This is a genomic window from Bradyrhizobium sp. HKCCYLRH3059, from assembly GCF_051168035.1.
Lineage (GTDB): Bacteria > Pseudomonadota > Alphaproteobacteria > Rhizobiales > Xanthobacteraceae > Bradyrhizobium.
Map to the genome: position 1 here is coordinate 166,753 of NZ_JBNPUF010000004.1, position 57,671 is coordinate 224,423.

Genomic DNA, 57,671 nt, shown 5'->3' on the forward strand with positions numbered 1-57,671 from the left:
CCTCCGGCGGCAGCGCCGAATGCGTTTCGACGGACTGAGTTTTGACGTCGGCCGTGTCGGTCATGCAAACAATTCCCGCGCCTTGATCAATGCCTGTGCAAGCTGATCGACCTCTTCCCTCGTATTGTACATGCCAAACGAGGCCCTGCAGGTCGCCGTGACGTTGAATCTCTCCAAAAGCGGCATCACGCAGTGCGTGCCCGCACGCACCGCGACGCCCTGCCGATCGATCACGGTCGCGATGTCATGGGCATGCGCCCCCTTCATCTCGAACGAGATCACAGGGCCCTTGCCCTTGGCGGTGCCGATCAGCCGCAGCGAGTTGATCTCACGCAGCCGATCCTGGGCATAGGTGAGCAGGTCGTGCTCATGCGCGGCGATGCGCTCCTTGCCGACCGAGTTGACGTAATCGATCGCGGCGCCGAGCCCGACCGCCTCGACGATCATCGGGGTGCCAGCCTCGAACTTGTGCGGCGGATCGCCATAAGTGACCCAGTCGCGCGCAACCTCGCGGATCATCTCGCCGCCGCCATTGTAGGGGCGCATGGCAACGAGGTGGTCGTACTTGGCGTAGAGCACGCCGATGCCGGTCGGCCCGTACAGCTTGTGGCCGGTGAAGACGTAGAAGTCGCAGTCGATGTCCTGGACGTCGATGGCGAGATGCACGGCGGCCTGGCTGCCATCGACCAGCACCGGAATGCCGCGCGCATGCGCAATGCGCACGACCTCCTTCACCGGGACCAGCGTGCCGAGCATGTTCGACATCTGGGTGATAGCGACCAGCTTGGTTTTCGGCGTGAGCAGCTTCTCGAACTCGTCGATCAGGAAATTGCCGTCGTCGTCGACCGGAGCCCACTTGATCACCGCGCCCTGGCGCTCGCGCAAGAAGTGCCAGGGCACGATGTTGGAATGGTGCTCCATGATCGAGAGCACGATCTCGTCGCCCTCGCCGATGTTCGGTCCGCCCCACGACGACGCCACGAGATTGATCGCCTCGGTCGCGTTGCGGGTGAAGATGATCTCCTCGCTGCGCCGTGCATTGAGAAAGCGCGTGACCCGCTCGCGGCCGCCCTCATAGGCCTCGGTCGCGGCGTTGGCGAGATAGTGCAGGCCACGATGCACGTTGGCGTATTCGCTGGTGTAGGCCTGCGTCATGCGATCGAGCACCGCGCGCGGCTTCTGCGCCGACGCCGCGTTGTCGAGGTAGACGAGCTTCTTGCCGTAGACCTGCAGCGCCAGCGCAGGAAAATCCTCGCGGATGCGGGCGACGTCGTAGGAGCCGTTGGAGACGGCGGGATGCGTACTCATGCGCGCGCCTCCATCCAGTCCTGGGCGGCTGCAATGACGCGCTCGCGCAGAGCATCGTCCTCTATCGCTTCGATCGCCTCGCCGACGAAGGCCTGGATCAGCAGCGCCTGGGCCTGCTTCTCCGGCAGGCCGCGGGCCTGCAAATAGAACAACAGGCTGTCGTCGAGCGCGCCAGCGGTGGCGCCGTGGCCGCAGGAGACGTCGTCGGCGAAGATCTCGAGTTCCGGTTTCGAGTCGGCCTCGGCCTCGTCGGACAGCAGCAGCGCACGGGTCATCATCTTGCCGTCGGTCTTCTGCGCGTGGGGGCGGACGATGATGCGGCCCTGGAACACGGAATGAGCGCGATCGTCGAGCACCGCGCGGAAGTTTTCGCGGCTGGTGCAGCCCGGCACCGCATGGTCGACGACGAGCGTCAGGTCGCCATGCTGCTTGTCACGCAGCAGGTTGACGCCGTTGACGATCAGCTCGCTGCCTTCGCCCTTGAGAGTAATGAAGCCCTGCAGACGACTGACGGCGCCGCCTGTCGTCATGTTGAAGAGATTGAGTTTCGACCGCGCACCGACCTCGTACCTGGCTGAGGTGATGTTCACAGCATCGCTGGCATCGCGCATCAGGCGAATGGTGGACAGCGCAGCGTCATCACCGAGGGAGACGACCACGGCGTCATTGGCCTGATAGCCTGAGGCATCATCGGCGGCGATCGCGCTTTCGATCAAGGTGGCCTGCGCGCCGTTCCCCACCGAAAGATGTGAGCGACTGGCACGCGATGCTTGCGATGCTGTCGCGATGTGAATGATCTGCAGCGGATGCGAGAGCTTTGCACCGTCCGCCACGGAGATCAGGACTCCGTCGGTCGCAAGCGCCCCGTTCAACAGGACCATCGCATCGTTGACAGTCGTCTCCAGCAGCCGCTCGCTGCCGGCGCTCTGCAGCGCCTCGCGAAGCGTGCGAACCTTGACACCATCCTCGGAGGCCGAAATATCCGAGAGCTCCGCCACGAACACGCCGTCGACCAGCACCAGCTTCCGAGCACCGTCGACGGCAACAGAAGCCAGCACGGCCTTAGCCCGCGCCAGCGCCGCCGCATCCGGCGCGCCTGCCAGCGGCAGCACCTCGCGCATCAGCGCACGCAGATCGGTGTACTTCCATTCCTCGATACGACGGTGCGGCAGGCCTGTGCGCTCGAAAGCCGAGAAGGCTTCGCGCCGGATATCGGCCACCTTGCCGGTGCCGGGCAGACGGCCCCAAGCGGCAGAGAGCAAGCTGCTCGCCGCCGGACCGCTGTCGTTCTTGACCAAAGCTACGTTCATCACAGATCCATTCACGCGAGGCTCAGGCCGCGTCTTCGAACTGGGCGTAACCGGACGCCTCCAGCTCGAGCGCGAGCTCCTTGCCGCCGCTCTTCACGACGCGGCCCTTCGACATCACATGAACGACGTCGGGGACGATGTAGTTCAGCAGCCGCTGATAGTGGGTGATCACGATCATCGAGCGCTCCGGCGAGCGCAGCGCGTTGACGCCGTCGGCGGCGATGCGCAGCGCGTCGATGTCGAGGCCGGAATCCATCTCGTCGAGGATGCAGAGCGACGGCTGAAACAGGGCCATCTGCAGCACCTCGTTGCGCTTCTTCTCGCCGCCGGAAAAGCCGACATTGACGCCGCGCTTGAGCATGTCCTGCGGAATGCTGAGCGATTTCGAGATCTCGCGCACCTTCCTGAGGAAGTCCGGCGTCGAATACTCCTCCTCGCCGCGCGCCTTGCGCTGCGCATTCAGCGCGGTGCGCAGGAAGGTCATGGTGGCGACGCCGGGGATCTCGACCGGATACTGGAACGCCAGGAACACGCCCTTGGCGGCACGCTCGTCCGGCGCCATGGCAAGCAGATCCTCGCCCTTGAACAGGATCTCACCGCCGGTCACCTCATAGCCCGGCTTGCCGGCGATGACGTGGGACAGCGTCGACTTGCCGGAGCCGTTCGGCCCCATGATCGCGTGCACCTTGCCGGCGTCGATCGACAGCGTCAGGCCGTGGAGAATCTCGCGCTCCTCGACGCGGACCTGCAGGTTGTTGATTTCGAGTAGTGCCATGATCTGTTTCCGCTCAACGCTTGCCCTGGCGACACCGATTCCATCGGGTCCGAGGTCGAATGATATCGATGTCAGTACGAGCGGGCCGCGCCGCGGCCCCGCTGCAATGTGGCCTCAGCCGACCGAACCTTCGAGGCTGATCGAGATCAGCTTCTGCGCCTCGACCGCGAACTCCATCGGGAGCTGCTGCAGCACGTCCTTGACGAAGCCGTTGACGACGAGCCCGACCGCCTCCTCCTGCGAAAGACCGCGCTGGATGCAGTAGAACAGCACGTCCTCGGAGATCTTGGACGTGGTCGCCTCGTGCTCGAAGGTGGCCGAGGAATTCTTGGCCTCGATATACGGCACGGTATGCGCGCCGCATTTGTCGCCGATCAGCAGCGAATCGCAGGCCGTGAAGTTGCGCGCGCCGGTGGCTTTGCGATGCGCCGTGACGAGACCGCGATAGGTGTTCTGCGAGCGGCCTGCGGCGATGCCCTTGGAGATGATCCGGCTGGTCGTGTTCTTGCCGAGATGGATCATCTTGGTGCCGCTATCGACCTGCTGATAGCCGTTCGAGATCGCGATCGAATAGAACTCACCGCGCGAATTGTCGCCGCGCAGGATGCAGCTCGGATATTTCCAGGTGATCGCCGATCCCGTCTCGACCTGGGTCCAGGAGATCTTGGAATTGTCGCCGCGGCAGTCGCCACGCTTGGTGACGAAATTATAGATGCCGCCCTTGCCTTCCGAATTGCCCGGATACCAGTTCTGCACCGTCGAGTACTTGATCTCGGCGTCGTCATGCGCGATCAGCTCGACCACGGCGGCATGCAGCTGGTTCTCGTCGCGCTGCGGCGCCGTGCAGCCTTCGAGGTAGCTTACGTAGGCGCCCTTGTCGGCGATGATCAGCGTGCGCTCGAACTGGCCGGTGTTGCGCTCGTTGATGCGGAAGTAGGTCGACAGCTCCATCGGGCAGCGCACGCCCGGCGGCACGTAGACGAACGAGCCGTCGGAGAACACCGCCGAATTCAAGGTCGCGTAGAAATTGTCGGACGTCGGCACCACGCTGCCGAGATATTTCTGTACGAGCTCGGGATGCTCGCGGATCGCCTCCGAGATCGGCATGAAGATCACGCCGGCCTTCCTCAGCTCCTCCTTGAACGTCGTCGCCACCGACACCGAATCGAACACGGCGTCGACCGCGATCTTGCGCGTCTCGGGGCTGCCGGCGCCGGGCACCGGCTCGACGCCTTCGAGGATCGCGACCTCGCGCAAGGGAATGCCGAGCTTCTCATAGGTCTTCAGGATCTCCGGATCGATCTCGTCGATCGAGGAGAGCTGCTTCTTCGGCTTCGGCGCCGAGTAGTAGTAGAGATCCTGGAAATCGATCTTCGGATAGTCGACGCGCGCCCAGGTCGGCTCGGTCATGGTCAGCCACCGGCGATAGGCCTCAAGGCGCCATTCGAGCATCCAGGCGGGCTCGTTCTTCTTGCCCGAGATGAAGCGGACGGTGTCTTCGGAAAGCCCCTTCGGAGCCTTCTCGGATTCGATGACGGTCTCGAACCCATAGCGATATTGGTCGACGTCGATCCGCCTGACGCGGTCGACCGTCTCTTGTACGGCTGGCATTCAATCCTCCGCTCGCGGTTTCAAGGACCGCGGTGGACACGTTCTGGAACCGTCTTACGACGTTTCCTCGACGAAATCACGCCCTTAGAATCACTCAAGCACGGTTTCGTCGCCACCTTTAAGTAGGGTCAATGACAGCTTTCGCCAAGCCTGCAGGCCGCGATCGACGTCCGCCTCCGTCGTGGACCAGCCCAGACTGAGGCGCACCGCTCCCTGGGCTGCTGCGGAACTGGCGCCCATCGCTTCCAGGACATGGGAGGGCTGGACCTTGCCGGACGAGCAGGCCGAGCCGGAAGACACCGCGATTCCTTCGAGATCGAACCCGATCACGGCTGTCTCGGCCTTCAGCCCCGGCGCCGTGAACAGCGTCGTGTTCGGAAGCCGCGCCGCTTCGGAGGAAAATACCGTCACGCCAGCGGTTTGACGAAGGCCCGTTTCCAGCCGGTCGCGCAGCGCCGTGATCCGGGGCAGGTCGACCTCGAGCTCAGCCAGGGCAGCACCGGCCGCGGCGCCAAATCCGGCAATTCCTGCCACGTTTTCGGTTCCAGCCCGGCGACCGCGCTCCTGGCCGCCACCGCGGAGAACCGGAATCGGCTCCTCCACACCAGCGCCCAGAACCAGCGCGCCGACGCCCTTGGGTCCGCCGATCTTGTGCGCAGAGATGGTTACAAGGTCTGCGCCCATCTCTTTGATATCGAAGGGTATTTTTCCAAATGCCTGGACCGCATCGACCTGCAGCAGGCCGCCCGCCTGGTGCACGATCTCAGCAACTTTCGAAGCCGGTTGAAGCACCCCGGTCTCGTTGTTGGCGGCCATGACGGATACCAGCGCCGGCGGCCCTCCGGCCAGCAGGGCTTCCAGGCGGCCGAGATCGACCACGCCGGAGGAGTCGACCGGGATCGTCTGCACCGCTGATGGCGCGAACCGGCCGCCGGCCAGCACCGAGGCATGCTCGACCGCCGACACCAGCAGCCGCTCGACCGGGCCGGCCGGCGCGCGCAGGCCGGGGCTCAAGGCGAGCACATTGGCCTCGGTTCCGCCGGAGGTGAACACCACGCGGCGCGCGACGGTGCCGAGCCCCCGGGCGATCACCTCGCGGGCCTCCTCGGTCAGCCGCCGCGCCTTGCGGCCTTCGGCGTGAACCGACGAGGGATTGCCGACCAGATCCATGGCGGCGAGAATCGCCGCGCGCGCTTGCGGTCGCAGCGGGGTCGTCGCATTCCAGTCGAGATAGATCCTGTCGGCCATGGCTCGTTCTTATCAACTCGGGCCACGAACGACCATCGCTCGCCCGCGCCATGATGATGCGCGACGGCCAGCGTGATATTGTCGGGCGCGAGATTGAGATAGCGGGTCCGTTGCCATGAACAAGCTTGTCGGCTCGATGCTGCGTCCGAATGATCGGACCTTCTACGCGATCATGGCCGGGCTCTCGCTCGGCATCGGCGTCGTCAACGCCCTTTCCGCCGCCCACGATGCCGTCAGGCTGGGCGCGGCCTATGATCTGGAAAAACAGTTGCTGTGGGAGATGACGAGCATTGTCGTCCTCATCCTGCTGGCGCCGCTGCTGGTCGCTACGGTTCGTTCCATCCGGCTGGGTCCGGCTACCATGGCACGTCACATCGCGCTCGCAATTGCCGCCGTGGTCGCCTTCTCTGCGCTTCACATGATTGGCATGGTGACGCTCCGCAAGCTGCTGATGTGGACCGCGGGCGGCGCCTACGACTTCCAGCTCTCGCTGGCCACCATCGTGTACGAGTTCCGCAAGGACGTCATGACGGCGCTCCTCATCGGTGCCACGCTCTGGCTGTACGACGGCTATCGCGCGAGCGCTGTCCGAGAGCCGACACGGCGATCCGAGCCGCCTGCCCCTGCCACGCTCTGGCTGCGCGACGGCGCGAGCCGCATCCGCATCTCGCCGGCCGACATCCTATGGGTCGCCGCGGCCGGCAACTACGTCGAATATGCCATGGCCGACGGCAGGCGACATCTGATCCGCGGCACCTTGTCGGCCGCCGAGGTCGAGCTCGCTCGCTTCGCGCTCGTCCGCATCCACCGCGGCCGGCTGGTCAACATGGCCCGGGTCGCCGCGCTTTCGGTCCTGCCAACGGGCGATTTCGGCCTGACCTTCGACAACGGACAATCCGCGCAGGGCAGCCGCCGCTATCGCAGCGCCGTTGCGCAGCTGGAGCAGACGGCGTCGCTGCGCTGAACGGCCGGGCCGCAGACGAAAACGCCAGTATTTTCATCGAATTGCAGGCGCATTCGGATCACGTTCCGCGACCGCTTCGCCCCGCCGCTGTATCGGCGGCCCGGTCTGCATCCCTGCCGCAGCCGCCTTGCCGGGCGTTGAAAATCCTTGCTTTTTGCCCCGCGCTCCATGCTAGAAGGCCAACTTCCAGTCACGCCAGCGCTGCTCCGTCCAAGCGAACGGATGGCGCTCGATCACCACTTTTCCTGCTGAACTCGTCGGCGAGGCGCCAGATGAAGCATGGACGAAGTCGGTCGACGCTCTGCCAAGGATTCTCTGATGCCTGAAGTCATCTTCAACGGTCCGGCCGGCCGCCTCGAAGGCCGTTACCATCCGGCGAAGCAGAAGAACGCGCCGATCGCGATGATCCTGCATCCGCATCCGCAGTTCCACGGCACGATGAACCATCAGATCGTGTACCAGTGCTACTATGCCTTCGCGCATCGCGGCTTTTCGGTGCTGCGCTTCAATTTCCGCGGCGTCGGCCGCAGCCAGGGTTCGTTCGATCACGGCACCGGCGAGCTGTCCGATGCGGCCTCCGCGCTCGATTGGGCGCAGACCATCAACCCCGAAGCTCGCGCCTGCTGGGTCGCCGGCTTCTCGTTCGGCGCCTGGATCGGCATGCAGCTCCTGATGCGCCGCCCGGAGGTCGAGGGCTTCATCTCGATCGCGCCGCCCGCCAACCTCTACGACTTCTCGTTCCTGGCGCCCTGCCCGTCCTCGGGCCTGATCGTGCACGGCGAGCGCGATGCGGTGGTGCCGCCCAAGGACGTCAACACGCTGGTCGAGAAGCTGAAGACGCAGAAGGGCATCGTGATTGACCAGCAAGTCATCCCCGGCGCCAACCACTTCTTCGACGGCAAGCTCGAGCCGCTGATGGAAACCATCACCGCCTATCTCGACATGCGCCTCGCCAATGTGAGGTGAGGTTGCGTCATCACCCGCGAAAGAAAGCGGGTGATCCAGTACGCCGCGGCTTCTCGGCTGATCATCAGCGTCTCGGAATACTGGATCGCCCGGTCAAGCCGGGCGATGGCACTGTGAGTGGCGTGAGCGCTCGGTACGACAACAACCTCCCTACGCCGCCTGCTTCAACAAATACGCATCGTGCCGCGCGAGGAACGCGCGCAGCAGCTGCGGATAGTCGGCGCTGACCGCCGTCCTCACGCTCGGCCGCTGCGCGAGCCGATCGCGCCACGCCCGAACCTTCGGCGTGGACGCAAAGATGCCGAGATCGCCGTAGCCATCGAACACATCGAAGTAGCGGAAGATCGGCGCGAACACGGCGTCGACCAGGCTGAAGCGGACGCCATCGAAATACGGCCCCTCGCCCAACGCAGCCTCAACGCGGACGAACTTCGCCGTCAGCGCCTCGCGCTTGGCCGCGAACACCCCGGCATCCTGCGTCGTCTCCAGGCCCCAGAGATCGCCGAGGATCGCTGAACCGAACTCCATCCAGGCGCGATGCTGCGCACGCGCGAGCGCGCCCTCGGGATGCAGCCGCGCGCCGGCTTGCGTGTCCTCGATGTACTCGCAGATCACGTTGCTCTCGAACAGCGCCACCTCGCCTTGCGCCGTCGGCACGACCAGCACCGGCACCTTGCCGAGCGGCGATATCTTCAGGAACCAGTCGGGCTTGTTGGCGAGATCGATGTCGATCCGCTCGAATGCGACGCCCTTCTCGGTGAGCGCGATGACGGCGCGTTGCACATAGGGGCAGAGCTTGTGGCTGATCAGCTTCAGGGCAGGCGCCATGACATCCTCGGCAGTTTGATGCAGATGCATCAAACTAGATGCACGCGCATGGAACTGTCAAGGTTCATGCAGATGCATAGATCATGGTCGCGCGATCACTCCGCCGGTCATCGGAAACGGCACGCCGGTGGTGGTGGGATAGCTCAGCGGCAGGCCCTTCATGCCGCGGACCGCCAGGAAGCCGAACGCCTGGGCCTCGATGGCGTCCGCCGACCAGCCCAGCGCATCGGCCGATTCGACGCTCGCCGGCGCGACACGCTCCCGTAGCATCCGCATCATGGTATGGTTGCGGGCGCCGCCGCCGCAGACGATCCAGCTCGCCGGCGGCTTCGGCAGCAGCGGGACGATGCGGGCAATCGCTGCGGCCGTGAACGCCGTCAGGGTCGCGGCCCCGTCCGCCGGCTTCACATCGCCCAGCTTCAGCGCGGCAAAATCATTGCGGTCGAGAGATTTCGGCGGCGGCAGCGCGAAGAAGGGCATTTCCAGCGCGCTGGTGATCCAGGCCTCGTCCGGGTTGCCCTGCTCCGCCACGCGGCCATCCTGATCGAATGCCTGTCCCGTGGTCCGGTGCATGAAGTCGTCGAGCAGCGCATTACCGGGACCGGTGTCGCAGGCGATCAGCACGTCGTCGCCGTCGATATAGGTGATGTTGGAGACGCCGCCGATATTGACCACGGCGATCGGCCCCGCGCGCGACAGCGACTGCGCCAGGGCGCGGTGATAGACGGGTACGAACGGCGCGCCCTGCCCGCCGAAATCGACGTCGGCGGCGCGGAAATCGTGCATCACCGGGATGTGGACGGACTTGGCAAGCACGGCCGCGTCGCCGATCTGCACGGTCAGGCGGCGCTCGGGGCGGTGCAGCACAGTCTGGCCGTGGAAGCCGATGATATCGATGTCCTCGGGCTTGAGCCGGTGCTGCGCCAGGAACGCGGCGACCGCCTCGGCATGCGCCACCGTCACGACGCGCTCGGCGTCGCGCACCCGTCCGGGGCGCGCATCGCGCCGCTCGATCTGCACCGCATCGGCGAGCGCCTCGCGCAGCAGGCTGCGCTCCGCGGCGCTATAGGCCCGGTAGCCCGAGGGACCGAGGCTCTTGACCTGCCGCCCATCGGTCTCGATCAGGGCCACGTCCACCCCGTCGAGCGAGGTGCCACTCATGAGGCCAAGTGCGGTCAGAATCATTGCAGTCGAACCTGAAAACCCTGCCCTGCTTGCCAAGTACGGCCGATTTGAGGTCCCGCCCAGGCCGTGCACATGCTTGTACAAGCCCGGCGCATCTTATAATGCCACAACGCCCGTATCCGTGGCATGTGCCTCCCGCACGTCCCCGCGACAAGCGGTCAATACCGTAAACAAATGCTCAGAGTCGCCGACAATGACTGGCTTCAAGTCTGATTTCCTGAACGTGCTGCAGAGCCGCGGGTTCATTCATCAGTGCTCGGATTTCGAGGGGCTGGATGCCCTCGCCGCCAAGGGCCAGGCGACCGCCTATGTCGGCTACGACTGCACCGCACGCTCGCTGCACATCGGCAACTTCCTGACCATGATGATGCTGTATTGGCTGCAGCAGACCGGGAACAAGCCGATCACCCTGATGGGCGGCGGCACGACGATGGTCGGCGATCCCTCCGGCAAGGACGAGACCCGCGCGATGCGCACGGTCGAGGAGATCGAGGCCAACAAGGCGTCGATCCGCGGCGTGTTCGCCAAGGTGCTGCGCTACGGCAATGGCGCCACCGACGCCATCATGCTCGACAATGCCGAATGGCTGACGAAGCTGAACTGGATCGAGATGCTGCGCGACATCGGCCGGCATTTCTCGGTCAACCGCATGCTGACCATGGACTCGGTCAAGCTGCGGCTTGAGCGCGAGCAGGAGATGAGCTTCATCGAGTTCAACTACATGGTCTGCCAGGCCTACGACTTCGTCGAGCTGGCGCGGCGCACCGGCTGCCGGCTGCAGATGGGCGGCTCCGACCAGTGGGGCAACATCGTCAACGGCGTCGAGCTCGGACGCCGCATGGGCACCGAGCAGCTCTTCGCGCTGACCACGCCGCTCTTGACCACCGCATCCGGCGCCAAGATGGGCAAGACCGCGCAGGGCGCGATCTGGCTCAATGCCGACCAGTGCAGCCCGTATGATTTCTGGCAGTACTGGCGCAACACCGAGGACGCCGACGTCGTCAAGTTCCTCAAGCTGTTCACCACGCTGCCGCTGTCCGAGATCGAGAAGCTCGGTGCACTGCAGGGTGCCGAGATCAACGAGGCCAAGAAGGCACTGGCCGATGCGGCCACCACCTTGCTGCATGGCGAAGAGGCGGCACGCACCGCTGCCGAGACCGCCCGCCGCACCTTCGAGGAAGGCGCCATCGCCGAGAACCTGCCGACGGTCGAGGTGCCGCAGGCCGAGCTCGACGCTGGCCTTGGCGTGCTCAACGCCTTCGTCAAGGCCGGCCTCGTCGGCTCCAACGGCGAGGCGCGGCGGCAGATCAAGGGCGGTGGCCTGCGCGTCAACGACATTGCGGTCACCGACGAGAAGATGGCGCTGACGCCGGCTGCACTGACCAGCGAGGGCGTGATCAAGCTGTCGCTGGGCAAGAAGCGCCACGTGCTGGTCAGGCCTGCATAGCCGCATTCGCTTTTGCCTGCTTGTCAGGGAAGGCCGAAAGGCGCTCCCTCAGGGCATGACGATCAGCGCGCCGCGAGAGCCTGCGCAAGCCGAGGAAACTCCGACAGCTCCACCACGCGTGCGCATGGCGTTCGTGGTGCTGGGTCTCTGCTTTGCGCTATCGGTGATTGGCCGCGGGCTGGGAGAAAGCTTCACCGTCTTTCTCAAGCCGATCTCCGACAGCTTCGGCTGGGACCGTTCCGAAGTCGTCTCGATCTATTCACTGACGGCGCTCGCCGGCGGCCTCGCCGCACCGCTGATCGGGCGGCTGTTCGATTACTCCGGACCACGCGCCGTGTATGCGCTCGGCCTCCTGCTGCTTGGTTCCGCCTTCACGGCCGCGGCGCACGCGCAGGCGCTGTGGCAGTTCCAGATCAGCATCGGCCTGTGCGTCGGCATCGGCATCGCGCTGATCGGCAACGTCCCCAACTCGATCCTGCTGGGCCGCTGGTTCGGCAAGAAGCTGCCGACCGCGATGGCGGTGATCTATTCCGCCACCGGCGCCGGCGTGCTGATCCTGCTGCCGGGCTCGCAACTGCTGATCGACGCGACCGGGTGGCGCAGCACATATCAGGCGTTCGGCGCCGCCGCCTTCATCCTGCTGGTGCCGCTGGCGCTGCTGCCCTGGCGGCTGTTTGCCGCCGGCGCGCCCCACATCACCAGGCCTGTCGCCGACGAGCTCGCCGGCGATGCCTGGACCTTGTCGCGGGCGCTGCGCCATCACGCCTTCTGGGCGTTGTTCTCGACCTTCTTCTTCACCGCCGTTGGCATGTATGCGATCGCGCCGCAGGTCGTCGCCTATCTGATCGATGCCGGCTTTGCGCCGCTGCAGGCCGCCACCGCCTGGGGCTTCTCGGGCGTGGTGCTGCTGTTCGGCATGCTCGGCGTCTCGGCCCTCGACGGGCTGATCGGCCGGCGGCCGTCGGTGCTGTTCTCCTACGCCGTATCGATCGCAGGAATCCTGATGCTGTGGGCGCTGCAATTCTCGCCGAACATCTTCCTGCTCACCGGCTTCGTCGTCTGCTTTGGCAGCATGATCGGCTCGCGCGGGCCGCTGTTGTCGGCGACCGCGATGAAGATCTTCCGCGGCAGGCGGCTTGGCACCATCTACGGCACGATCACGATCGGCAGCGGGCTCGGATCGGCACTAGGATCATGGAGCGGCGGCGTCATCCACGATCTCACCCACGGCTATGATGCCGTCATTCTGCTCGCGCTCGTGAGCGTCGTCATCGGCATGATCCCGTTCCTGGTCGTTCCGGCCCTTCGCACGTAATTGGCCCGCGGTCCAAGCACGATGTGCTTGCGCGCTCCGACAGCCGCCCGTCCACATAGTGGACGGCGCACAACAACCACGCGTTCATGATTAGTAGGCTGCTTGATGATAGTTGTTTCGGCAAGGACGCGCCGTCGAAAGCGCGCGCCATACCGACGGGATCGTCCGCGCCCTGGCCGATGGCGCCAAGCAGATCGAGCACGTCGCCGAGCTGATCTCGAGCATCGCGGGCCAGACCAACCTGCTGGCGCTCAACGCCACGATCGAGGCCGCGCGCGCCGGCGAAGCCGGGCGCGGCTTTGCCGTGGTCGCGGCGGAGGTGAAGAGCCTGGCAAGCCAGACCGGCACAGGCCACGCAGGAGATCGGCGACCGCATCGCCCGGATCCAGAACGCGACGCGGGAAGCGGTCGGCGCGCTCGACGGCATCACCCTGACCATCGAGGAGGTGTCCGCGATCGCGGCCACGATCGGATCGGCGATCGAGGAACAGGGACCGGCCACCGCGGAGATCGCGCGCAACGTCACCCAGACCGCGCAGGCCACCCGCGAGGTCACCGCCAACATCGGCGGCGTCTCGACGGCGGCCAATGAGACCTGGAGCGCCGCCGGCCACCTGCTGATCGCGGCCGGCAACCTCTCCAAGCAGGCCGAGCAGCTCTCCCGCGAGGTCGACACCTTCCTTGCTGGCGTCAGAGCCGCCTGAACCGCATCGATCGGGTCTGTTGACGTCGCCGAACGCCGGCGGCCGGCAGCGTCAATTGTTCGGCGGCAGCTCCGCCGGCGGGTATGGCTGTTTGCCGGTGTTGAAGTCCATGATCTTGCGCGTCACGCCCGGCAGCATGGCCGAGATCGGGTTGATGCGCACCACAGGCTGGCTTGGCGTGCCCACAACCTCATAGGTCACGCCGAACAGACCTTCATTGCTGCCGCCGAGGAACAGCCCGACGATAGGGATCTGGTTGAACATGTTGTTCAGCCCGTACAGCGGCACGATCGTGCCCGAAGCCCGGACCTGGTTGACGTTGTAGTCGATGCTGCCCTCGATGGTCAGGCCGAGCGTCGGTCCCTTGACGACTCCGTCGCGGATCGAGAGCAGCCCGTTCTGCCGCGTGAACTCCGCGCGCAGCATGGTGAAGGCGATGCCTTGCGAGGCGCCCTGTGCTGCGCCGGAGGCGGCGCGATCCAGCGCCTGCTCACCCCTGACGGTGAAGTTGCGAACGATCGCCAGGCCTTCCTTGGGGCTGGAGTCGGCCGTCGGCGGCTCCATCGCCAGTTCCAGCTCGCCGCCAGCCATCTTGGAATAGGTGTCGGCGAAGCGCAGCAGCGCGCCGGCATCGTTGGTTACGAGATAGATCACCTCGCGGCCCTGGCGACGCGCGCGAGGATCGGCGCTCGGCGCCTCGCGGCCGACGCGGATGTCGGCGGTGACGGGCGTGTCGCGGCCGACCTTGCCGGTCAAATTGAAGCTCTTGAAGGCGCCGCCGCGCCTGGAGAACTTGAGGTCGACGCTGCGCAGCGCCTCGCCGTTGAAGCCGGCAACGGCGCCGAGCTTGACCTCGGCGTCGAAGTCGAGGTTGGAGCGTGCCTTGTTCTTGTCGGCGTCCTTGTTGGTGCCCGAGATCGCCGACTTCAGGAAGCCGCGGCCGTCGAATACGTCGCCGCGCATCGACAGCTTCAGCACGCCGTCCTGGCCGCGCTCGGCCTTGAGCTGCGTCTTGTCGCCTTCCGACGGCGAATAGGTCGGGAAGTTGGCGTTCATCAGGTCGCCGTTCTGGTCGACTTCCAGCGAGCCCTTGATGGAGACGCCGCCGCCTTCGATGTTGATGTCCTCGAAGCGTGTCGATTGCTGCTTGGCGACAACGTTGAAGGTGGCCTTGCCGGATTTGCCCGGATTCTTCACCCAGCCCGGCAGCAGGTTGTCGAGCTTGAGCTGGGTCAGATCGGCCTCGACGCCGATGCGGCTGTCGCGATCGCTGGAGCCGGCGATCTTGCCATTGAGCTTGAGCGGCACGTTGCCGGTGATCGCGGTGCCCAGATCCATGCCGAGCCGGGCCCGGCTGGCATCGTCGAGGATCGCCTGCATCTTGATGTCGGCGTCGCCTTCCGTCGGCTTGCGATAGTCGAGCGTGGCCGGCTGGCCGTTGATCTTGACGTCGCCCTTCACCTGATAGCCGGCGGTGTTGGCCACGATCTTGAGCGTGTTGGCCTCGAGCTTCTGGTTCATCACCAGTTTGTCGGCGGCAAAGCCATTGAGATCGGCCGTGACCGCGTAGCTGGTGTCGGCCTTGGTCAGTTCGCCCTTGACCGGCATCGCGAGATTGACGCTGGCCTGGAACGTTCCCTTGGTCTGGTTGGGATCGATCGGCATCGACGACAGATCGTTGAGCCGGTCGGAGGCGAGGATTTCGGCGGCAGCGGCGACCTGCCCTTCGACGCGCATGCGTACCCGCGACGGCGACGGCTTCGGCGCCATGTCCGGTACTTCGAACACGACGTCGGAGAAGTTGAGCTTGCGCCCGGCCGGCGTATCCGCGACGCCCTGCCCGATCGTCACCGTCGCGGTGCGGCCGGTGACATGCGCCTTCACGTCGGCATCGCGCACCGACGGCAAGCCGTCGACCGGATGCACGGTGACATTGGTGGCGACGATGTTGACGTCGAGACCATCGTCGGGAATCGGCGGCCCCTTTCGCGGCAGGTTGCGCGTCGGCGAATTGACGGCGACGTCGATCCGCTGCACCGAGCCGCGCTCGATGCGCTCGATGATCCAGGCCCGCACCTCCGGCACGATCAGCGCCGGCCAGATCCGTTTCATCGCCAGCGCGGGCATCGGCGTCGCCGCGAAGCCGAGCTTCAGCCGCGGCTCGCCGGCATAGTCGACGCTGCCGGTGCCGGCGACGCCGATCTCGCCATTGGAGACCTCCGCCTGCGTCAGCAGCACGCGCTTGCCCTCGGTGTCGAAGCGGAAGTTGATCGAGATGCGGTTGAAGATCAGCGGTGGCTCGTTTTCGATGGCGCCGAGCAGAATGGTGCCGCCGTTGAGACCCAGCCGCCAGTCGTTTGCGGTGTCGTTCGGAGGCTCGAGATTGGCGTTGAGCGTGATGCGGTTGGCGCCCGAGATCACCTTCAATGGCGCGATCAGCACGCGGCGCCCGGCGTCCCATTCCATGCTGATCTCGGCGGAGTCGATCGCCATCGGATAGTCGGGCGTATCGGTGTCGATGATCTTGCCCGCGCCGATGTTGATCTTGCCGCGCAGATAGGTCGGCAGCCCGTCGCGCGCGAGCTCGCCCTTGATCTCGCCGGTCATGGGCAGGTCCGCCATGTAGGTGAGATCCTTGAGCCGCATCGCCAGCAGGATGTTGCTGGTGGAGACCTTGTCGGCCTTGATGTCCACCGTGCGCACGCCGTTGGCCTGGGGCCCGACCAGGATGCGCAGCTGCCACGGCTTGGCGCCCTCTTCGCCGAGGCTCAGCGCCACCCCGCCGCCGGACGGCCGGCGCAGGCTGAGGCTGATGTTCTCGAACGTCCATTTGTTGCCGCGCTGCTGGTCGTCGACGATCAGCACGCCGTTCTTCAACCCGATCTCGTTCAGGTTCTGGCCATCGAGCCCGGTGAGGCTGAGGCTGTCGAGCCAGTCCAGGCCGGCGAGCAGGCCGTTCGGCGCAGCGGTCGCGGACACAGTCGACATGGCCGGCGGTGCTGGCTGCGAGCCGGCCTGCGGTCCCGGTGCGTTGGGCGGTGGCGCGGCCTGTCCCGGTCGCGGGAATGTCGGCGGCAGGCCGGCATCGCGCTTGGAGGCGACGCCCGTTGCCAGCGGCTTGGTGGTCTCCCCCGTCGACACCGTGACGGTGCCGTCCGGGGTGATGCGAATCGCGAGCTCGGCGTCGACCAGCTTGAGGCTCTCGGCACGCAACTGGCCCATCAGCAGCGCGGCGCCGGACAGCCGCACCTCGGCCTTGGGCGCGCTGGCGACGATGGCGTGATCCTGATCGCGCACGATGATGTCGCGGATCCGGACCGCGATCCTGATCCGGCCGGCACGCTCGATCTGGGTGCCGCCGACCTCGACGGTGTTGCCGTGGCCGATATTGTCCTCGATCGCCGCCGCGAGCCACGGCGTCGCCAGATCGAGGCTGATCGGGCCCGCACCGAGCCGCAGCCACAGGCCGGCGAAGCCGAGCCCGACGAGCAGCATGAGCGATGCCAGCGTGATGACGATCCGCTTGGCCACGCGGCCGCCCGGCAGACGCGGACGCGCCCAGCCGAATCGACCGGTGCTCCCGCCCGAATCGGGCCGCGACAACAGGCGCCGGGCGCGCTGCCCGACCGTCTCGTCGTGCTCGGCGGCAGCCTCATACTGGTCGGCCACATCCCAGTCGGCCTCATCCCACTGCTGGCCCTGGGTGTCCGCTTGCAGATGGGGCCGGTGGGGTGATGTCTGTCTTGCCATTGCCTCTCGGTGCCGGCCCCTCGTGTCCGAAACATTCGTGCCAACCTGGCCTCGGCCAGGTTGGTCGCCGGTGTGGCCCCGCCCGTTCACGCAGCGCGCGTGCTCACTGCCGGCAGGACTCGATGCCCCAAATGATCCCGTCACGCTTCGGCGGGTGCTGTCAACACGCCGCTGGCGCTTCGCCGGCGGCGCGGACGACGCGCGACATCCTCGTCACTATACCCCGCCGCCGTCAGGTTTGCCCACCTGCTCGCGCCAGCGGACCGGCGCCTCTCCACCGCCGGACGAATTCTGTGGCGGGGACGTCTGATCCGGAGACGGTACGAGAGTCGTCATTGCACTGTGCTCAACTGCGCTGGTGCTCACGCCTGCTGGTAGCCGTGATCTTCGCTTCATCGCAAGAGACACGATCCCCTGCGCGCCGCGAAGCACGGATTCCAGATCGATCCCGGGACACCGGACAAGAACCGAGATACTTTCATTTTTGAGCCGCCGAAAGCGACGAAAGGAAGGCGTATGTCAAAGGAATCACAAAAGAAATCCTCCAACCCGGCGTCCTACGGGGCGATTGACGGGAACCGGCTCGCCACCGCGGCCAAGAAGGCCACCAAGAAGACGGCCAAACCGGCAGTGACGAAAGCCACCAAGACGACCTCCGCAAAGACGACCTCCGCAAAGACCGCGACGTCCAAAGCCGCGACCACCAAAACGGGAGCTGCGAAGGCCGGGCCCAGGACGCCAGCCACCACTGGAACGGGCCTCGCCGAGGGCGTCAAGGCACCCGCGTTCAAGCTGCCGCGCGATGGCGGCGGAACCGTTTCGCTGGCCGATTACGGCGGCCAGAAGCTCGTGCTGTTCTTCTATCCCAAGGCCAATACGCCCGGCTGCACCAAGGAGGCGATCGACTTCACCCGCCTGTCGAAGGACTTCGCGGCCGCCGGCGCCGCAGTGCTCGGCGTCTCCGCCGATTCGGTCAAGGCGCAGGACAATTTCCGCGACAAGCACGATCTCGCCGTGCCCCTGATCTCGGACGAGACACATGAGATGCTGGAGGCCTACGGCGCCTGGGGCGAGAAGTCGCTCTATGGCCGCAAGTTTCTCGGCATCATCCGAAGCACCGTCTTGATCGGCGCCGACGGCCGCGTCGCCAAAGTGTGGCGCAACGTCAAGGTCGACGGCCATGCCGACGCGGTGCTCGCGGCGGCGCGCGCGCTCTGAGAATGCGCCTGACGGCGTTGGCGGAAAATTAACCATGCAGGGGTCAAATCGCTCCCGTAAATGACGCCGCTGGAACGACGATCTCCGGCCGGCGCGGGAGTGCCGATGTCGTATCGTTCCGGCCATCACGCCGAATATCCCCAGCACCATTCTCATGACCGTGGGCACGCCCATCACCATCGGCGCGCCCCCGTCAGCCATCCGGCGCCGGTCGCGGCCGCGTCGCAGAGCGACTACACGCTGGTGCATGCCGGCAAGCAGGTGCGCATCGGCCCGGTGGTGTTCTGGATCGTGGTCGGCACCGTCAGCCTGCTCGGGCTGTGGTCGGCGGCGACCGCGACCTATTTCGCGTTTCGCGACGACGTGCTGACGCGGCTGATCGCGCGCCAGGCCGAGATGCAATACGCCTATGAGGACCGCATCGCCGAGCTACGCGCCAAGGTCGATCGCGCCACCAGCCGGCAATTGCTCGACCAGGAGCAGTTCGACCAGAAGCTCGACCAGATCCTGAAGCGCCAGAGCGCGCTTGAAGGCCGCGCCACCGCGCTCGGCAGCATGCCCGACATCACCGGCTCGATCCGCGCCCCGGCGCGCGCGCCTGTCTCCATCGAGCCGCCGTCGGCGCCAGCCACGCCCAAGCCGTCGCCGATCAGCGACACCGTGATCTTCACGGCGCCGCCGGACCGCGAGGCCCGGCTCGAATCGCGCAGCCCTGTGATGGCCAACGCGCAGCCGAACCCATCGACCAAGCTCGCCGGCGTCGACAACGTGCTGACGCGGCTGACGCGCTCGCTCGACCAGGTCGAGGCGCGGCAGATCGCGATGCTGTCCTCGGCCGAAGAGACGCTGGAATCGAAGCTGCGCCGGATGCGCGGCGTCATCACCGATCTCGGCCTCGACATGGGTCAGCTCGAAGCGGCGGCGCCGAAGGGCGGCATGGGCGGCCCGTTCGTGCCGGTCAAGCTCGGCGCCGAATCCGGTCCGTTCGAGCGCCAGCTCTACCGCATCAGCATCACCCGCGCCCAGGTCGAGAAGATGAACCGCACGCTGTCGCTGGTGCCTTATCGCAAGCCGGTGATCGGCGAGGTCGAGTTCACCTCCGGCTTCGGCGTGCGCTCCGATCCGTTCCTCGGCCGCCCAGCCATGCACACCGGCCTCGACTTCCGCGCCGCCACCGGCGATCCGGTCCGCGTCACCGCCAACGGCAAGGTGGTCAACGCCGGCTGGGCCGGCGGCTACGGCCGCATGGTCGAGGTTGATCACGGCAACGGCCTCTCCACCCGCTACGGCCATCTCTCCGAGATCAACGTCAAGATCGGCCAGCATGTGAAGATCGGCGACATCATCGGCGAGGTCGGCTCGACCGGCCGCTCGACCGGCCCGCATCTGCACTACGAGACCCGCATCGACGGCGAAGCCGTCGACCCGCAGAAATTCCTGCGCGCCGGCGTCCGGCTTAGCGCGGGCTAGGTCAGTCAGCTCACATCAAGTTGGTGCGGTGCAGCGCCCCGCGGGGGCGCTCCGGAGCCGGGCCTATCGCTTGGCCGGGAGCATGAAGACCTGCCCCGGATAGATCAGATCGGGACTTCGGATCTGCTCCCGGTTTGCCTTGTAGATGACCGCGTAGCGCGTGCCGCCCCCGAGCAGGCGGCGGCTGATGTGCCACAAGCTATCGCCGCGGGCGACCGTGACCGTCGTCATCTTCGGCTCGCCTCTGGCAGCGGGCACGATCGCCTCACGCGGGTTGCCTGCAGCTGCGACCAGCGTGGACTGAGCGGCCGCGCGAGCCTTGGCCCTCTCGGTCCCCGCAACAGCCGAGGACAGCGATGCAGTCGTCGCGTCGTCGGGCAGGCTCAACGGGACCTCGGCGCGCGCCTGGACGGAGCCGGATGCCGGATCGACCTCGTCGAGCCTGATCCGGTCTTTGCCCGCCCGGCTGACGTCCTTGCCGATCGCGATGCTGAGACGTCCGTCGGCACCCGCCACCGTCGATGAGATCAGGCGATCGTTCAAATAAAGCCTCACCGTCGCGCCCGGACGCGCCCGGCCGTTGACGCGCAGGACGCCATTCGTCTCGTGATCCACCGCGTCCACCGCCAGCGCCTGCGGGATCGCGCCGGCCGGCTTCGACAGAACGCGCGTCGGCTCATCCGGCGACAGCAGAGCCACCGTGGCCTGCTGCCGCCCGGCCTCGACGTTCACCGCCACGCTCTGCTTCGACGTCACCTCGTGTCCGTCGGCGAGCTTCGATCGCAGGGTCAGATCGTAGGTTCCGGCAGGGAGACGGGGCGGCACCATGGCGAACTGTCCGGCCCGGTCGGCAACGACGCGGTCATGAACCTCGCCGTTGCGCAGCAGCTCCACGGTGGCGCCGGGCGCTGCGCGCCCGGCGACGACGGCGTCACCCGAAGGAGCGACGTTGACGACATCGAACGCCGGACCATCGCTTTCGGCGCCCGACTGTGGAACCAGCGGGCCCAGCGCGTCGGCAAGACCACTCGCCTGCTGCTGCATCGTCGCAAGCGGGCTCGCGCCGCGACCATGGTCCGCGGCGGACGGCGCTTGCTCGGCGGTCGGAACCGATGCGGACTGGCCCGGCGCTTCGGCCGCCGGGATTGCCGCTCCGCTCGCGGCCGTTCTGTCCCGCCCGATGATCGGGACGTCACGGATCAGCGTGGGATCGAACACGACGACCAGCGCTGCCGCCGGGACCACGAGGGCCGCGACCCCAAGAATGATCCGGATCACCGGCTTGCCGCTCATGATCATGCCTCGGTCCATTGCTGGTCGCGTCGATCGCGCGTGTGTCGAGCCATACCATCCGGTCCGGCGAAACACCATTGCAGCCGGGCGGGCACGACACCGGACAATTCCGGGATACCGGCCGCCGAGGCCGCCCATGGCTGGCCCGGCCGCGCCCGGACCCGGCCGGCTCACGCCGCGCCGAGCGCGTCGACAAAGCGCGACAAATCTTCCCCCAACTCGCCCGGCTCCTCGAGGCCGATGCTGAGCCGCACCAGCACATCCTTGAGCGCCTTGCGCAAGGCCAGATCCTTCGCCGCGATCGGGCCGAGCAGCAGGTCGGAATGGTCGCCGACCGACGGGCACGAGACAACATCCGGTCATTTGCGCGACGCGCGTGCCCTGCTCCGGCCTTCGGACGCAATCTGCGCCGCGCATTCGGCGAACACCTGACGCAGGAATTTGTGGCTGGGGTCCTGATCCCTGAACGAGGGCCAGATCATGGACTCGTTCAGGCGCGGAATCTCGAACGGGAAGCCGACGAACTTCACGGGATAATGCAGCGCCAGATCCTGCGCGAGCAGCCGATGCAGTGTCGCGATCCGGTCCGTCCCGCACAACATCCTGGGAAGGAGGCAGTAGGAATCGACCGTACAGGCAATCTTTCGCGGCCGGCCGGCGCGCGGGAAGAACAATTCCTCGAACGAGAAGGTGCCGGCTTCGCCGAGGCGGACGTTGACGTGATCGGCCGCGAAATAATCGTCCTCGGACAGCTTGCCACGCCGCAACGGCCGCTCCCGGCACATCATGCAGACATGATCGTCCGACAGCAGATGCGTCTGCGGATGCGCTATCCGTGATGCATACTGCTCGGGCAATATCAGCAGGTCGATGTCGCCGAGCCCGAACACCTGCTCGACATGCTTGGGCAGATGCGCGATCTCGAGCTGGAATCCGGTCGCGCGCTGCGCGAGCGCGATCGCCACTCGCGACACCAGCACATAGGTCGCGTAGTCGGATGCACAGATCCGGAACGTGCGGCTGATCGTCGAGGGATCGAAGTCCGGCCTCGTGCTGATCGCGGCGCGCGCACGAACGAGCGTGTCCTTGACCGGCTCGACCAGCGCCTGGGCGAGCGGCGTCAGCTCGAACTGCCGTCCGACCTGGGTCAACAACTCGTCCTCGAAGAACTCGCGCAGACGCGCCAGCGCGGCGCTGGTCGCGGATTGACCGAGCCGGAGGCGATCCGCAGCCCGCGTGACGTTGCGCTCGTCGAGCAGCGCGTCGAGCGCCACCAGCAGATTGAGATCGAACCTGTCCAGCCGCATCGCAGCGCGCTCCCTTCCCCTGGACTTGTCACTTGGTATCGATCGTATCGATGACGATGCGCAATTCAATCGATTTTGCCGGATCACGGGTTCGACCTAGCGTGTGCTCGGACCAGCGTCGGCAGAGGGCGCGAAAGCCCGGGCCAAGGGGCCCCCCGCGACTGGTCCGTTCACGGGGAGGGAAACATGAGCCGATCGAGCTCGGGTGGAGTCGTGCTCGCCACGTGCCACGTGGCCGGCATGCTGGACCTGGTGGCGCTGCCGGTCTGGGTCGGAACGTTCATCGAATTCTACGGTCTGTCGCCCGCGCAGGCGGGTGCGACCGTCACCAGCTTCCTGGCGGGCATCGTGCTCGCGAGCCTGGTGACCGCGCGATCGTTCGCGCGGCTCGACGCGCGCAGCATCGTGGTCGGCGGCTTCATCGTGGCCGCTGCGGCGTTCGGCTATCTCGCCGGCAGGCCGCCAGAGCTGGTGCCATTCTGGGTTCTGCCGATCATCCACGCCATCACGGGCCTCGCAGCCGGTGCCGCCTTGTCGATGACGCACGGCACGATGGGCCGTACCGACAATCCGCACCGCCTGTTCGGCCTCGCCAATGTCGCGCTCGCCGTCTTCAGCGTCGCCTTCTTCGCCACCGTGCCGGCCCTGATCCATGCGATCAGCCCGCGCCTGCTGTTCGCGGTGTTCGCAGCCAGCATGGCGGTCGCGGCGCTCCTGGCCTCTCTCGGCTTCCCGCGCTCCGTCGCCGCCGCCGAGACCGGCGGCGAGATGCTGCACGCGATGCCCGGCCGAGCCTGGCTGATCATCGCCGTCGTGATCTGCCTCGCCTTCAACCAGTCGCTCGTTTTCTCCTTCCTGGAGCGCATCGGCCATCACAAGGGGCTGTCGCAGGACGACGTCACCAAGGTTCTGATCGCCGTCGGCTTCATCAACCTGCTTCCCGGCGCGCTGGCGGCGGCCCTGCAACGACGCCTGTCGCCGATCGCGATCGGCATTGCCGGCCCGCTGCTGCAGGCCATGCTGGCTTTCGTGATCGTCAATGCCCAGGGCTTCTCGACCTACGCGGCCTTTGCGATCCCCTACGTCTCGATCGTGATCTTCACCCACACGTTCCTGTTCGGACTGCTGTCGCAGATCGACCCGAGCCGGCGCGCAGTCGCGGCGACACCGGCGATGATGATGATCGGATCGGCCGCGGGACCCGCCGTCGCCGGCGCGATCGTGGAGAGCCTGGGCTACGGCGGCCTGAGCTACGTGGCCGGAACGATATCCACGCTCGCCGTCGTCCTGATGCTGACCTTCAAGGCACGCACCGCCGCATCACCGGCCATGCTGCGCTCCGCCTGAGCCCCCTGCCCCCAAGGAGAGTCCCATGAACAAACACGTCACGCAGCACAACGGCCTGGAGTTTCCGCAGGATATCGTGTTCTCCGGCTATGCAGCTCCGGTGCGGATCGAAGGCGAGGTGCACGACCTCGAGGTGATCGGCCGCATTCCGGCGGGGCTGGAAGGCGTCTACTACCGCAACAGCGCCGACCACACCTACCCGCCTCTGCTGGGCAAGGACATCTTCCTCAACGGCGACGGCATGGTGCACATGGTCCGCATCCAGAACGGTCATGCCGATCTGGCGATGCGCTACGTCCGTACCCGCAAGTTCCTGATCGAGCGGCAGGCGCGCAAGGCGCTGTTCGGCGCCTATCGCAATCCGTTCACCGATTCACCCGAGGTGGCGGGCGAGGATGCCAACACCGCCAACACCTCGGTGATGTGGCACCATGGCAAGCTCTATGCCCTGAAGGAATCCGGCCGCCCCTACGAGCTCGATCCGGTCACGCTGGAGACCCGTGGCGAGACCGATTTCGGCGGCCAGCTCCGGAGCCGCACCTTCACCGCCCATCCCAAGATGGACCCGCTCACCGGCGAGTGCATCGCGTTCGCCTATAATTGCGAGGGCACGGCCAGCAATGACATCGAGCTCTACACCATCGCGCCGGACGGCGAGTTCACCCGCACCGAGCGCTTCACCGCGCCCTACTGCTCGATGGTCCACGACTTCCTGGTATCACGCAACTACATCGCCTTTGTGATCTGCCCGATGGTCTGCGACTGGGATCGCGTCAGGAAGGGCGAGCCCTATTGGCATTGGGACAGCCACAGGCAGACCCATGTCGCCGTGATCCCGCGCCGGCAGGGCGTGGCCGGCATCCGCTGGTTCACCGCGCCGAAGCTCGCGATGCAGACCCACACCTTCAACGCCTGGGAGCACGGCAGCCGCCTGGTGCTCGACCAGTTCGTCACGGAGTCCGGCTGGCTCAGCCAGTTCCCGGACATCCGCGATCCCGAGGCCAAGGAGCTGCCGCCCTTCGGCGAACGTTGGACGATCGATCTGTCGAGTGCATCTGGCGCCATCGACATCTCGCGCTTCATCGGACACATCGGCGAGATGCCGGTCATCGACCAGCGCTTCGCGATGGCCCGCGTCCGGCACTTCTGGTTCGGCACCAACAATCCCAAGCTCGGCCCGATGCTGCCCTTCGGCCCCAAGGGACCGCCCTTCACCTGCCTCGGACATTTCGACGAGGAGACAGGCAAGCTCGACTTCTACTACGCCGGCCCCGAGAGCTCGCCCGAGGAGCCATGCTTCGTTCCCCGCAGCGCGCACGCAGCCGAGGGCGACGGCTGGCTGCTCAGCATCGTCGGACGGCGGGCGGAGAACCGCACCGATCTCGTCATCCTCGACGCACGCAATCTGTCGGCCGGCCCCATTGCGACAATCCGCTTCCCGTGCCGGGTGCACGAGGGTTTCCACGGCATCTGGGTGAACGCCGACGTCCTTTAACGCATCCGGCCACCGGAGGCGCCAGCCGCGGATCCGCCAGCGCCTCGCGCTGAACGACAAACACTCCAATGACAAAGAGCCTCGCAGCAGGCCTGTCACAACCGGGGAAACACCATGATACGTCTGTACGGCTCGATGCACTCGCGCGCGCATCGCTGCGCCTGGATGCTGAAGGAGCTCGCGCTCGACTTCGAGCACGTTCCGACCGGCTTCACCGACGGCAGCACCCACACGCCGGACTTCCTGAAGATCAATCCCAACGGACGCGTGCCCGCGTTCGTCTCCGACGAGATCCGCCTGTTCGAGTCGCTCGCGATCAACCTTCATTTGGCGCGCCGCTACCGCAGCGACCTTTCTCCGGCCACCCTGGAAGAAGACGCCCTCGTCACCCAGTGGAGCTTCTGGGTCGTGACCGAGATCGAGAAGCCCCTGCTTCTCGCCGCAGCCAATCGCGTCCTGTTCGATGCCGACAAGCGCGATGCCGACGAGCTCGGGATCGCGCTCACCAAGCTCGGCCGTCCGCTGGCGGTCCTCGATCGGCATCTCACCGAGAGGCCCTATCTCGTCAGCGGCCGCTTCACCGTGGCCGACCTGAATGTCGCCGCCGTCATGACGCTGGCCCGGCTCGGCACGCTCGACATGTCACCATGGCCCCATGTCGACCGCTGGCTCGATCGCTGCCTGGAACGGCCGGCCGCTGCGGACTGGAAGACGATCAGTTTCCGCGTTCCGCGGCCCGAGAACCCTCTCGGCATCCTCGCGATGTTCGTCTGAGGCACTATCGCAGATTGAATGAGGAACCGCACATCATGCTGATGCTCGCCGACGCAGTGATCATCATCGACGCCGCGCTGCGCGAAGCGCGTGCGAAGAACCTCGCGCCGCTCGCGGTCGCCGTGCTCGATCCAGGCGGACACCTGATCGCCTATCAGCGCGAGGACGGCGCCGGCATCGTCCGCTTCGACATCGCCTTCGGCAAGGCCTTCGGCTCGCTCGGCATGGGCTTCGGATCACGCGAGCTGAGCCGTCGCGCCGGCAACATGCCGACATTCTTCACGATGCTATCAGCCACGACCGGCGGCCGCCTCGTCGCCTCGCCCGGCGGCGTCCTGGTGCTCGGACCGGACAGGCAGGTGCTCGGCGCCGTCGGCATCTCCGGCGATCTCGGCGACAATGACGAAGCCTGCGCGATCGCCGGCATCGCCGCGGCGGGCTTTCGAACGGAAGAGCCGCACGGCGCGTGAACCGGTGAAGAACGGCCAACGGACCGCCGAAAAGGTCCACGCGGCTGATCATCGCTTGGCCGGGAGCACGAAGACGTGGCCGGCCCCACCGCGGGTGGGCGCCATCATTCGGCTGAAGGGGAGGACCACGCCCGGCAGCAACTCCCTCATCCGAATTCTCCCACGCGATTTTGCTATTTCTTTTTTACAGAAATCATGTATGATCCCCCCATCCTGCCCTCTCTGCGAGGGGCGTACGCGTCGTCACGGACGTTGGGGCGGGATGCGGTGGACGTGGGCTGCGATGCACGACGGGCATGGCGGCCGCGGACGATGAAGTCGCGTGGTCCTGGCGCCCCGATGCTGGCGCCAAGTTCGTGCCGGTGCAGATGCGCTGGCGCGGATGACGGGGGCAAGAAAGCCGGTCCCCGGGGAGATCGCGTATAAGTTGTTAAAACCATCGCGCAGGGAATGCCGGTTACGGCTTTGCCTGTGGTACCTGCCGCCTGCATTTTTTTCGCAGGCGGGCCATGGGTGAGGCCTTCACCCGGCATTCCCTGCACCCTCGCGTCGAGGGGGCGCTGCCGAAAACCCCGGGTGCACCGCGCCGCGGGAGCTCTTTCTGCACGCTGAATCACATACTTGCGCGCGAGAGCGAGCATTCCATACAAATTGCAACCTTTATGAGCAGTGCGTAGTCGTACGGTGCCTAGGTTTTACGCAACTTTTAAGGAGTCGGCGCCTTCTAGGCGGTGATCTGAAACTCTGCATCCAGTGTCCGCATGCAGGTGGGACAATTTGGAGTCATACCGTGCGCAAAAATCTGCCTGTCACCCACAACGAATACCCGATCACCGACGAGACGCTGATCGTCTCGCGCACCGATCTGAAGGGCAAGCTGACCTACTTCAACGACCAGTTCGTCGATGCCGCCGGCTTCACCCCCGACGAGCTGATGGGCCAGCCGCACAACATCATCCGCCACCCCGACATGCCGGAGGCCGCATTCGCCAATCTCTGGGACACGCTGAAGCAAGGCAAGCCGTGGGCCGGCGCCGTCAAGAACCGCCGCAAGAACGGTGACTTCTACTGGGTACTGGCGAGCGCATCCCCCATCCGCGAGAACGGCCGGATCACGGGCTACACCTCCATCCGCACCAAGCTGCCGGCCGAGCAGCGCGCCGAGGCCGAGAAGGTCTACGGGCTGTTGAATCAGAACAAGGCGCAGGGCTACGCGATCAGCGCGGGCGTCATCCGCCGCCGCTCGGTGTTCGACCGCCTGTCGCTCTTCACGGGTACGCTCAGGGCGCGCCTGACGACCTTGGCCGCGGTGCTGGGCGTATTCATGCTGATCATCGGCGCGGCCGGCCTGCTGTCGACCCGCTCCACCAACGTCGCCATGAAGTCGCTGTACGAGGATCGCACGATCCCGCTGGCGCAATTGCTCGAGATCAACGATCGCACCTTGCAGAACATGTCGTCGCAACAGTCTGCGGCGGCGAACGGCAAGGCCGGAAAACCGATCGACGGCATCAGGGCGCTGGTGGACGGAAACAGCGCCAGAATCACCAAGGTCTGGGCCGACTACATGGCGAGCTACCTGACGCCGGAGGAGAAGATCGTCGCCGATGCCTTCGCGATCAGGCGCAAGGCCTATCTGGAGGAAGGCATCAGGCCGGGATTGGCCCTGCTCGAGCAGGGCAAGTTCGACGAGGCGAGCCAGCATATCGCCACCAAGGGGCATGATCTGTTCGAGGCCGCCAAGCACGAGCTCGATAAGCTCGTTCAGATCCAGGTGAACGAAGGCAAGGCGCTCTACGAGGAGGCCGAGAGACAATATCTGGTGGTGCTCGCGATCATTTCTGTGATGATCCTGGCCGGTATCGGAATCGGCGCTACGTTCAGCCTGCAGAGCATCCGCGCGGTGCTGCGGCCGCTCAAGGTGCTCAACGACGCCATGCAGAACATCACCGCCGGCAAGCTCGACAACCGCATTCCGGTGGAGCGCGACGACGAGCTCGGCGAGGCGCTGCGCAACCTGCAGACCGTGCAGGCGATCGTCCGTTTCAACAGCGAGGAAGTGAAGGCCGTGCAGCACTCGGCCGAGGTCAAGCGCAAGGCCGGAATGAACAAGCTCGCCAGCGAATTCGAAAGCGCGATCGGCGGCATCGTGCAGACGGTGTCCTCGGCCTCGTCGCAGCTCGAGACGTCCGCCGGCACGCTGACCTCGACCGCGACGCGCTCGCAGGAGCTCGCCACCACCGTGGCCGCCGCGTCCGAGCAGGCCGCGACGAACGTGCAGTCGGTCGCCTCGGCCACTGAGGAACTGACCTCGTCGGTGACCGAGATCAGCCGCCAGGTGCAGGAATCGGCGCGCATCGCCAACGGCGCCGTCGATCAGGCGCGCACCACCAACGACCGCGTCAACGAGCTCTCGAAGGCAGCCGCGAGGATCGGCGACGTGGTCGAGCTGATCAACACCATCGCCGGCCAGACCAACCTGCTGGCGCTGAACGCCACCATCGAGGCGGCGCGCGCCGGCGATGCCGGCCGCGGCTTCGCCGTGGTCGCGTCCGAGGTCAAGGCGCTCGCCGAGCAGACCTCGAAGGCCACCGGTGAGATCGCCCAGCAGATCTCGGGCATCCAGGCAGCGACACAGGAATCGGTGTCGGCGATCCGCGAGATCAGCACGACGATCGAGCGGCTGTCGGAAATCTCCTCGACCATCGCCGCCGCCGTCGAGCAGCAGGGCGCGGCGACGCAGGAGATCTCGCGCAACATCCAGGAAGCGTCGCGCGGCACCACCGAGGTCAACACCAACATCGTCGACGTCCAGCGCGGCGCCTCGCAGACCGGCTCTGCTTCGGGCAACGTGCTGTCGGCGGCGCAGTCGCTGTCGCGGGAGAGCGACCGGCTGCGGCAGGAGGTCGACCGATTCCTCGGCAACGTGCGGGCGGCCTGAGCCGCCCCGCGCTCACCGCCCGGTCAGTCGGATCGGGCGGCCCTGACTGATGAAGGCGTAATGGCCGGCGCCGATGCCGCCGACCATCAGCGCCTCGACGACGGGCTCGGCGATCTCACCGGTCGCGGCCCAGTCGATGACGAAATTGGCGCCGGTGCCGCCGCGGGTGTCCTTGATGGGCACGAAGATCTCGACGGTCGCGAACGGCCTCAAGGCGACGGGCTCGCGCAGATGCGCCTCCACCAGCGTGCCGGCCGTATCGTAATAGTTGATGCGCCGGACGATCAGCGGCCGCTGCTCGGAGGCGTTGTGGATGCTCAGCGTCACCGAGAAATCGGCCTGGACCCGGCCCGGGGTCATCGCGACGCTGGAATAGACGGGGACATAGACGGCGCCCGTGACCGTGACGGGCTCCGCCGGAACGGGCGTCAGCGAGCTCGCGAAAGCGGTGGTCACGTCGTCGGCGGCCCGCGCCGCGCCGGCCGCAACAGCCGCGATGAGCAGCAGCGCGAATGCGCCGGTCCGGATGTGACAGATTGCGGGTTTCCTTGCGCGGCGGCGCGACATAAATTGCCGCCTTGGGGGTTGCTTCATGCATGAACTGATCGGCGACATCACGCTCTGCATCCTGTTTGCGTGGGTGCTTGGACTGGCGGCACATAGATGGCGCCAGCCCTCGATTCTCGCTTATCTGGTCGCGGGCTTCGCCATTGGCCCCTTCGGCACCGGCTGGGTCAAGTCCCAGGAGTCGATTTCGGTGATCTCCGAGCTCGGCCTGATCTTCATGCTGTTCATGATCGGGCTCGAGATCGACCTCAAGAAGATCATCCGTGCCGGCCCGGTGATTCTGATCGCCGGTGGGGTCCAACTGCTCGGGGGTGCCGCGCTCGGCATCCTGTTCTTCGTCGCGATCGGCATGCGGATGGGCGCCGAGAGCTACGACGCACTCTATCTCTGCGTCGCCTGCGCGCTGTCCTCGACCGTCATCATCGTCAAGGTGCTGTACGAGAAGCGCGAGCTCGACACCCTGCCCGGCCGCATCACGCTCGGCGTGCTCGTGCTGCAGGACGTGTTCGCGATCCTGTTCCTGGCGGTGCAGCCGAGCCTCGACGACCTCCATGTCAGCGTGATCCTGCTGTCGTTCGCCCGCGCCGGCACACTGGTCGCGATCGCCCTGCTCCTCAGCCGCTACGTCTTGCCGCCGGTGTTCCATCGCATCGCGCGTACTCCGGAGCTGATCCTGCTCGGCGCGCTGGCCTGGTGCTTCCTGATCGGCGAGATCGCTGAAAGGCTGCACCTGTCGCGCGAGATGGGCTCGCTGGTCGCGGGCGTCTCGCTGTCGACCTTCCCCTACGCGCTCGACGTCACCGCCAAGGTCACGACGTTGCGCGATTTCTTCATCACGCTGTTCTTCGTCGCGCTCGGCATGACGATCCCGATCCCGACGATGTCCGTGGTGGGGCTGGCGCTCGTGATCGCGCTGTTCACGGTGGCGAGCCGGCTGCTCACGACGTTCACGCCGCTCTACATGATGCGGCAGGGCCTGCGTGCCAGCCTGCTGCCGGCGCTCAACCTCGCCCAGATCAGCGAATTCTCGCTGGTGGTGATCCAGACCGGCGCCGCCGCCGGGCACCTCAAGAACGGCACGTCGAGCGCAGCGTCCTTTGCTTTCGTGCTGCTCGCCGTGCTCTCGACCTTCGTCATCGTACGCTCCGATCCGATCGCGCGGCGAAGTATCCCGCTGCTCAAGCGGATCGGTCTGCGCGACCTCGATGCAAGCAAGGATGGCGAGGCCGGACATGAGGGCGGACACGGCGCCGGACGGCCGATCGTTCTCCTCGGATTCTTCCGCACCGCCAGCGCCCTGCTCAGCGAGATCGAGCGCAACGAGCCGGCGCTGCTGGAGCAGATCGGCGTGGTCGATTTCAACCCCGTCGTCTTCCGAACCTTGTCCGATCGCGGCATCCAGGTGACCTATGGCGACATCAGCAACGTCGACACGCTGATTCATGCGGGGGTGGGCCAGGCCGAGCTGATCATCCTGAGCATCCCGGATTCGCTGCTCAAGGGTGCCAATAACGAAAAGCTGGTGCGCCATGTCCGCAGCATCAATGCAACGGCCAAGATCATCGCGACCGCCGACCTGCTCGCCGACGTCAACGACCTCTACGCTGCCGGCGCCGACTACGTGACCGTGCCGCGGCTCAGCGATGCGCAGGTGCTGCTCAACCTGATCCAGGACGTCAGCGCCGGGCTCCTCTCCGAGCGCCGCAGCCAGGCGGAGACGATGCTCGCCGACCGCCGCGAGGTGCTGCCATGAGCCTGGCACGCATCCATCTCCCACAGAACCTGCGATCCTGCTGGACTTGAATCATGGCAAACACGAGCGTTCACGTCGTCGATCACCCGCTGGTCCAGCACAAGCTCTCCTTGATGCGCGAGCGTGACCGCTCGACCAAGGGCTTCCGTGAGCTGTTGAACGAGATCGGCATGCTGCTGGCCTACGAGGTCACGCGCGACCTGCCGCTCGAGCTGGTCGACATCGAAACGCCGATCGCGCCGATGAAGGCGCCGAAGATCGCCGGCAAGAAGCTGACGCTTGCGCCAATCCTGCGCGCCGGCGTCGGCTTCCTCGACGGCATGCTGGCGCTGATGCCGTCCGCGCGCATCGCCCATATCGGACTCTACCGCGATCCCAACACGCTGCAGGCCATCGAGTATTACTTCAAGGCGCCGCAGGACCTGAGCGACCGCACGGTGATCCTGATGGACCCGATGCTCGCGACCGGCAACTCCGCCTGCGCGGCTGCCGAGCTGCTCAAGACGCGCGGCGCCCGCGACATCCGTTTCGTCTGCCTCCTGGCGGCACCGGAAGGCATCGCCAAGTTCGAGAAGGAGCATCCGGACATCCCGATCTGGACCGCGGCGATCGACGAGAAGCTGAATGACCACGCCTACATCGTGCCCGGTCTGGGCGATGCCGGCGATCGGATGTTCGGCACGAAGTGATCGTGCGCGTGCAGTTCAGCAGGACGGTCGCGGTGAAGGGCGAATGACGCTGAAGATGCGACCGTCGATCACCAGCAGCGCACTCCCGATCACCAGCGCGCCGCTGATCTCCCCCAACGAGATGCTTTCGCCGAGCACCAGCGACCCGAGCAGGATTGTCGTCAACGGGATCAACAACGTCACCAGCATCACGTTGGTCGCCCCGGAGCGGCGCAGGATTTGGAAGAACACGATATAGGCGAACGCCGTCGACAGCGCCGCAAGGCTTATGACCGCGACCCAGGTCTGCAGTCCGGGAAGCGGGAGACGCCAGGGCTGGTCGACGACAGCGGCGATGGCCAGCATCATCACGCTGGAAGCCGAGAGCTGGAAGGTGGCGGTTGCAAGCGGCGGCGAATGGGCAAGATGGCGGCGCACCAGCAGCGCGGCGATGCCGTAGCTGAGCGACGCGCCAAGACCGAACAGAATGCCGTAGCCGCCCGCCGAGCCGTCGAGCCCCGGTCCGCCCCGCAGCATCACGACCCCGACGAGGCCGACGACCAGACCCGCTGCCCGCCGGGCCGACAGCCTTTCCTCTCCCGCGGCGGCCATCACCACGATTGTGAACAGCGGCGTCGTCGCATTGAGGACAGCAGCAAGGCCGGAGGTGATGAACGTCTGGCCGATCACGATCAGGCAGAATGGCACGACATTGTTGAACAGCGCCACGGCAAGGAACGGCAGCCAGCCGACAATCCCCTTGGGAAAGCCGAGCCCGCGCAGTCGCGCCACCGGCAGCAGAATCGCCGCCGCCAGCACGATGCGCAGCAGCACCAGCGTCAGCGGGGGCAGTTCCTTCAAGGCGAGGCCGTTGAAGATGAACGATCCGCTCCACAGCAGCGAGAGCAGGCAGAGCAGCGACCAGTCCCGCGCGTCCATGCTCTCGATCTGGGATGTCATCGCCGCAAACCGCTGTTTCATCCGCGCGAGCCTTGCAGGCGAAGCCTCGCGCCGTCCACCCGCTTTCCGCTGGTGTGCCTACGGCATGGATCTCGGCCGCGACACCAGCTCGATCATGCGGCCTTCGTCCTCATCCGGCATCGCCGCCTTCGCCCGCGCATAAGCATCGACGGCTGCCTGGGCCATGATGGGACGCTCATCAAGTAGCTGCTCGGCGAGCTGCAGCGCATAGGCTGCATCCTTGTGACGGAGCGCCGCGGTGAAGCTTGCATCGGCGAAGTTGCGCGCGATCATGCGCGGCGCGTGGCGCAGAACCTGGGGGCTCGCCGCGACGCCGCTCTGGATCGCCTCCAACACGAGCTTCATGTCGAGGCCGGCCTGCTCGGCGATTGCGAGCCCCTCCGCAAGACCTGCGATCTGCATCGCGCCAAGCAGGTTGTTGATCAGCTTGTAGACTGTCCCGGCGCCCACGGGCCCGAAATGGCGAATGGTCGAGCCGATCGGCGCCAGATACGGCTGCGCGCGGTCGAGATCGGCAGCGTCGGCACCGACCAGCAAGGTCAGCTTGCCGCTCGCGGCCGCGTCGGGCAGCCCGGTCACCGGGCAGTCGAGATAGGTCACGCCGCGCGCATCCAGCTCGCGCGACAGACGCAGCGCATGGTCGCGCGATACGGTCGAGCATTCGATCGCGATCGTGCCGACCCGCATGGTGGCCGCGGCGCCATCCGGCCCGAGCCAAACCGCGCGCGAGGCGTCGTCATCAGCCACCATCGTCACGACCGCATCGGCATCGATTGCCGCATCAGCTGGCGAGGTCGACCAGCGCGCGCCGCGCGCGATCAGATCCTCCGCCTTCGCCCGGCTGCGATTCCAGACCGCCACGGAATAGCCTGCGTCGAGATAACGACCGGCCATACCATGGCCCATGCGCCCGAGCCCGATGAAGGCAACGCGCGCCACGCTCAATCGACGTCCTCGATCGCAGCGCCTGGCGTCGTGCCGAACGCGCGCTGCGCCAGCGTCGCCGCCATGAACTCGTCGAGATCGCCGTCGAGCACGCCGGCGGTGTCGGACGTCTGCACGCCCGTGCGCAGATCCTTCACCATCTGATACGGCTGCAGCACGTAGGAGCGGATCTGGTGGCCCCAACCGATCTCGGTCTTGGCCGCCTGGTCGGCCGCAGCTTTCTCCTCGCGCTTCTTCAGCTCGATCTCATAGAGGCGTGCGCGCAGCATGTCCCAGGCCTGGGCGCGATTCTTGTGCTGTGACCGGCCAGCCTGACAGACCACGGCAACGCCGGTTGGGATGTGCGTCAGCCGGACCGCCGATTCGGTCTTGTTGACGTGCTGGCCGCCGGCGCCACCGGACCGCATGGTGTCGACGCGGACATCGGACTCCTTGATGTCGATCTTGATGCTGTCGTCGATGACCGGGAAGATCTGCACCGAAGAGAACGAGGTGTGGCGGCGTGCATTCGAATCGAACGGAGAGATTCGGACCAAGCGATGCACGCCGGCTTCAGTCTTCAGCCAACCATAGGCATTATGCCCGGAGATCTGGATGGTCGCCGACTTGATGCCGGCCTCTTCGCCCAACGATTCTTCGAGATACTCGATCTTGAAACCGTGCTTCTCGGCCCATCGGGCGTACATGCGCAGCAGCATCTGCGCCCAGTCCTGGCTCTCGGTGCCGCCGGCGCCGGCATGGACCTCGAGATAGGTGTCGAACTTGTCGGCCTCGCCGGACAGGAGCGCCTCGAGCTCGCGCCGCGCGACCTCCTTCTTCAGCTCCTTCAGCGCATTCTCGGCTTCAGTGACGACACCGGGATCGTTCTCGGCCTCGCCAAGCTCGATCATCTCGATATTGTCGCTGAGCTCACGTTCGACCTTGCCAATGCCGGTGAGCGAATCCTCCAGCGAGGTCCGCTCCTGCATCAGCCGCTGAGCTTTTTGGGGGTCGTTCCAGAGATTGGGGTCTTCGGCGAGCTTGTTCAGCTCGGCCAGCCTTGCCGTCGATGTCTCGACGTCAAAGATGCCTCCTCAGCAGCCCGACCGACTGCTTGATCTCTTCTACGATTTTCTCGATTTCCGCGCGCATGTCGCTCTCTTCAGGCCACGGCTCGAAGCGCCGCAGCATCGTCTCTCACAGGGGATGTAACGGCGCTCGGCGCAAAGCGCAATCGCTCTGCACCGCACCGGCATCAGTTTCAGCCGACCCAATGCCTAATAGAGGCTTCCCGTGCCTGGACGGATGATGAAGCTGCCAGCATCAGGCTGGCCGCCGCTCTGCGACGGCATCACGCGTCCATCGGCGTCGGCGACACCGATGACCGAGTAGTTGTCCGGCGGCGCCGTACCAGGTTTGAACGCTTCCATGATCGTGCGGCCGCCGTCGCCAGGGCTCGCGCGCATGCCAGTCTTGGCATCGACACGGACCAGCTTGATGCCGGCCGGGATCTTGAAGGGCGTGGCCGGCTTGTCGGCCAGCGCGAGCTTCATGAAGTCTTTTGCGATCGGCGCGGCCAGATGACCGCCGGTCGCAGCATTACCCCTACCGAGCGGCCGGGGCTTGTCGTAACCCATGTAGATGGCGACGGCGAGGTCCGGCGAGAAGCCGACGAACCATGCGTCCTTGGCCTCGTTGGTGGTGCCGGTCTTGCCGGCGATCGGCTTGCCGACCTCCTTCAGCACGGTCGCCGTGCCCGCCTGCACCACGCCCTCGAGCATCGAGGTGATCTGGTAGGCCGTCATCGTATCCAGAACCTGCTCCCGGCGGTCGACCAGCTGCGGCTCGCTCTGGTTCTTCCAGCCGTCCGGTGCGTCGCAGCCGCGGCACTCGCGGGCATCATGCTTGAAGATGGTGTGGCCGTAGCGGTCCTGGATGCGGTCGATCAAGGTCGGCTTCACCCGACGGCCGCCATTGGCGATCATCGAATAGGCCGTGACCATGCGCATGGCCGTGGTTTCGCCGGCGCCGAGGGCGTAGGAGAGGTAATTCGGCAGCTCGTCATAGACTCCGAATCGCTTGGCGTATTCGGAAATCAGCGGCATGCCGACGTCCTGCGCGAGACGCACGGTCACCGTGTTCAGCGACAGACGCAGCGCGTTGCGCAAGGTCGTGGGCCCGAGATATTTGCCGTTCGAGAAGTTGTCGGGGCGCCAGACCTGCCCGCCCTGCCCCTGGTCGATCTCGATTGGTGCGTCGACGACCTGGGTCGACGGCGTATAGCCGTTGTCGAGCGCCGAAGAATAGACGATCGGCTTGAATGACGATCCGGGCTGCCGGTAGGCCTGCGTTGCGCGGTTGAACTGGCTCTGGTCGAAGGAGAAGCCGCCGACCATCGCGAGCACACGGCCGGTGTTCGGGTCCATGGCAACCATCGCGCCGGACACTTCGGGCAGTTGCTCGAGGCGATACTGGCCTTCGACCGGATTGCCTTCCTTGTACAGCGGATCGGCATAGATCACGTCGCCCGGCTGCAGCACCTGGGCGACCGACGTCGGCACCTTGCCACGGCCGTTGGCCGTCGCAGCCCGCGCCCATTTCACGCCGTCAAGCGTGATCAGGCCAGTCTGGCGTTCCTTGCTGACGGCGCCGCCGAGTTCGCGCGGCGGCTGGAAGCCGATGCGGGCGGACTGGTCACTGGTCTCGAGCACCACGGCCATCCGCCACGGTGAGATGTCCGAGAGCGATTTGATGTCGGCGAGCTTCACCCCCCAATCGCCCGAAGTATCGAGCTTGGAGACAGGCCCGCGATAGCCCTGCTCCTGGTCGTACCTCACGAGTCCGGCGACCATGGCCTTGCGCGCCATGACCTGAATCTTCGGATCGAGCGTCGTCCGGACGGACAGGCCGCCTTCGTAGAGCTTCTTCTCGCCATAGCGCTCGAAGATGTCGCGGCGAACTTCCTCGGCGAAATATTCACCCGCAAAGATGTGGGCGCCGGTGTTGCGGCTCGCGATCGTCAGCGGATCCTTGCGCGCCTTGTCGGCGTCGGCCTGCTTGATCCAGCCGTTCTCGAGCAGACGATCGACGACGTAGTTGCGGCGCTCGATGGCGCGGTCGCGATTCCGGATCGGATGCAGGCTGCCCGGCATCTTCGGCAGCGCGGCGAGATAGGACGCCTCCGCCACGGTGAGCTCGTTCACCGACTTGTCGAAATAGACCAGCGACGCCGCGGCGATGCCATAGGCGCCCGAGCCGAGATAGATCTCGTTGAGATAGAGCTCGAGAATCTTGTCCTTCGAGTAGGTGCGCTCGATGCGCATCGCCAGCAGCGCTTCCTTGATCTTGCGGGCGAACGACACCTCGTTGGTCAACAGGAAGTTCTTGGCGACCTGCTGGGTGATGGTGGAGGCGCCCTGCGGACGGCGATTCGAGCCGAAGTTCTGCGCGTAGACCACGGCGGCGCGCGCCATGCCGGTGAAATCGATGCCGCCATGCTCGTAGAAGTTCTTGTCCTCGGCGGCGAGGAAGGCGTTGATCACGAGCTTGGGAACCGCCTGGATCGGCAGGTACAGCCGGCGCTCCCGGGCATATTCACCGACCAGCGAGCCGTCGACCGCGTGCACGCGCGTCATCACCGGCGGCTCATAATCCTGCAACTGGGAGTAGTCAGGCAGGTCCTTGGAAAAATGCCAGATCAGGCCGGCCGCTGCTGCCACACCGACCAGGAACAAGACGGTACCGGCCGCGAACAGGAAGCCCAAAAACCGCACCAGAAAGCGCATCGGCGAATATCCGTTCCAACTCTTGTTTCGTCTCTCGGCTCGGACGCGGCGCACCCACAGGCGCTACCGCCAAAAATCACACGGTCGGCTGCAATGCCGCGTGACCCATGCCAGAGAAACGCATGGTCAAGCCTATCAGCGGTCAAGCCTATCACAAGTCTGCCGAGAAGGAATCCTCACTGATTCCGGGTGCCTCGCAGCACGTTTATACGGATGTTGCTGTGGCCAAACTAGGGCTTTGCACGGACCGCCGCCGGCTTGTCCGGCCTCTCGGGGCCCGCGTTGGCGATGCGCTTGGCCAGAAAGGCATCGATCGCCCGCGCCATTGCGTCCGCCGTGCGCGACCGCCACGCGTCGGAGACCAGGTTCCCCATATCGCCCTTGTTGGAGACATAGCCGAGTTCGACCAGCACGGATGGCACGTCGGGCGCCTTGAGCACGCGGAAACCGGCCGATTTCAGCGGGCGCTTATGCATATGCACCGCCGTCTTCATGTCGTTCATCAGCACACGGGCGAACCTGTTGGAAAACGTGCGGGTTTCCCGGCGGGCCAGATCGATCAGGATGTCGGCGACGTCAGCCGGCTCCTCGGTCAGATTGACCCCGCCGATCTGGTCGGCCCGGTTCTCGGCCTCGGCCAGCCGTTCCGCCTCGACGTCGGACGCCTTGTCCGACAGCGTATAGATGGTCGCGCCCTGCGCAGTGCCCTCACCTCGCGGCAGCGCATCGGCGTGGATGGAGACGAACAGAGCCGCCGACTGCTTCTGGGCGATGCGGACCCGGTCTCCAAGCGGGATGAAGGTGTCGTCGTCGCGAGTCATGATCACGCGGAACTTGCCCGACCGTTCCAGCCGGTCGCGCAGCGCCTGGCCGAAGGCGAGCACCAGATTCTTCTCCGGCACCTCGCCGCCCTGGGTGCCGTAGTCGATACCACCATGACCGGGGTCGATCACGACCACGGGCCGGGTGTCCGGCGGACCATCCGTCGGAGGGGGGGCGATGGCGACCGTCGTCGGCGGCGGCCGAACTGCCGGCGCAGGGTTTCCTGCGACCGCGACCGACGCCGTCGCGGACCCCGAATCGGCAGGCCTGGGCGCAAGACGGCTGTCGCTGCCGATGGCGCGGGCGAAGGTCGCCTCGTCGACCTCCTCCAGTTCGAGCACCAGCCGCGGCGGCTGACCGTTGGCGGCATCCAGCACCGTGGAGTTGGCGATTCGAGCCGGGCCGGTGAGATCGAAGACGATGCGGGACCCACCGGGCATCACCATCCCATAGCGGAACGCCTTCACCAAACCACGGCCGCTGGTCCCGGCTCCAGTGGGCAGATGAAAGCTGACCTGGGGCAGGTCGACGACGACGCGATAGGGTTCGCTGAGCAGGAAGGTTCGAAACGGCACCGTCCGGTCGAGATCGAGCACGAATCGGGTCTGTCGGGAATCGCCGGCGACCCGTGCGTCGGTGGCGATGGGGAACCCGGGCCCGACCACGGCAGGCGGCACCTGGCCGACCGGCCCGCTCTGGGCGCGGGCCGGAATGACCGCCGCACATAACATTTGCGTGACGCACAGCGACGCGCATCCCAGCAAGGAAAGGTAATTCGCCCGGCCAATTGCCAAATCGATGCCTCCGCGGGATCGTCTTACCGCAACCAATCCCAGGGGTTAACCGCCAAATTTTGTCATTTTCGTTAAAGGCCACCGATTGTTGCGGTTCCGCGACGCTTCGCTTGCGCGACCTGACCATTCCTCGTATGTACGAAGGGCTGAAGGCTAATCCTTACTGCCGGTTGTGTCGCGTTCAACCTCCGGTGAAACGCCGGAAGCTTCGTGATCGGGGTGCTCGATATCGGGTCCTCGGTCGTTGCGAAGAGTCCAGCGCCTTTCCGACGCTCCACCAAAGCCTGCGCGATCCCGCGCGGCCGCAACGGAGAGCCGGTCACGAGCCGAGTGGCGCCTGTCAGGGCGCCTCCTCGCAGAGACCGCCCGGGCACCAGGTCAGACACGGTATAGCCTGATACCGCACCCGTGACAGGGTGGGTATTCGATCCAGGCAAGCGTTTCGGCGCAATCTGGCCTTCGGCAACAGAGAAGGCGGCACCCGCTGCCGCCCACATATTCCAGACGGGCCGACGCTTGATGCGCCAGACTGAGTTGCCAACCATGACCAGCGGACGATCCGCGCCGATGCGGGGCCAGACCCCCGTCCGGCCAATCGCCCCGCCGGCATCAGGGTTGGCGCGGCGCGACCAGCTGCGTTTAGGCCTTCCCCTCACCCCCGAATCAGGTGGACCGTCGCGTCATCCGACAGCGCGCCACGCGCTCGCGGCCAATCGCGCCCGTCGCCTCCAAGAGTTCCAATATGCCCAACAAGATGTTGATCGATGCTACCCACCCGGAAGAGACCCGGGTCGTTGTCGTCCGCGGCAACCGCGTCGAGGAATTTGATTTCGAAACGGCCCAACGCAAGCAGCTCCGCGGCAACATCTACCTGGCCAAGGTTACCCGGGTCGAGCCCTCGCTGCAGGCCGCCTTCGTCGAGTATGGCGGCAACCGCCACGGCTTCCTGGCCTTCAGCGAAATCCATCCGGACTACTATCAGATCCCGGTCGCCGACCGGCAGGCTCTGATCGAGGCCGAGGAGCGCGCGCACCGCGAAGCCGAAGAGGAAAGCGAGAACCGCTCCAACCGCCGCCGCAACCGGCACCGCAGTTCACGGCGCCGCGGCAGCGGCGAACGGGTCCAGAGCGAGATCGTCGAGGTCGCCGAGGCGGGCCTCCCTGCCCCGACCGAAGGGCACGAGGCCGACCACGAGGCGCAAGACCACCACGCCTATGCGCAGGACGATCAGCCGCACGCCGACGCGACCGCTCCCAGCGAGGCGCAGGGCTTCTCCGAAGGCCCGGTCGAGGCTCAAGGTCGGGACGCCTCGGGCGAAGCTCGGCAGGGCGCAGCCGACGAATCGCGCGAGCATGCCGACCGTCAGCCTGATGCCGTTGCCGCGCAGGACCATGACGCTGCTACCGAGCAGCCCTCCGGCGAAGCTGCGGAGGCCGCGAGCGCGCAGACCGGCGGCTCGCACGCTGCCGAGGCGGCCAGCCCGGCTGTCGCGGCAGACGAGCATGACCATGAGCACCACGGTCACGACGAGCATCATGACGGCGAGCACGAACATGATGAGCACGAACATCACGAATACCACCATCATGAGCATGATCACGATGAGCACGACGACGATGACGTCGCTGCCGTGGGCGAACATGCTGATCACGGCGTCACCATCGTGCCCGGCGACGAGAACGGCTCCGACACCGCGTCCGGCGACCATGAGGACGACGAGGACGACGGCGAGGAGATCGAGGAAGAGCTCGTCGAATCCGTCGGCGGCGATGACGTGCTGGAGGAAGTGCCGGAGCGCACCTTCCGTCCGCGCCGGCAGTACAAGATCCAGGAAGTCATCAAGCGCCGCCAGGTGATGCTGGTGCAGGTCGTGAAGGAGGAGCGCGGCAACAAGGGCGCGGCGCTGACGACCTATCTGTCGCTGGCCGGCCGCTATGCCGTGCTGATGCCCAACACGGCGCGCGGTGGCGGCATCAGCCGCAAGATCACCTCGGCGCAGGACCGCTCGCGCCTGAAGGAAGTGGTGCAGGACCTCGACGTGCCCGAGGGCATGGGCGTGATCCTGCGCACCGCCGGCGCCAACCGCACCAAGCCCGAGATCAAGCGCGACTTCGAATATCTGCTGCGTCTCTGGGAAACGGTCCGCGACATGACCCTGAAGTCGCAGGCCCCGACCCTCGTGTATGAGGAAGGCTCGCTGATCAAGCGCTCGCTGCGCGACCTCTACAACAAGGAGATCGACGAGATCCTCGTGGCCGGCGAAGACGGCTACCGCGAGGCGCACGATTTCATGAAGATGCTGATGCCGACCAATGTCCGGGCGGTGAAGCAGTATCGCGACGGCCAGCCGCTGTTCTCCCGGATGGGCGTCGAGAGCCAGCTCGACGCGATGTTCTCGCCGACCGTGCAGCTGCGCTCAGGCGGCTATATCGTGCTCAACCAGACCGAGGCGCTGGTCTCGATCGACGTGAACTCCGGCCGCGCCACGCGCGAGCATCACATCGAGGACACAGCGCTCAAGACCAATATGGAGGCGGCCGAGGAAGTGGCGCGGCAGCTCCGTTTGCGCGACCTAGCCGGGCTGATCGTCATCGACTTCATCGACATGGACGAGAAGCGCAACAACCGCTCCGTGGAACGCAAGCTGTCGGACTGCCTGCGGCAGGATCGCGCGCGCATCCAGGTCGGCCGGATCTCGCATTTCGGCCTTCTGGAGATGTCGCGGCAGCGCATCCGGGCCAGCGTGCTCGAAAGCTCGACCGAGCCGTGCGCGCATTGCGGCGGCACCGGTCACGTGCGCTCGGTGTCCTCGGTGGCGCTGCAGCTGCTGCGCAGCCTCGAAGAGACGCTGATGAAGGGCGCGACCCACAATCTCGTGGTCCGCACCCGCACCGAGGTGGCGCTCTACGTGCTCAATCACAAGCGCGGCCATCTGCGTGACCTCGAGAACAGCTTCAAGGTCTCGCTCGCCGTCATCGCCGATCCGAGCGTGAGCGGCCAGCAATCCTTCATCATCGATCGGGGCGAGCAGGTGCACACGCTCGAGGCCGCCAAGGCGCTGCTCGCCGCGCAGGCCTCTGCCCCGCCGCTGGCGGCCGAGGAAATCTACGACGAGGAAGAACCGTTCGACATCGAGACGGAATCCGAGGTCGAGACCGAGGAGACCGAAGGCCTGTCCGAGGACGCAGCCGACGGCAGCGCAGCCGAAGGCGAGCGGGACGGCGCGCGCCGCAAGCGGCGACGGCGCCGGCGTGGCCGCGGCAGCGAGGCCCGCGAGGGCGCGCTCCCAGAAGGCACGGCCGGACTGCAGCCCGCCGAGCCGGGCTCTGCCGCCGAGCAGTCAGCCGAGGACGCCGACGGCGAAGACGACGAGTCGGAGGAACAGCCTGCGTTCGCACAAGGCGAGCAGACGGATCAGCCTGGCGGCGAGCGGCGTCCGCGCCGGCGTGGACGCCGCGGCGGTCGTCGTCGGCGCGGTGGCGCGGAAGAAGGTCTCGCCGCGTCGATCGGCGACGAGCTCGCGCCGGCTTCGGCATCGGAGGCAGAAGCCGCCGTGGCCGATTTCGACGGCAATGGCGCTTCCCACCACGACGAGGAAGAGCCGGCAGAACCTGCGGCGCCGGTCCATGCGTCGGCCGCAACCGAGGCAGATGAGTCCGTCGCTGGCGCCTCCGTGCCCATGCCACAGGCTGCTCCGGGACAGCCCGAAGTGCAGCAGACCGAGGCTCCGAAGACGGAATCCGAGAAGACCCCACGCCGTTCGACGGTTCGCGAGAAGGTCAGCTTCCTTACCGAGCCGAGGCCGGAGGGCGCGGTTTCAGCCGTCAACGTCGCCGAGAGCAGCGCACCCACTCCGGCTGTCGACGTCGCGGCGTCCGGACCGGTTGCCTCCGAGCCGGCGGCCACCGATTCCTCGTCCCCTGCGGCGCCGCGCCGGGCCGGCTGGTGGTCCCGCCGTTTCGGTGGCGGGCAGTAAACCCCCACTCTCCGACGCTTCAATGCAAAACGCCCGGCCAGATTGGCCGGGCGTTTTTCATATGGCGTTCTTCGTATGGCGATCGTTCTTGACCGTGACGACCGGAGGCCGCTCAGCCGGTCGTCACGGCCGTCTCGACATCCGACGGATCGATCTGCTGATTGAGCCGTCGCTGCAGGAGATCATGGTCGAGTTCGTCTTCGCGCCACGAGACGAACACGGCGGCGATGCCGTTGCCGATGATGTTGGTCAGTGCACGCGGCTCGCGCGCCCTAGCCTAACCAGCGCGCGATCCGGGCCACCGCCTCACGCATGTCCTCGGCCGAACGCGCATAGGAAAAGCGCACGAAGCTGCGGCCGTGGATCGGATCGAAGTCGACGCCCGGCGTGGCCGCCACATGGGTCTCCTCCAGCATCCGCTTGGCGAAGTCGTAACTGTCGGAGGTGAAGTCGGACACGTCGGCATAGAGGTAGAAGGCGCCGTCGGCCGGCAGGAACCGGGTCAGGCCGGCCCTCGGGAAACCCTCGATCAGGATGTGCCGGTTCTCCTGGTAACCGTGCTTGATGGCCTCCATTTCGGTTCGGCCGTCGAACGCCGCTTCCGCCGCGATCTGCGACAGGGTCGGAACCGAGATCGCGAGGTTCTGTTGCAGACGCTCGATCGGCCGCACCAGCGCATCTGGCACCACCATCCAGCCGATGCGCCAGCCCGTCATGCAGAAGTACTTCGAGAACGAGTTGATGATCAGGGCCTCGCGCGACAGCTCCGCCGCCGTCACCGCCGGAAACGCGTAGTCCAGACCGTGATAGATCTCGTCGGAGATGAAGCGGATGCCGGCGTCGCGTGCGGCTGCGATGACACCGCCCAGCGCCTCACGCGACATCATGGTGCCGGTCGGATTGGCGGGACTTGCCACCAGCACACCCTTCAGCGGCGTCTTGCGGTGCGCGGCGAGCAGCGCTTCGCCGGTCAGGGCGTGACGGTTCTCCGCCGTGGTCTCGATCAGCACCGGCTCGCAGCCCAGCGCCGTCAGGATATGGCGATAGGGCGGATAGCCCGGCACGGTCACGGCCACGCGGTCGCCGGGCTCGAACATGGCCAGGAACGCCAGGATGAATCCGGCCGAGGATCCCGTCGTGATCACGATCCGCGCCGGATCGACCTCGCAAGCGTGCGTCTCGCGATAGTGCCGCGCGATTCGCTGTCGCAGCGACAGCAGACCGAGCGCCGAGGTGTAGTCGATGCGGGCCTGATCGAGCGCGGCATGCGCGGCCGCAATGGCCGCTCGTGGCGCAGGCGCCGCCGGTTGGCCGACCTCCATGTGGATGACATGTCCACCGCCCGCCTCGATCCGCTCGGCCGCAGCCATCACGTCCATCACCATGAACGGCGGAACATTGCTGCGCGCGGACGGTGCCGTCAGGTCGGCGATCCGCTGTTCCAATGTCGGTATCACTGTCGCATCCACCATCGATATCTGCTATTGACCCCGGCTGTTCGGACCCGCTCCGTGAACCGGTCGGGGTCAGCCCATGGGCCTCGTTCGCCGCAGATGAGCCGCATTCCGCCGTTTGGTGGGCAATAGCCCGTCTCGCGCCTCGCGCCAATTGCAAAGATCGCCTGATGTCGCTCCGTATCGTGCTTCGCAAGAAACTGTCCGGCGGGCTTGCCGCGGTCGTCGCGGCGGCCGTGACGCTGGCGCCGCTCGCGCCTGCATCGGCGCAGCAAGGCAAGGGACCGCCGATCCTGCGCGACACCGAGACCGAGGTGCTGCTGCGTGAATATACCCGGCCGATCCTGCGCGTCGCCGGGCTCGAAAAGCAGAACATCCAGATGGTCATCATCAACGATGCGTCCTTCAACGCGTTCGTTGCCGACGGCCGCCGCATCTTCGTCAATTACGGCGCCATCCTGCAGTCGGAAAATCCGAACCAACTGATCGGCGTTCTCGCGCACGAGACCGGCCATCTCGCCGGCGGCCATCTCGCCAAGCTGCGCCAGCAGCTCGCCACCGCCCAGACCCAGATGATCATCGCCACCATTCTCGGCGCCGGCGCCCTCGCGGTCGGCGCGCGCGGCGGCGGCAGCGGCCTTGCCAATGCCGGCGCCGCGACGCTGTCGGCCCCGGGCGAGGTCATCCGCCGATCGCTGTTGTCGTATCAGCGTCAGCAGGAGGAGAACGCCGACCGTGCGGGGGTGAAATTCCTCACTGCGACAGCGCAATCGCCGAAGGGCATGTACGAGACGTTCAAGCGCTTCACCAATGAGAGCCTGTTCGCCGCGCGCGGCGCCGACCCCTATCTGCAATCACATCCGATGCCGGCCGATCGCGTCGAGGCGCTCGAGGGCCTCGCGCGCCAAAGCCCCTATTGGGACAAGAAGGACGACCCCGCATTGCAGCTCCGCCACGACATGGTCCGTGCCAAGATCTCGGCCTTCATGGAACGGCCGGACACGGTGGCACGGCGCTATCCATTGTCGGACACCGGCCTGCCCGCCCGCTACGCCAGGGCAATCTCCACCTACCTGCATGGCGACCTGCGCAGCGCCCTGAGCCAGATCGATGCCCTGATCCAGGTGCAACCCAACAACGCCTATTTCTACGAGGTCCGCGGCCAAGCCCTGCTGGAGGGCGGCCGCCCCACTGAGGCGATCGCTCCGCTGCGCAAGGCGGTGCACCTGTCCAATAACGCCCCGCTCATCGAGATGTTACTTGGTCAGGCCTTGGTGGCATCCGAGAACAAAGCCTACACTGACGAGGCGATCTCGATCTTGCGCGCGGCGGTCGCGCGCGAATCCGAGGCGCCGCTCGGCTATTCCCAGCTCGCGATGGCCTACGGTCGCAAGGGCGATTATGCGGAGGCGGATCTCGCCTCGGCGCAGGCCGCCTTCCTGCGTGGCGACAACAAGACGGCGCGCGAGCTTGCCTCGCGTGCAAAAACCCGCTTCGCGGTCGGCTCGCCGGGCTGGGTCAGGGCCGACGACATCGTCACGGCAAAGCCGCTTTCCGGCCAGTAGGTGTCGGACAGCGGAGTTGGCGCCCGCTGAAGTTTTGAACTACTGCTATCATCCGATCCAGAATATCAAAATACCGTCACGACCATCGACAAGGACCCGATCATTTGACCCAGAGGACCTCCTTCATGCCGTCAGTCCGCACGCTCATTCCCGCGATGTTGCTCGCGCTTTCGCTCTGCGGCGTGCCTCAGCTCGCGTCGGCGGAGAGCTTCTCCGACAGCCAGCGGGGCGAGATCGAGACCATCGTCCGAAACTACCTGATCGCGCATCCCGAGGTGCTCGAAGAGGCGATGGCCGAGCTGCAGAAGCGCCAGACGGCAGCCGAGGCGGCCAAGCACGAGGCCAGCGTCAGCAAGAACGCCGAGACCATTTTCAACTCGCCGCGCGGCGTCGTGCTCGGCAACAAGGATGGCGACGTCACCTTCGTCGAGTTCTTCGACTACAATTGCGGCTACTGCAAGCGCGCGATGGCCGACATGATGGAGCTGATGAAGAGCGACCCGAAGCTGAAGGTCGTGCTCAAGGAATTTCCCGTGCTGAGCCAGGGCTCCGTCGAGGCCGCGCAGGTCGCCGTCGCCGTTCGCATGCAGGCCCCGCAGAAATATCTCGACTTCCACCAGAAGCTGCTGGGCGGCCGCGGCCAGGCCGACAAGGCCCATGCGCTCGCGGTCGCCAAGGATCTCGGGCTCGACATGGCGCGCGTCGAGAAGGACATGGCGAGCCCCGAGGCCAAGGCGACGATCGAGGAAAACTTCAAGCTCGCCGAGGAGATGGGCATGAACGGGACGCCGAGCTACGTGATCGGCAAGCAGGTCGTGATCGGCGCCGTCGGCGTCGAGGGCCTGCGCGAGAAGATCAGCGCGGCCCGCTGCGGCAAGGCGAGCTGCTGAGCATCTCTGCCAAAGCGTCTCGCCATCACGGGATCAATCGAAGGCCGGCTGTCTCAGCCGGCCTTCTGCTTTTGCCGTGAGCCGGTGGCGAAGCGGCAGCCGGGTGGCGGCAGCGCCCTCGCCTATCCCTTCAGCTTCATGCCGAGCCGGGTTCGAAGTGCCTCGCGGATGTGCCCGCGTGCAATCGCCTCGGCCCGATCGGGATCGCGGATCGCGATCGCTTCGATCAGCTCACCATGCTCGGCCGCGGCAGTTGCCGCACGTCCTTCGGCCGCAAACGTCGTGGTTCCCAGCAGCGCTGTCGCGACATGCATGTCCTCGAGGGCGGCATCGAGGTAGCGGTTGCGCGCCGCGCGCTGGATCGCACCGTGCATCAGCCGGTTCAGCCGCGCTAGCTCGGCGGCGTCGTCCCCCCCGCTGACAAAGCGTGCATGAATGTCGCGGAGCGCCGCGATCTCGGCCGACACGGCATACTGCGCGGCGAGCCGGGCGGCGGCGCCTTCGAGAATTTCCCGCATCGCGTACAGCTCGAGGACTTCATTCTCGTCGAGACTGCGCACGATCAGGCCGCGTCCACCAGCCGGCTGCACCCACCCCTTGGCCACCAGCTTGCCGAAGGCCTCACGGACCGGCGTCCGGCTGACGTTCAGCTTCTGGGCGACCTCGTCCTCACGCAGCCGATCGCCGGAGCGATAGAAGCCGTTCTCCAGCGCATGGCACAGCGCACGAAATACCGCTTCGCCGAGAGAGACGTTGTCACGATCGATGGTGAGCGATGGCGCTTCCGAGGACATGGGGTCACCATTTCACAATCTCGTTGCGAACAACAGCCTATCTTGCATATTTTTGTATACAATAGCATACTAATTCTATGCCCACTGTAGCCTTTACTTCCGTACCATCCATCATCGCTTGGCCGACGGCTGACATGCCGATGGCGTTGCTGTGCGGACCAAAGCCGATCCAGGCCCCGCCGCCTTGCGTCCGCGAGGGCCTGCAATGACTGATCAGAGCGATCTCGCCGACCATCCCCTGACCTACGACGTCGTCGTGGTCGGCGGCGGCAACGCAGCCCTCTGCGCCGCCATTGCGGCACGGCGCGCCGGGGCCTCGGTCATCGTGCTGGAGGCCGCCTCCAAGTTCTATCGCGGTGGCAATACGCGCCACACCCGCAACATGCGCTGCGCCCATGACGCGGCGACCGCGACGTTGAGCGGCCCCTACACCGAGGACGAGTTCTGGGACGATCTCCTGCGCGTCACCGAAGGCCAGACCAACGAACAACTGGCCCGCCTGATGATCCGCGAGTCCAAGGACATGCTCGACTGGATCGTCGCACAGGGCGTGCGTTTCCAGCCGTCGCTCGGCGGGACGCTGAGCTTAGGGCGGACCAACTCGTTCTTCCTGGGCGGCGGCCGGGCCATGCTCAATGCGTTGTATCTCACCGCCGAGCGGCTCGGCGTCGACGTGCTGTATGAGGCGGAGGTCGTCGGGCTCGACATCGATGAGACCCGTTTCGACGCTGCGATCATCCGACAGCGTGACGCCAGGACGCGAATCTGCGGCAAGGCGCTGGTTGCGGCAGCGGGCGGCTTCGAAGCCAACATCGACAGGCTGGTCGAGGGCTGGGGCGAGATCGCGCGCAACTTCCTGATCCGCGGCACGCCCAACAATCGCGGTACGGTGCTCGACATGCTGCTCGGCGCCGGCGTCGACAGCATTGGCGATCCGACCCAGTGCCACGCAGTGGCGATCGATGCGCGCGCCCCCAAATATGACGGCGGCATCATCACGCGGCTCGACTGCGTCGTGTTCGGCATCGTCGTCAACAACAACGCTGAGCGATTCTACGACGAAGGCGAGGACGTCTGGCCGAAGCGCTACGCGATCTGGGGACGCTTGGTTGCCGCTCAGCCGGACCAGATCGCCTACATCATCTTCGACGCGAAATCGGCGAACCTGTTCATGCCGTCGCTCTACCCCGCGATCGAGGCGGCCAGCATCACCGAGCTCGCCGGCAGGCTCGGCCTCGATCCGGACAAGCTGACCGCCACCGTCGCGCATTTCAACGCATCGGTGCGCGACGGACAATTCAATCCCGACATCCTCGACGATTGCCGCACCGAGAACCTGACGCCGCCGAAATCGCATTGGGCGCGCCGCATCGATAGCGGCCCCTACTACGCCTATCCGGTTCGGCCCGGCATTACCTTCACCTATCTCGGCGTGCGGGTCGATCACGCCGCAAAGATGATGATGAAGTCCGGCGGTCCCGCCGACAACATGTACGCCGCAGGCGAGATCATGGCCGGCAACGTGCTCGGCCGCGGCTATGCCGCAGGAATCGGCATGACGATCGGCAGCGTGTTCGGGCGTATCGCCGGCCAGGGAGCAGCGACACATGCAGCGCAGTGAAGCGTTGACCGAGGCGGATCGGCTGATGACGATCTGCAATTCCTGCCGCTATTGCGAGGGACTCTGCGCCGTGTTTCCGGCAATGGAGATGCGCCGCGCCTTCACCGGCGGCGACCTCAACTATCTCGCCAATCTCTGCCATGCCTGCGGGGCCTGCTACGTCGACTGCCAGTTCTCCCCCCCGCACGAGTTCGACGTTCGCGTCCCCTCCGTTCTGGCCCGGGTGCGGCACGAGAGCTATGCCGACTATGCCTGGCCGCACGCGCTGGCGCCGCTGTTCAGGCGCAATGGTCTCGCGGTGTCGCTCATCGCGGTGGTCAGCATGGCCGCGTTCATCGTCGGCATCGTGGCCTTCAACGATCCCGCCGCGGTGTTTGCAAGCCGGCACGGCCCCGGCTCGTTCTACGCGCTCATGCCCCACAACGCGATGGCGCTGTTGTTCGGCGCCGCCTTCCTGTGGGCCATCATCGCCTTCATCATGGGCGCTCGGGCGTTCTGGAATGATATCGGCGAGCCGAGCTCGACCTTGACGCGCCCACGTCCACTGCTGCGCGCCGTTCGCGACGCAGCCAGCCTGCGCTATCTCGATGGCGGCGGCGTCGGCTGCTACAACGAGGACGAGCGGCCACGCGACACCCGGCGGTTCTATCACCATCTGACGTTCTGGGGCTTCATGCTCTGCGTCGCATCGACCAGCGTCGCGACGCTCTATCACTATCTTCTGCACCGTGAGGCGCCCTATCCGTTGTGGGACCTGCCGGTCGTGCTCGGCACGCTGGGCGGATTGGGCATCGTGGTCGGTCCGCTCGGACTCTACACCGCCAAGCGCAGGCGTGAGCCTGCGATGATGGATGCGGGCAGTCGCGCCATGGACGTCGCGTTCCTGGCGATGCTCGTCCTTACCGGCGCAACCGGGCTCGCCCTCCTCTTGCTACGCGAGACCAGCACGATGGGCCTGCTGCTCGCGCTCCATCTCGGTGCGGTGTTCGCGCTCTTCATCACGATGCCCTACGGCAAGTTCGTGCACGGCCTCTATCGATTCTTGGCGCTCGTCCGCTACGCGCGCGAACGTCACGGCGCGTAGCTCATGCGAGGTCGCCGGCGACACGCAACGGATCACTGTTGTCGTCATGCAGCATTCATGACCCTGAGCATCCGTTCATAAAGTTGCGATCTGCGACATTTTTCCGGAACGATCAGCGACGCACGGAACGACTCCTACCTCCTGCCGTTGTCGGCGCGGGCAGTGCAAATACGAGGAGGATAGAGGATGACCAATCGCTTGATGGTATCAGTTGCTGCAATCGCGCTCCTGGCGGGTGCAGGTTTTGCTCATGCGCAAGGTACCGGCGGTGCGGGCGGCGCAGCTGGACAGTCCGGCGGCGCAGCCATGCAGGGCGGTGCGACCGGTGGTGCTGCCGGCGGAGCATCGAGCGGTGGCATGAACGCGCCCGGCGGCGCGATGCATCGCGACAGCGGCTCGCCTGCGTCCGACATGCGCTCCAGTCAGTCCGAGCAGAAGCCCGGTGCGACCAAGGGCCAGCGCGCCGAGGAAGGCATGAAGGGTCCGAATGCCAAGGGCGCGACCTCCGAGACCGACAAGGCCGGCTCCAAGAACATGAAGGCCGAGGGTCGCGACAGCAAGAGCGGCACCAGCACGAACGCTGAAACCAAGACCGGCAGCGACCGGTCGCAGACCACCACCGGACAGGCCGGCGCCGGCGCCAAGCTCTCGACCGAGCAGCGCACCAAGATCACCAGCGTGATCCGCAGCCAGCGCGTCGAGCCGGTGACCAACGTGAACTTCAATATCTCGGTCGGCACCCGGGTGCCGCGCGACGTTCACTTCCACCGGCTCCCGGCGGAAGTCGTGACGATCTATCCGGAATGGCGCGGATACGACTTCATCCTGGTTCGTGAGCAGATCATCGTGATCGATCCCCGCACCTACGAGATCGTCGCAGTTCTCGACGCCTGATCCCGACCAGGCAGGCGATGAGGACATGGGGCGGGCAGCAATGCCCGCCCCATTCTATTGCGCAAAGAGCACGTAAGGGCGATCACACGCAGCCCGTGCAGCCGGGTGGACAAACCTGGTTAACCACTTAAGACGGTTTTTTCGTCTGACGGACCAAGCCTCGGGCAGCCGGCCCGGCTGCCGAAAGGCTTCCCCTTGGCGGCTTTGTTACCTATAACGCCGCCCACTGCCGCCACACCGCCGGGATGGGAATGGCCGACGCCGCGCACAACACGATCTATGTCCTCAACGGACCCAACCTCAACCTGCTGGGCACCCGCGAGCCGGAGACCTATGGCCATGCCACCCTGGCAGACGTCGAACGGCTCTGCGTCGAGACGGCCGCGCGCTTCGGCCTGACGGCGGAGTGCCGGCAGTCGAACCATGAGGGTGTGCTCGTGGATTGCATCCATGAGGCCCGCAGCCGCGGTGCGGTCGGAATCATCCTCAATGCCGGCGCCTACTCGCATACCTCCATTGCCTTGCACGACGCGCTGATGGGGGTGAAGATCCCCACCGTCGAAGTGCACATCAGCAACATTCACGCCCGCGAGAGCTTCCGGCACCATTCTTTCACCGCGAAGGCCGCGTTTGCCTCGATCTGCGGCTTCGGCATCGACGGCTACCGGCTGGCGATCACCGGCCTCGCCGCCAAGATCGGCGCCAAAGCCGTCACGCAGACCGACATCTAGCGCAAGCCTGACGTCACAGTCCTCACGCACCCAACGTTCCGGATCAGATCATGGCGCCCCAGCCCGACGACAAGACCATCGCGAAATCCGAAGACAGCCAGCTCATTCGCGAGCTCGCAGCGCTGCTGGATGAGACCAGCCTGACCGAGATCGAGCTGGAGCGTGCCGGCCTTCGCATCCGCGTTGCCCGCAACGTGACCGTTGCGGCGGCCGTCCATTCGGCCATCGGAACAGCCGCCGCTGGCGTTCCCGTGGTCGCAGCCGCCACCGCGGCAGCCGCCGGCGCGGACTTGTCAAAACATCCCGGCGTGGTGCCCTCTCCCATGGTCGGTACCGCCTACTGGGCGCCCGAGCCCGGCGCCAAGCCGTTCGTCGAGGTCGGCTCCAAGGTGTCCGTCGGTCAGACCCTGATGATCATCGAGGCGATGAAGACGATGAACCAGATTCCGTCACCGCGCGCCGGGACGGTGACGCAGATCCTGGTCGAGGACGGCCAGCCCGTGGAGTACGGCGAGCCGCTCGTCATCATCGAATAAGCGCGACTAGCGGACGGCGAAAGCGAATGGTCCACCATTCCATGTTCGCCGCTCACTACTCGCCACTCGCGCCCGAGGCACCATGTTCGACAAGATCCTCATCGCCAATCGCGGCGAAATCGCCCTTCGCATCCTCAGGGCCTGCAAGGAGCTCGGTATCTCCACCGTCGCGGTGCATTCCACCGCCGACGCCGATGCGATGCATGTCCGCCTCGCCGACGAAAGCGTCTGCATCGGGCCGCCGCCGTCGAAGGACAGCTATCTCAACATTCCCGCCCTGCTCGCCGCCTGCGAGATCACCGGCGCCGACGCCGTGCATCCCGGCTACGGCTTCCTGTCGGAGAACGCGCGCTTCGCCGAGATTCTCGCGGACCACAATCTGCATTTCATCGGGCCGAAGGCGGAGCACATCCGCCTGATGGGCGACAAGATCGAGGCCAAGAAAACGGCCAAGCGGCTGGGCATTCCCGTCGTTCCAGGCTCGGATGGCGCTGTCACTCCGGACCACGACGCGATGGCGATCGCCAAGGAGATCGGCTTCCCGGTGCTGGTCAAGGCAGCCGCCGGCGGCGGCGGCCGCGGCATGAAGGTCGCCCACACCGAGGCCGACCTGCAGCTGGCGCTGACCACAGCGGCCAACGAGGCGAGATCGGCGTTCGGCGACGCCTCGGTCTATCTGGAGAAGTATCTGCAGAAGCCGCGTCACATCGAGATCCAGGTGCTCGGCGACGGCCGCGGCGGCGCCATCCATCTCGGCGAGCGCGACTGCTCGTTGCAGCGGCGCCATCAGAAGGTCTGGGAGGAAGGCCCCTCCCCGGTGCTTGACGCAGCGGCCCGGGCCAAGATCGGCAACACCGTCGCCAAGGCGATGCAGGAGCTGAAATATATCGGCGTCGGCACCATCGAATTCCTCTACGAGGACGGCGAATTCTATTTCATCGAGATGAATACCCGCATCCAGGTCGAGCATCCCGTCACGGAGATGATCACCGGGATCGACCTCGTGCTGGAGCAGATCCGCATCGCCGCCGGCGGCGACCTGCCGATGACCCAGGACCAGGTTGTCATCAACGGCCACTCCATCGAGTGCCGCGTCAATGCGGAAAACCCTGTCACCTTCCGGCCCTCGCCGGGCAAGATCCTGCAGTACCACCCGCCTGGCGGCCTCGGCGTCCGCATCGACTCTGCCGTCTATCAGGGCTACGTGATCCCGCCCTATTACGACTCGCTGGTTGGCAAGCTGATCGTCCACGGCAAGACCCGGGTCGAATGCCTGATGCGGCTGCGGCGCGCACTGGACGAGATGGTCGTCGACGGCATCGAGACCACGCTGCCGCTGTTCAGGGCCCTTGTCCGCGAGCCGGCCATCATCGATGGCGACTATCACATCCACTGGCTCGAACAGTACCTCGCTGGCCAGAAGGCGGAGTGAGCGGCTAACCGCAAAATTCCACTGACGCGCCGGAACCCTCCAGCCCGCACTGCGTTCTGCTCTTTCGGCGGTTCCGCTGAGGGGGCAGGTATTTCAATTGGCATGCGAGTGAGCGGTGGCGCCTGAGATTGGACAAAGGCGCACGCTGGGACAAATCCTGCTGCTGTCGGCGGGATTCCTGGTGCTGGTCGTCGTCAGCACGGCCTCGGTGCTGCTCGTCAACAAGGCCCGCAAAGACAACGCCTGGGTGGTGCACACCATCGAGGCGGAGAACCAGATCAACGCTCTGCTGCTCGAGGTCCGCCGGGCCGAGAGCGGCGCCCGCGCCTACCTGCTGACCCAGGACAATACGTTTCTGACCGATCACGACGCCGCCGTCACCGCGATCGCGCCGGTGCTCGACAAGCTCGGAACACTCGTGGCCGACAATCCTGCCCAGGTCGAGCTGCTCCGCCAGGTCCGCGCCGAAATCGACACCCGCCTCGGCCAGTTCAGGCGCGAGAAGGAGCTGGCCGCGCAGGGTGACCTCGCCGCCGCCGCCGCGCTCGTGCGGAGCGCCGCTTCCGGCAACACCAGCATCAACATCCGCGATCTCGCCAATCGCATGCGGCTGGAGGAAGAGCGGCTGTTCGTGCTGCGCACCGCCAATGCCGACCGCAGCCAGCAGCTGGCGACCGTCGTGACGGTGACTGGCTCGGCCCTGGTCGTCCTGCTCGCGATCATCTCGGTGCTCCTTGTGCGCCGCTCGGCCAGCGCGCGCGACGAGGCCGAGGCCAGGCTGCGCGAGAGCAACCTCAACCTCGAAGCCACCGTCGACGAGCGCACCGCGGACCTGCGCGAGGCCAATGAGGAGATCCAGCGCTTCGCCTATATCGTGAGCCACGACCTGCGCTCGCCGCTCGTCAACATCATGGGCTTCACCAGCGAGCTCGACGAGCTGCGCAACGACATCTTCCGGCGGATCGCGACGCTGGCGCGGGCGGCCTCCGACGCGCCGCCGCCGGCGGAAGGCGCTGAGCCCGAGCTCGAAGGCGCCGACCAGCAGCTGTCGGAGGATTTCAGCGAGGCGCTCGGCTTCATCAAATCCTCGATCGCCAAGATGGACCGGCTGATCACGGCCATCCTCAACCTGACCCGCGAGGGCCGCCGCGAGTTCGTGCCGGTGCGGATCGATACCCGCGAGCTGATCGAGGGCATCGTCTCGACGCTGGCGCATCAGGCTGCGGAAACCGACACCACCATCCGCGTGGAACCGTTGCCGGCCATCGTCAGCGACCGCCTGGCGCTGGAGCAGATCTTCTCCAACCTGATCGACAACGCCATCAAATATCTCAAGCCGGGCGTTCCCGGCGACATCGCCATTCGCGCCCGTACCAAGCTCGGTTTTGCCATCTTCGAGGTTACGGACAACGGCCGGGGGATTGATCCCAGGGATCATCAACGTATCTTTGATCTGTTCCGTCGCGCCGGGACCCAGGACCGTCCGGGTCAGGGGATTGGATTGGCGCATGTCCGCGCGCTGGTGCGTCGGCTCGGCGGAACCATGTCGGTCGCGTCGGAGCTCGACCAGGGCAGCACGTTCACCATCACGCTCCCGATCAACTGGAACGCCTCAAACCGGAACTCAGACCGATGACCATGCCCGTGACGATCATCATGATCGAGGACGACGAAGGCCACGCCCGCCTGATCGAGCGCAATATCCGCCGGTCCGGCGTCAACAACGAGATCAAGCCGTTCACCAATGGTACAGATGCCGTGAAGTATCTGCTGGGTGCTGACGGCACCGGCCTCGATCACAAGGGGCACGCATTGCTGATCCTGCTCGACCTGAACCTGCCGGACATGACCGGCATCGACATCCTCAAGATGGTCAAGCAGAACAGTTTCCTGAAGAGCGCGCCGGTGGTCATCCTCACCACGACGGATGACTCGCAGGAGATCAAGCGCTGCTACGAACTCGGCTGCAACGTCTACATCACCAAGCCGGTCAACTACGAAAGCTTCGCCAACGCCATTCGCCAACTCGGCCTGTTCTTCTCCGTCATCCAGGTTCCGCCCGCCGCATGAGCTCCGCCGCCCCCACGCTGCTCTATATCGACGACGACGCAGCGCTGGCGCGGCTGGTCGAGCGCGGGCTCAAGCGATTGGGCTTCACGGTGGAACACGCCGCCGACGGCAGCGCGGGCTTGCAGCGGCTGGAGCGCGGCGGCATCGACGTCGTGGCGCTCGACCAGTACATGCCAGGCTTCGACGGACTCGAGACGCTGGAGCGCATCATGGCGCTGCCCGAACCGCCGCCGGTGGTGTTCGTCACCGCCTCACAGGATTCCAAGATCGCGGTCACGGCCCTGAAGGCCGGCGCGGCCGACTACCTCGTCAAGGACGTGCAGGGCGAGTTCATTCCCCTGCTGCAGGTCGCGGCCGAAGGCGCGGTGCGCCAGGCCCGGCTGCAGAAGGCCCGCGACGAGGCGGAGGCGGAAGTGCGGGCGTCACGCGACCGCTACGCGGCGCTGGCGGCCGAGCGCGAGGTCCTGCTGCGCGAGGTCAATCACCGCGTCGGCAATTCGCTGCAGATCATCGCCTCGCTGCTACATCTTCAGGCCAACTCCAGCACCCAGGACGACGTCAAGGCCGCGCTCACCAATGCAATGGGCCGCGTCGCCGCCGTGGC

43 protein-coding genes and 3 pseudogenes (2 of these 46 only partly in view) are annotated in these 57,671 nt (G+C 66.0%); 26 read left to right on the plus strand and 20 right to left on the minus strand.

The genetic code is table 11. The annotated features are described in order from the left end of the window. The 6 genes from ACQR13_RS14635 to ACQR13_RS14660 all read right to left on the minus strand — a co-directional run. Positions 1-64, minus strand: the 5' portion of a protein-coding gene (locus ACQR13_RS14635) for an SUF system Fe-S cluster assembly protein (RefSeq protein WP_316203582.1). Its footprint begins 308 nt before the window's first position; 64 of the gene's 372 nt are visible here — the first part of the coding sequence; the start codon lies at positions 62-64; its stop codon lies off the left edge, out of view. Then, on the minus strand, positions 61-1,308 hold the full coding sequence (locus tag ACQR13_RS14640; protein WP_315712152.1) for a cysteine desulfurase: 1,248 nt from the start codon (positions 1,306-1,308) through the stop codon (positions 61-63). Before ACQR13_RS14640 ends, ACQR13_RS14635 begins: the two co-directional genes overlap by 4 nt. After that, positions 1,305-2,618, minus strand: a complete 1,314-nt coding sequence (gene sufD / locus ACQR13_RS14645) for a Fe-S cluster assembly protein SufD (RefSeq protein WP_315751670.1) — start codon at positions 2,616-2,618, stop codon at positions 1,305-1,307. The genes ACQR13_RS14640 and sufD overlap by 4 nt, the downstream gene beginning before the upstream one ends. A gap of 22 nt (positions 2,619-2,640) precedes the next feature. Beyond that, a complete protein-coding gene (sufC, locus tag ACQR13_RS14650; protein ID WP_315712154.1) occupies positions 2,641-3,393 on the minus strand; it encodes a Fe-S cluster assembly ATPase SufC in 753 nt (250 codons plus the stop codon). Between the two features lie 114 nt (positions 3,394-3,507). Further along, the gene (gene sufB / locus ACQR13_RS14655; RefSeq protein ID WP_315712155.1) at positions 3,508-5,004 is read right to left on the minus strand and encodes a Fe-S cluster assembly protein SufB; all 1,497 of its coding nucleotides are present in this window, start codon (positions 5,002-5,004) and stop codon (positions 3,508-3,510) included. 90 nt (positions 5,005-5,094) lie between these two features. Beyond that, positions 5,095-6,252 (minus strand): cysteine desulfurase family protein, encoded by a 1,158-nt coding sequence (locus ACQR13_RS14660; RefSeq protein WP_316192601.1) that lies wholly within the window; start codon positions 6,250-6,252, stop codon positions 5,095-5,097. 115 nt (positions 6,253-6,367) lie between these two features. Between ACQR13_RS14660 and ACQR13_RS14665 the strand changes: the two genes are divergently transcribed. Continuing rightward, positions 6,368-7,216, plus strand: a complete 849-nt coding sequence (locus ACQR13_RS14665; RefSeq protein ID WP_434862930.1) for a LytTR family DNA-binding domain-containing protein — start codon at positions 6,368-6,370, stop codon at positions 7,214-7,216. Positions 7,217-7,534: 318 nt separating this feature from the next. Then, positions 7,535-8,182, plus strand: coding sequence for an alpha/beta hydrolase (locus ACQR13_RS14670; RefSeq protein ID WP_008971476.1), 648 nt, complete (start codon positions 7,535-7,537; stop codon positions 8,180-8,182). 150 nt (positions 8,183-8,332) lie between these two features. On the opposite strand, the gene ACQR13_RS14675 is transcribed toward ACQR13_RS14670, so the two are convergent. After that, positions 8,333-9,010 carry a glutathione S-transferase family protein gene (locus ACQR13_RS14675; RefSeq protein ID WP_315751674.1) on the minus strand — a complete coding sequence of 226 codons (678 nt, stop codon included), beginning with the start codon at positions 9,008-9,010 and terminating at the stop codon, positions 8,333-8,335. Between the two features lie 81 nt (positions 9,011-9,091). Then, on the minus strand, positions 9,092-10,195 hold the full coding sequence (locus ACQR13_RS14680; protein WP_315751675.1) for an anhydro-N-acetylmuramic acid kinase: 1,104 nt from the start codon (positions 10,193-10,195) through the stop codon (positions 9,092-9,094). A gap of 193 nt (positions 10,196-10,388) precedes the next feature. Between ACQR13_RS14680 and tyrS the strand changes: the two genes are divergently transcribed. The 3 genes and pseudogenes from tyrS to ACQR13_RS14695 all read left to right on the plus strand — a co-directional run. Further along, complete coding sequence (gene tyrS / locus ACQR13_RS14685; RefSeq protein WP_315712161.1) at positions 10,389-11,642, plus strand: tyrosine--tRNA ligase; 1,254 nt, start codon at positions 10,389-10,391, stop codon at positions 11,640-11,642. A gap of 55 nt (positions 11,643-11,697) precedes the next feature. Further along, complete coding sequence (locus ACQR13_RS14690; RefSeq protein ID WP_434842991.1) at positions 11,698-12,957, plus strand: MFS transporter; 1,260 nt, start codon at positions 11,698-11,700, stop codon at positions 12,955-12,957. Between the two features lie 124 nt (positions 12,958-13,081). After that, positions 13,082-13,661, plus strand: a pseudogene (locus tag ACQR13_RS14695) (methyl-accepting chemotaxis protein); the annotation flags it as partial. A gap of 51 nt (positions 13,662-13,712) precedes the next feature. Here the strand turns inward: ACQR13_RS14695 and ACQR13_RS14700 are convergent. After that, positions 13,713-17,411 (minus strand): YhdP family protein, encoded by a 3,699-nt coding sequence (locus ACQR13_RS14700; protein ID WP_316225440.1) that lies wholly within the window; start codon positions 17,409-17,411, stop codon positions 13,713-13,715. A gap of 516 nt (positions 17,412-17,927) precedes the next feature. On the opposite strand from ACQR13_RS14700, the gene ACQR13_RS14705 reads away from it, so the two are divergent. Continuing rightward, positions 17,928-18,629 (plus strand): peroxiredoxin, encoded by a 702-nt coding sequence (locus ACQR13_RS14705; protein ID WP_315826877.1) that lies wholly within the window; start codon positions 17,928-17,930, stop codon positions 18,627-18,629. 105 nt (positions 18,630-18,734) lie between these two features. Continuing rightward, positions 18,735-20,099: a M23 family metallopeptidase gene (locus ACQR13_RS14710; protein ID WP_315751679.1), complete on the plus strand. Its 1,365-nt coding sequence runs from the start codon at positions 18,735-18,737 to the stop codon at positions 20,097-20,099. Between the two features lie 63 nt (positions 20,100-20,162). Here ACQR13_RS14710 and ACQR13_RS14715 read toward each other — a convergent pair whose 3' ends face one another. Then, on the minus strand, positions 20,163-21,398 hold the full coding sequence (locus ACQR13_RS14715; RefSeq protein WP_316207687.1) for a LysM peptidoglycan-binding domain-containing protein: 1,236 nt from the start codon (positions 21,396-21,398) through the stop codon (positions 20,163-20,165). 353 nt (positions 21,399-21,751) lie between these two features. Next, a complete protein-coding gene (locus tag ACQR13_RS14720; RefSeq protein ID WP_434862931.1) occupies positions 21,752-22,699 on the minus strand; it encodes a LysR family transcriptional regulator in 948 nt (315 codons plus the stop codon). A gap of 186 nt (positions 22,700-22,885) precedes the next feature. Here ACQR13_RS14720 and ACQR13_RS14725 point away from each other — a divergent pair, with 186 nt between their 5' ends. From ACQR13_RS14725 to ACQR13_RS14745, 5 genes are all read left to right on the plus strand, one after another. After that, entirely contained in the window at positions 22,886-24,046 is a 1,161-nt protein-coding gene (locus ACQR13_RS14725; RefSeq protein WP_434862932.1) for an MFS transporter, read from the plus strand. A gap of 25 nt (positions 24,047-24,071) precedes the next feature. Beyond that, entirely contained in the window at positions 24,072-25,541 is a 1,470-nt protein-coding gene (locus ACQR13_RS14730; RefSeq protein ID WP_315751684.1) for a carotenoid oxygenase family protein, read from the plus strand. A gap of 114 nt (positions 25,542-25,655) precedes the next feature. Then, complete coding sequence (locus ACQR13_RS14735; protein WP_315751685.1) at positions 25,656-26,315, plus strand: glutathione S-transferase family protein; 660 nt, start codon at positions 25,656-25,658, stop codon at positions 26,313-26,315. A gap of 35 nt (positions 26,316-26,350) precedes the next feature. Next, the gene (locus tag ACQR13_RS14740; RefSeq protein WP_316186933.1) at positions 26,351-26,785 is read left to right on the plus strand and encodes a GlcG/HbpS family heme-binding protein; all 435 of its coding nucleotides are present in this window, start codon (positions 26,351-26,353) and stop codon (positions 26,783-26,785) included. A gap of 790 nt (positions 26,786-27,575) precedes the next feature. Then, complete coding sequence (locus tag ACQR13_RS14745; protein WP_316186932.1) at positions 27,576-29,726, plus strand: methyl-accepting chemotaxis protein; 2,151 nt, start codon at positions 27,576-27,578, stop codon at positions 29,724-29,726. Between the two features lie 12 nt (positions 29,727-29,738). On the opposite strand, the gene ACQR13_RS14750 is transcribed toward ACQR13_RS14745, so the two are convergent. Further along, positions 29,739-30,293 carry a DUF3124 domain-containing protein gene (locus ACQR13_RS14750; protein ID WP_315712178.1) on the minus strand — a complete coding sequence of 185 codons (555 nt, stop codon included), beginning with the start codon at positions 30,291-30,293 and terminating at the stop codon, positions 29,739-29,741. 25 nt (positions 30,294-30,318) lie between these two features. On the opposite strand from ACQR13_RS14750, the gene ACQR13_RS14755 reads away from it, so the two are divergent. After that, positions 30,319-32,046, plus strand: a complete 1,728-nt coding sequence (locus ACQR13_RS14755) for a cation:proton antiporter (RefSeq protein WP_315712180.1) — start codon at positions 30,319-30,321, stop codon at positions 32,044-32,046. Between the two features lie 53 nt (positions 32,047-32,099). Further along, positions 32,100-32,735, plus strand: a complete 636-nt coding sequence (upp, locus tag ACQR13_RS14760; protein WP_315751689.1) for a uracil phosphoribosyltransferase — start codon at positions 32,100-32,102, stop codon at positions 32,733-32,735. A 15-nt stretch (positions 32,736-32,750) separates the two neighbouring features. Here the strand turns inward: upp and ACQR13_RS14765 are convergent, their stop codons facing one another. The 5 genes and pseudogenes from ACQR13_RS14765 to ACQR13_RS14785 form a co-directional block, all read right to left on the minus strand. Continuing rightward, complete coding sequence (locus ACQR13_RS14765) at positions 32,751-33,674, minus strand: DMT family transporter (protein ID WP_316202049.1); 924 nt, start codon at positions 33,672-33,674, stop codon at positions 32,751-32,753. Between the two features lie 78 nt (positions 33,675-33,752). Then, positions 33,753-34,658 (minus strand): annotated as a pseudogene (locus ACQR13_RS14770) (NAD(P)-dependent oxidoreductase); the annotation flags it as partial. Then, a protein-coding gene (gene prfB / locus ACQR13_RS14775; protein ID WP_315712184.1) for a peptide chain release factor 2 occupies positions 34,637-35,771 on the minus strand; the annotation gives its coding sequence in 2 pieces (ribosomal slippage) (positions 34,637-35,701 and positions 35,703-35,771; 1,134 coding nt in all). The gene prfB and the pseudogene ACQR13_RS14770, both read right to left, overlap by 22 nt. Positions 35,772-35,896: 125 nt before the next feature. Further along, complete coding sequence (locus ACQR13_RS14780) at positions 35,897-38,404, minus strand: penicillin-binding protein 1A (RefSeq protein ID WP_315712186.1); 2,508 nt, start codon at positions 38,402-38,404, stop codon at positions 35,897-35,899. Positions 38,405-38,634: 230 nt separating this feature from the next. Continuing rightward, entirely contained in the window at positions 38,635-39,957 is a 1,323-nt protein-coding gene (locus ACQR13_RS14785) for an N-acetylmuramoyl-L-alanine amidase (protein ID WP_315751757.1), read from the minus strand. Between the two features lie 805 nt (positions 39,958-40,762). Between ACQR13_RS14785 and ACQR13_RS14790 the strand changes: the two genes are divergently transcribed. Beyond that, a complete protein-coding gene (locus ACQR13_RS14790; protein ID WP_409998649.1) occupies positions 40,763-43,996 on the plus strand; it encodes an Rne/Rng family ribonuclease in 3,234 nt (1,077 codons plus the stop codon). 112 nt (positions 43,997-44,108) lie between these two features. Here ACQR13_RS14790 and ACQR13_RS14795 read toward each other — a convergent pair. Continuing rightward, positions 44,109-44,261, minus strand: a pseudogene (locus ACQR13_RS14795) (dicarboxylate/amino acid:cation symporter); the annotation flags it as partial. A gap of 7 nt (positions 44,262-44,268) precedes the next feature. Then, positions 44,269-45,468 (minus strand): pyridoxal phosphate-dependent aminotransferase, encoded by a 1,200-nt coding sequence (locus tag ACQR13_RS14800; protein WP_315751693.1) that lies wholly within the window; start codon positions 45,466-45,468, stop codon positions 44,269-44,271. Between the two features lie 152 nt (positions 45,469-45,620). On the opposite strand from ACQR13_RS14800, the gene ACQR13_RS14805 reads away from it, so the two are divergent. Both ACQR13_RS14805 and ACQR13_RS14810 read left to right on the plus strand, forming a co-directional pair. After that, the gene (locus ACQR13_RS14805) at positions 45,621-47,015 is read left to right on the plus strand and encodes a M48 family metalloprotease (protein WP_316191228.1); all 1,395 of its coding nucleotides are present in this window, start codon (positions 45,621-45,623) and stop codon (positions 47,013-47,015) included. Between the two features lie 125 nt (positions 47,016-47,140). Further along, positions 47,141-47,905: a DsbA family protein gene (locus ACQR13_RS14810; protein WP_315712195.1), complete on the plus strand. Its 765-nt coding sequence runs from the start codon at positions 47,141-47,143 to the stop codon at positions 47,903-47,905. A gap of 122 nt (positions 47,906-48,027) precedes the next feature. On the opposite strand, the gene ACQR13_RS14815 is transcribed toward ACQR13_RS14810, so the two are convergent. Continuing rightward, positions 48,028-48,699 (minus strand): GntR family transcriptional regulator, encoded by a 672-nt coding sequence (locus ACQR13_RS14815; protein ID WP_315712636.1) that lies wholly within the window; start codon positions 48,697-48,699, stop codon positions 48,028-48,030. Between the two features lie 205 nt (positions 48,700-48,904). On the opposite strand from ACQR13_RS14815, the gene tcuA reads away from it, so the two are divergent. The 9 genes from tcuA to ACQR13_RS14860 form a co-directional block, all read left to right on the plus strand. Next, complete coding sequence (tcuA, locus tag ACQR13_RS14820) at positions 48,905-50,320, plus strand: FAD-dependent tricarballylate dehydrogenase TcuA (protein WP_316173741.1); 1,416 nt, start codon at positions 48,905-48,907, stop codon at positions 50,318-50,320. Then, positions 50,307-51,404 (plus strand): tricarballylate utilization 4Fe-4S protein TcuB, encoded by a 1,098-nt coding sequence (tcuB, locus tag ACQR13_RS14825; RefSeq protein WP_434862933.1) that lies wholly within the window; start codon positions 50,307-50,309, stop codon positions 51,402-51,404. The genes tcuA and tcuB overlap by 14 nt, the downstream gene beginning before the upstream one ends. A 186-nt stretch (positions 51,405-51,590) precedes the next feature. Then, entirely contained in the window at positions 51,591-52,298 is a 708-nt protein-coding gene (locus ACQR13_RS14830; RefSeq protein WP_315826861.1) for a DUF1236 domain-containing protein, read from the plus strand. 251 nt (positions 52,299-52,549) lie between these two features. Continuing rightward, entirely contained in the window at positions 52,550-53,029 is a 480-nt protein-coding gene (aroQ, locus tag ACQR13_RS14835) for a type II 3-dehydroquinate dehydratase (RefSeq protein WP_315712200.1), read from the plus strand. Positions 53,030-53,079: 50 nt separating this feature from the next. Next, positions 53,080-53,565: an acetyl-CoA carboxylase biotin carboxyl carrier protein gene (gene accB / locus ACQR13_RS14840; protein WP_316164755.1), complete on the plus strand. Its 486-nt coding sequence runs from the start codon at positions 53,080-53,082 to the stop codon at positions 53,563-53,565. An 82-nt stretch (positions 53,566-53,647) separates the two neighbouring features. Next, positions 53,648-54,997 (plus strand): acetyl-CoA carboxylase biotin carboxylase subunit, encoded by a 1,350-nt coding sequence (accC, locus tag ACQR13_RS14845; protein WP_315712202.1) that lies wholly within the window; start codon positions 53,648-53,650, stop codon positions 54,995-54,997. 115 nt (positions 54,998-55,112) lie between these two features. Beyond that, a complete protein-coding gene (locus ACQR13_RS14850; protein WP_316184967.1) occupies positions 55,113-56,633 on the plus strand; it encodes a sensor histidine kinase in 1,521 nt (506 codons plus the stop codon). Next, a complete protein-coding gene (locus ACQR13_RS14855; protein WP_172109443.1) occupies positions 56,630-57,067 on the plus strand; it encodes a response regulator in 438 nt (145 codons plus the stop codon). Before ACQR13_RS14850 ends, ACQR13_RS14855 begins: the two co-directional genes overlap by 4 nt. Then, positions 57,064-57,671 carry the 5' portion of a sensor histidine kinase gene (locus ACQR13_RS14860; RefSeq protein ID WP_315712206.1) on the plus strand. 481 nt of this gene lie beyond the right edge of the window, so the window shows 608 of its 1,089 coding nt (coding positions 1-608); it begins with the start codon at positions 57,064-57,066; its stop codon lies beyond the right edge, outside the window. Before ACQR13_RS14855 ends, ACQR13_RS14860 begins: the two co-directional genes overlap by 4 nt.

Bases quoted from the DNA above. Each gene is read 5' to 3' on its own strand.
- ACQR13_RS14690 (WP_434842991.1), top strand. From the start codon at position 11,698: ATGACGATCAGCGCGCCGCGAGAGCCTGCGCAAGCCGAGGAAACTCCG.
- ACQR13_RS14715 (WP_316207687.1), bottom strand. From the start codon at position 21,398: ATGATCATGAGCGGCAAGCCGGTGATCCGGATCATTCTTGGGGTCGCG.
- accC (WP_315712202.1), top strand. From the start codon at position 53,648: ATGTTCGACAAGATCCTCATCGCCAATCGCGGCGAAATCGCCCTTCGC.
- ACQR13_RS14740 (WP_316186933.1), top strand. From the start codon at position 26,351: ATGCTGATGCTCGCCGACGCAGTGATCATCATCGACGCCGCGCTGCGC.
- ACQR13_RS14785 (WP_315751757.1), bottom strand. From the start codon at position 39,957: ATGTTATGTGCGGCGGTCATTCCGGCCCGCGCCCAGAGCGGGCCGGTC.
- upp (WP_315751689.1), top strand. From the start codon at position 32,100: ATGGCAAACACGAGCGTTCACGTCGTCGATCACCCGCTGGTCCAGCAC.
- sufC (WP_315712154.1), bottom strand. From the start codon at position 3,393: ATGGCACTACTCGAAATCAACAACCTGCAGGTCCGCGTCGAGGAGCGC.
- tyrS (WP_315712161.1), top strand. From the start codon at position 10,389: ATGACTGGCTTCAAGTCTGATTTCCTGAACGTGCTGCAGAGCCGCGGG.
- ACQR13_RS14805 (WP_316191228.1), top strand. From the start codon at position 45,621: ATGTCGCTCCGTATCGTGCTTCGCAAGAAACTGTCCGGCGGGCTTGCC.
- ACQR13_RS14665 (WP_434862930.1), top strand. From the start codon at position 6,368: ATGAACAAGCTTGTCGGCTCGATGCTGCGTCCGAATGATCGGACCTTC.
- ACQR13_RS14710 (WP_315751679.1), top strand. From the start codon at position 18,735: ATGTCGTATCGTTCCGGCCATCACGCCGAATATCCCCAGCACCATTCT.
- tcuB (WP_434862933.1), top strand. From the start codon at position 50,307: ATGCAGCGCAGTGAAGCGTTGACCGAGGCGGATCGGCTGATGACGATC.
- ACQR13_RS14735 (WP_315751685.1), top strand. From the start codon at position 25,656: ATGATACGTCTGTACGGCTCGATGCACTCGCGCGCGCATCGCTGCGCC.
- ACQR13_RS14670 (WP_008971476.1), top strand. From the start codon at position 7,535: ATGCCTGAAGTCATCTTCAACGGTCCGGCCGGCCGCCTCGAAGGCCGT.
- ACQR13_RS14830 (WP_315826861.1), top strand. From the start codon at position 51,591: ATGACCAATCGCTTGATGGTATCAGTTGCTGCAATCGCGCTCCTGGCG.
- ACQR13_RS14700 (WP_316225440.1), bottom strand. From the start codon at position 17,411: ATGGCAAGACAGACATCACCCCACCGGCCCCATCTGCAAGCGGACACC.
- ACQR13_RS14640 (WP_315712152.1), bottom strand. From the start codon at position 1,308: ATGAGTACGCATCCCGCCGTCTCCAACGGCTCCTACGACGTCGCCCGC.
- ACQR13_RS14660 (WP_316192601.1), bottom strand. From the start codon at position 6,252: ATGGCCGACAGGATCTATCTCGACTGGAATGCGACGACCCCGCTGCGA.
- sufB (WP_315712155.1), bottom strand. From the start codon at position 5,004: ATGCCAGCCGTACAAGAGACGGTCGACCGCGTCAGGCGGATCGACGTC.
- ACQR13_RS14725 (WP_434862932.1), top strand. From the start codon at position 22,886: ATGAGCCGATCGAGCTCGGGTGGAGTCGTGCTCGCCACGTGCCACGTG.
- ACQR13_RS14780 (WP_315712186.1), bottom strand. From the start codon at position 38,404: ATGCGCTTTCTGGTGCGGTTTTTGGGCTTCCTGTTCGCGGCCGGTACC.
- ACQR13_RS14680 (WP_315751675.1), bottom strand. From the start codon at position 10,195: ATGATTCTGACCGCACTTGGCCTCATGAGTGGCACCTCGCTCGACGGG.
- ACQR13_RS14720 (WP_434862931.1), bottom strand. From the start codon at position 22,699: ATGCGGCTGGACAGGTTCGATCTCAATCTGCTGGTGGCGCTCGACGCG.
- aroQ (WP_315712200.1), top strand. From the start codon at position 52,550: ATGGCCGACGCCGCGCACAACACGATCTATGTCCTCAACGGACCCAAC.
- ACQR13_RS14755 (WP_315712180.1), top strand. From the start codon at position 30,319: ATGCATGAACTGATCGGCGACATCACGCTCTGCATCCTGTTTGCGTGG.
- ACQR13_RS14790 (WP_409998649.1), top strand. From the start codon at position 40,763: ATGCCCAACAAGATGTTGATCGATGCTACCCACCCGGAAGAGACCCGG.
- ACQR13_RS14815 (WP_315712636.1), bottom strand. From the start codon at position 48,699: ATGTCCTCGGAAGCGCCATCGCTCACCATCGATCGTGACAACGTCTCT.
- ACQR13_RS14705 (WP_315826877.1), top strand. From the start codon at position 17,928: ATGTCAAAGGAATCACAAAAGAAATCCTCCAACCCGGCGTCCTACGGG.
- ACQR13_RS14810 (WP_315712195.1), top strand. From the start codon at position 47,141: ATGCCGTCAGTCCGCACGCTCATTCCCGCGATGTTGCTCGCGCTTTCG.
- ACQR13_RS14855 (WP_172109443.1), top strand. From the start codon at position 56,630: ATGACCATGCCCGTGACGATCATCATGATCGAGGACGACGAAGGCCAC.
- accB (WP_316164755.1), top strand. From the start codon at position 53,080: ATGGCGCCCCAGCCCGACGACAAGACCATCGCGAAATCCGAAGACAGC.
- ACQR13_RS14765 (WP_316202049.1), bottom strand. From the start codon at position 33,674: ATGACATCCCAGATCGAGAGCATGGACGCGCGGGACTGGTCGCTGCTC.
- tcuA (WP_316173741.1), top strand. From the start codon at position 48,905: ATGACTGATCAGAGCGATCTCGCCGACCATCCCCTGACCTACGACGTC.
- ACQR13_RS14730 (WP_315751684.1), top strand. From the start codon at position 24,072: ATGAACAAACACGTCACGCAGCACAACGGCCTGGAGTTTCCGCAGGAT.
- ACQR13_RS14675 (WP_315751674.1), bottom strand. From the start codon at position 9,010: ATGGCGCCTGCCCTGAAGCTGATCAGCCACAAGCTCTGCCCCTATGTG.
- sufD (WP_315751670.1), bottom strand. From the start codon at position 2,618: ATGAACGTAGCTTTGGTCAAGAACGACAGCGGTCCGGCGGCGAGCAGC.
- ACQR13_RS14750 (WP_315712178.1), bottom strand. From the start codon at position 30,293: ATGTCGCGCCGCCGCGCAAGGAAACCCGCAATCTGTCACATCCGGACC.
- ACQR13_RS14800 (WP_315751693.1), bottom strand. From the start codon at position 45,468: ATGGTGGATGCGACAGTGATACCGACATTGGAACAGCGGATCGCCGAC.